The organism is Pseudomonas fluorescens, assembly GCF_000802965.1.
Lineage (GTDB): Bacteria > Pseudomonadota > Gammaproteobacteria > Pseudomonadales > Pseudomonadaceae > Aquipseudomonas > Aquipseudomonas fluorescens_A.
Genome location: NZ_JSAK01000032.1, coordinates 1 through 45,460, shown reverse-complemented (window position 1 = coordinate 45,460; position 45,460 = coordinate 1). Strand labels below are relative to the sequence as shown.

Here is a 45,460-nt window from a genome sequence, read left to right as displayed (position 1 = left end):
GGGTCGCGAAGCGGCCCCAAACCCTGAAACCTCGGCGAATCAGGCACACCGCATACATAGAGTTTGCGACTGCTGCGCAGCCGAGCGGGAGCAAGCTCCCTCGCCACAGGGTTTGGTGCTTTACTTGAAACACCCCGAACCCAGCGAGTACGCCGTCATGAACCGCAATGACCTGCGCCGCGTGGACATCAATCTGTTAGTGACTTTCGACACCTGATTGTCGAAAAGAAACTAACTACAACGTCATGGCCACGAATCTGACGGATCGTAAAGACAGGCAAGTCGCAACACCCTGCCAGGCATCGCCCAAGTCATCATGCTCGGCGAACTGGCGGTGAACCGGGCGCTGGATCGAATCGACCCACCTGCATAAACACAACCCCCTGTGGCGAGGGAGCTTGCTCCCGCTGGGTCGCGAAGCGGCCCTAAACCCTGCCACCGCAGTCATTCAGGCACACCGCATACATAGAGTTTGCGACTGCTGCGCAGCCGAGCGGGAGCAAGCTCCCTCGCCACGGGGTTTGGTGCTTTACTTGAAACACCCCGAACCCCAGCGAGCACCCCACCATGAACCGCAACGACCTGCGCCGCGTGGACATGAATCTGTTGGTGATTTTCGAAACCCTGATGTTCGAAAAAAACCTGACCCGCGCCGGAGAGAAACTGTTCCTCGGCCAGCCCGCCGTCAGTGCGGCACTCGCCCGGTTACGCGATTTGTTCGATGACCCGCTGCTGGTGCGCAATGGCCGTGTGCTGGAGCCGACCCCGCGGGCGCTGGTGATTCTCAAGGAGTTGCAGCCGGCGATGGACACGATTTCCGGGGCGGTGAGCCGGGCCAAGGATTTCGACCCTTCCACCAGCCGCGATGTGTTTCGCATCGGCCTGTCCGATGACGCCGAGTTCGGTCTGTTTCCGCCCTTGCTCAAGCAGATCCGCGAAGAGGCGCAGAACGTTGTGGTGGTGGTGCGGCGGGTCAATTACTTGTTGATGTCGTCGATGCTGGCCAGCGGGGAGATTTCCGTCGGGATCAGTTACACCACGGATCTGCCGGCCAACGCCAAGCGCAAGAAGCTGCGTGATCTGAGCGTCAAGGTTCTGCGCGGCGATGATCGCCCCGGACCGCTGACCCTGGATGAATTTTGTGACCGACCTCATGCGCTGGTGTCATTTTCCGGGGATTTGAGCGGCGCCATCGACAACGACCTGGCGCGCATCGGCCGTTCACGTCGGGTGGTGCTGGCAGTGCCGCAGTTTGCGGGATTGCGCGCCTTGCTCGCGGGCACTGACATGCTGGCTTCAGTACCGGATTACGCGGCGTGCGCGTTGATCGAAGGCAGCAGCCAGTTGCGCGCTGATGACCCGCCGTTCGACATCGTGCTGTCAGAACTGTCGATGGTCTGGAACGGCGTCAACGATAACGATCCGGCAGAACGTTGGTTGCGCTCGAAAATTGCGGAGCACATGTCGGCTCCACTGCCGGGGCATTCAACGAGTTGAAACCCGGATCGGTTTCTCGCAGGTAAATCGGCAAGTCCGTCATCGGTGGCATGGCCGGGATTTCGAAGTACATCTGGATCACCCAGCCACGGTGATAGCTGGCGTGGTTGACCACGTGCATCAGCATCGCGCCGGCACTCATGGTGCCGCTTTCACCGGAGATAAACGTGAACCGCACGGGCTTGTCCAGCGAGGCATCGGTCTGCCGTGCGCTCCAGTCGCAGTACCAGTGATCAACGTTCTGTTGCGCCTGGCGCAGTGCCGGCAGTTCCGGATGGACCAAGTCATGGGAGGTTTTGAAGCTGTGCCCTCGGCCTTCGAGGTGAGCCTGCCAGAGGCAGTCCACCACATACATGTGGTTAAGCGTGCCGATCATGTTCTTGAAAATCCCGGCGCGTTCCTTGTAGACCTCGGCCGTTGGCAGTTGCGCCAGATTGTCGAAGAGGCGCTGGTTGGCCCATTGTTTGTAGTCGGCAAGCATTCGGGCAGTGCGTACGTTGATCATCAGACTTCTCCGATGGCGATGAGCGCATCTTCCAAGGATAGCGCTATCCGCGCAAAGCCGCGCGGACGCTGATTATCGGTATCAAACCAACCTGTAGAACGTTATTCCAGCTGCCACGTGACGTGCCCGGCCAGCACCAGGCAACTGATCAGGCCCGGCGATTCAATGCGCCGGACGTTAGTGGCACGCATCGTCTCGGACGCGGCTGTCAGCGGAATACTTTCGGCACTCGGATTGTTCATGTAGGGGCGCTCTTATTGTTGTGGATACAAGCGCCCCGATGCCTGTCAGTCATGGCATTAACACCGCCTCCCTGCAGGAGCTGCCGAAGGGGTTGGCTGGGTTGAAATTTTCCCGGCCAAGTGACATAAAACCCTGAAATCCGGGCAACTGACCGGCAGCGATAACGTTTATACCGTTTGCGAATTAACATTATTCCAACTCGCCAATGCAGATGCCCATGAACGATATCGCCTTCGTCCCCTACGAGTCTCCGTCCGAACAGCCGCGTTTAATCGTATTCCTGGCGTATCCCGAGATGGGACTGCTGGATTTGACCGGTGCACAAACCGTGTTCTGGGCTGCCTCGCGCTACTTGGACAGCAGCAACCTGCCAGGTTACAAGCTGCAAACAGCCAGCCTGGACGGCGGCCTGATTCAAACCGCCGAAGGCCTGGCAGTCGATACCGTGTCGCTACGCGACTTCGCCGCACAAACGATCGACACGCTCATCGTTCCCGGTGCCCCGGTCATCATCATGGCAATGAACAACTCTTTGGACCTGGTCGATTGGCTCAAGGAGGCATCGACCAAAGTCCGGCGCACCGCCTCGGTGTGCAGCGGCACCTTCCTGCTGGCCCAGGCCGGTTTGCTCGATGGCCGGCGCGCCGCTACCCATTGGGCAATGTGCGGCATGCTCAAGGATCGCTACCCGGCGATTGAAGTGGACAACGACGCCATCTTCGTCAAACAGGATTCGGTCTGGACCTCAGCGGGGGTCAGCGCCGGCATCGACCTGGCGCTGGCGTTGGTCGAAGAAGATGGTGGGCGGGAGTTGGCGTTGCTGGTGGCGCGGGAAATGGTGGTGTTCCTCAAGCGCCCCGGAGGCCAGGCCCAGTACAGCCAATTGCTGCAATCGCAGACTGACGAGGGTGCCGCCTTCGACGACTTGCACCTGTGGATCACGCAGAACCTGGACGGCGCCAACCTCACGGTGGAGACGCTTGCCCAACAGGTGCAAATGAGCCCGCGCAACTTTGCCCGGGTCTACAAGCTCAAGACCGGCCGCACCCCGGCCAAGGCCGTGGAAGTGCTGCGCGTGGAGGCTGCCCGGCGCTTGCTGGAAGACTCAGAGCGCAATATCGATCAAATTTCCCGATTGTGTGGCTTTGGTGACGAAGAGCGCATGCGCCTGACGTTTCAACGCAACCTGGGGGTTTCGCCAAGGGATTATCGCAACCGGTTTTCGCGCTGAATAACCGGCCAAAGCATCGACACGGGAACTCCTGACGACCGTCGTGCATCCTAAAGGTGAGGTACTTCCTTTTTGCTTCACGTCTTCAGAGGACACCGTCATGCGCCGTCTGATTATCATTTCTTCCCTTTTGCTGTGCTTACCCGTGGGCTCCGCGATGGCCGATGTGGACGCGAAAGATGTCGCCACCTCGGCAGGGGTTTCCGCCTCGCTGTACTCGACGTTCAAGGATGACAAATTGATGATTCCCGCCCGGGATGACGCCTCCAGCTTCGTAGCCAGTGATGGCGCAATTCGCGGGGTTTATCTGGAACAGGTTCTGCAACGGATCCGTCAGGAACATCCAGACCTCAACAGCGCCAGCGACGAAGAACTGGCTCGCGCGATCCTTGTTCAGTAAGGCGCTTCGGCAGGTGAATAACAGCAACCAATAGGTGCCTTGAGCGAATTGGCTGGGAGATCAAAAGATCGCAGCCTCGCTTCGCTCGACAGCGCCTACAGGGTTAATGCCTTTGTAGGAGCTGTCGAGTGAAACGAGGCTGCGATCTTTTATTTAACGGTAGCGCGCCGCTGCCGTGGAGCTGCCAAACAACCCGGACAGCACCTGTCGCTGCGCTTCATAGCGATCCCATTGCTCACCCTCGTGCAATCCAGGAATGGTCACCACTTCCCCTATCTCAAGCCCCACCAGGGCTGCATCGACCATGTCTTCTGCCGACATCACGATCTCCTGCGGCAGGTTCTCCACCGGATTGCCGGCTTCGCTCCAGAAATCAGTGGCAGTCGCGCCCGGCAAAACGGCCTGGATGCGAACGCCTTTGTCCGCCAGTTCGCGATGCATTGATTGGCTCAGGCCAAGGACAAACGCCTTGGTCCCGCCGTATACGCCGTTGAGGATTTCCGGGGCGATGGCGACGATTGAGGAAATGTTGATCACGGTCCCGGCTCCCCGCGCGACGAAGCCCGGCGCTACTGCGTAAGCCAGGCGTGTCAGTGCGGTGATGTTGAGGGTGATCATGTCTTCCATGTCATCCACGGGGCTGCCGAGTAACGGCATGACCGCGCCGACCCCGGCGTTGTTGACCAACAGGGTGATGCTCGCGTCGGTACGCAAAATCTGTTCGACCCGCAGCAAGTCGGCCTTGTCTTGCAAATCCGCAGCGACCACTTCCACAGCACGGCCAATCTGGTCGCTCAGGCGATTGGCCAACGTGTTGAGTTTTGCCTGACTGCGAGCAACCAGGATCAGGTCGTAGCCCTGCCGGGCGAGACGGTCGGCATACACCGCGCCGATGCCCGACGAAGCACCGGTGATCAACGCTGTACCTTTGGAGGAGAGAGCCATGTTCAATTTCCTTCACGATGAGGCGAATCAGTCGCCGGGTGTGACTATTTATAAATTGACTCTCCTGCGTCTCAAATGACGTTTAATGTACGTTTTTAGGACATTACCGTTCTGAGGGCCTGGCAATGATTTCTGTGGCGTTTGTGGTGTTCGAGGGTTTCCAGTCCATGGCGCTGGCGGCCATGCCGGTGTTCGAGTACGCCAACTTCAGCGCTGGCGAAGCGCTGTATGACGTGCGCGTCATTTCCGAAGACGGCCGCACCTTGCGCGCTTCGGGTGGCCTGAGTGTCGGCACTGAAGCGTTCGATGAGCGAGTGTTCGACACGGTGATCGTGGTTGGCGGCGACGCCATCCTCGAACAGGCGCCGGAGGGCGTACTAGACTATTTGCGCGCCAGCGCCCAAACCGCGCGGCGCACGGCGTCGATTTGCTCCGGAGCCTTTGTCATGGCACAGGCCGGATTACTCGAGGGTCGGCGGGCGACCACCCACTGGGCTTATGCGCGGCAACTGCAAGAGCGCTTTCCGTCGATCAAGGTGGAAGCCGACCGCATCTATGTGATCGACGGTTCGATCTGGACCTCCGCCGGCATGACCGCCGGTATTGACCTGGCGCTGGCCATGGTCGAAAAGGATCACGGCGCCGAACTCGCACGTTCGGTGGCGCAGAAACTGGTGATGTACCACCGCCGTGCGGGCGGTCAGTCACAACACTCGGCGCTGCTGGAGCTGGAGCCGAAATCCGACCGTATTCAAACCGTGCTTGGCTATGCCCGGGAACACCTCGCCGAGACGTTATCGGTGGAACAACTGGCAGACGTGGCGCGCCTCAGCCCGCGCCAGTTCAGTCGGGCATTTCGTGCCGAAACCGGTCAATCACCCGCCAAAGCCATCGAAAACCTGCGTCTGGAGGCGGCACGGCAGATGCTCGAACGCGGGCGCCTGACGCTCGACCAGATCGCCCAGGAAACCGGGTTCAGCGACCCGCGCCGCATGCGCGAAGCTTTTCTTCGAGCGTTCGGGCAACCGCCTCAAGTGATTCGGCGGAATGCAAGATCCGAGGTCACGCAGCCAATGTAGGAGCCAGCTTGCTGGCGATCCCAGTCGCCGCGGTGAATCAGTTACACCGTGGCGCCTGGATCGCCAGCAAGCCGGCTCCTACAATGAAAGGGGGTATCAATAGCATTAGGATTGCCTCATGAAAATCTCCGGAAAACTGACGTTTTTCGCCATTGTTTCCACCCTCGCCTACCTGTGGCTGGCGATATGGGGACTGGGCGGTTTTGCGGCGTTTTTCTCCCATGCAGCCTTGGTCGTCGTGGCGCTGGCAACGCTGGTCATGGCCGTCGCTTCGCTGTTCACCGAGGTCAACCTGAGTTCTGGCGAACGTGAAGACCGGGCCAATCGCTGGGTGCTGCCAGCGTTCGGGGTGATAGGACTGTTGAGTGGTTTTTTGCCGGCCTACACCGACCGGATCGACTTCTGGACCTTTGGTGGCGAGGGCATACGCTGGCTCGGCGCTGTGCTGTTCATCATCGGCGGCGCGTTGCGACTGTGGCCGGTGTTCGTGCTTGGCAAACGCTTCAGCGGGCTAGTGGCGATTCAGCCGGACCATAGTCTGGTAACCGACGGGATTTATCGCAGCCTGCGTAACCCCAGTTATCTGGGGATGTTGGTTATTGCCGTGGGTTGGGCGCTGGCTTTTCGTTCGGGGGTTGGGTTGTTGCTGGCGGGGCTGACGGTGATTCCGTTGATTGCACGGATACACTCGGAAGAGGCGCTGTTACGGGCGCAGTTTGGTGGGGAGTACGAGGCCTATTGCGCTCGGAGTTGGCGGCTGATTCCCGGAGTGTATTGATGCACACCCTGTAGGAGCTGCCGCAGGCTGCGATCTTTTGATTTGGCTTTTTAAAATCAAGATCAAAAGATCGCAGCCTGCGGCAACTCCTACAGGCTCGGGCTTATCACGAGTTCTTGAGGCGAATCAGTCCTTCAGGGTCGAGCACGACCATGACCTCGCCATAATTGGTCAACGTCGCATGCACCGTCTGAATCGGCTGCTCATGGGTCGCGGTGACGATCATCAAATCCGCCCCCGATGCCTCGGCCGCGAGTATGCCGACCGATGCGTCCTCGAAAACCAGGCATTCCGATGTCTGAACACCCAGCCGTTGAGCCGCCAATCGATACCCGGCCGGGTCGGGTTTGCCGGCGGTGACATCTTCGGCAGTGACCATCACATCCGGCTCGGGAATCCCCGCTGCAGCCATTCGCCGCAACGCCAACGCCCTCGGTGCAGAGGTGACGATGGCCCATTGATGAGCGGGTAACGACTGGAGAAAACCCGCTGCGCCAGCCACTTCTGCAACCCCTTCGACATCTTCGATTTCAGCTTCGGTGATCCACGCGGCTTCAACCTCCGCATCCACACCGGGCAAGGCCAGGCGATTGATGGTGTCGATGGCGCGGGCGCCGTGGATGGTGGGCAGGAAGGACTCGACATCGACGCCATGGCGCGTTGCCCAGGAGGCCCAGACGCGCTCGGCGGCAGCAATGGAGGTGAGAATGGTGCCGTCCATGTCGAACAGAAACGCACGGTACGGGACATCGAAAACGGATGCGGGAACAGGCAAAGGGTCCTTCCTATCTCAAGAACGGTGTTCCGGCAATGTACACCAACCCTGTAGGAGCTGCCGCAGGCTGCGATCTGTTGATCTTGATCTTTAAAAAGCAACATCAAAAGATCGCAGCCTGCGGCAGCTCCTACAGGGTGCGGCGTGACTTCAAGGCACCATCCACGCAATCGAGTAGTTGCCCCAGCGCCCAGGGTTTCTTGATGAACGAGACTTCGTGCCGGACTCCGGAGCTTTCCGGGGTTTCGAAGCCGGACATGATCATGATCGGCTTCTCCGGCCAGCGATCTCCGAACAGGTTGGCCAGATCCGCACCATTGAGTTTGCCCGCCATGGTGATGTCGGTCAGCAGCAACCGGACATTCTGGGCATGCGCCTCCAAATAAACCGATGCAGCATCCGCGCTGGACTGCGGCTCCACCACATACCCTTCTTCCTGAAGAATTTCACAAAGAAATTCCAGGATCAGCGGGTCGTCTTCAACGACCAGAATCAACCCGTCAGGAAGTTGTTCGCCCGCCGTCGATACTTGACTCATGACCATACCGCTCCCTGATCGCAACAATGACTTTCGCGGGCTCTAAATCCGCTACCTACAGGGTATGAGCAACGCTATCTGCGGAAATTCATTTTTGATACAGGCGGTCGACGAAATCGATAGTCCAGCAAGCTCCGCAATACAAAGCAAACGATCAAATGTCATGGGGGCCTGAATCAGGTCATGCCCCGAATGACTGGGTTGGCGTTACTGGGACATGGGGTCTTTTTTCATGGTGTCCTTGGACATGGCGTCTTTCTTCATGCCGTCCTTGCTCATCGCATCCTGGGACATGCTGTCTTTTTTCATCGTGTCCTTGGTCATGGCATCCTTTTTCATGCTGTCTTTGTGCATGGCGTCCTTGGACATCGCGTCCTTGCTCATGCTGTCGTTACTCATGGTATCGGCGGCAAAAACACTGGCAGCGCCGACGGCCAGGCACATGGACAGAACGACGGTGGTCAACTTTTTCATGATGGAACTCCTTGATGCATGGGGTGTGAACGGGGATTTACCGAGGTTTCGTCAGCTGCCACCAAACCAGTTGTAGCCCTGGTCTTCCCAGTAGCCGCCGCTGAAGGTGTTGCTGACGAAAATCGCCTGGATGTGTTTGGGGTTCTTGTAGCCGAGCTTGGTGGGCATGCGCAGCTTCATCGGGAAGCCATACTCGCGCGGCAGCACGTCGCCGTCCCAGGTCAGCGCCAACAGGGTTTGCGCATGCAGTGCGGTGGCCATGTCGATGCTGGTGTAGTAGTCATCAGCGCATTTGAAGCCGACGTATTTGGCATCGGTATCGGCGCCAACGCGCTTGAGGAAATCACTGAAACGCACGCCGCCCCAGCGGCCGATGGCGCTCCAGCCTTCGACGCAAATGTGCCGGGTGATCTGCTCGGTTTGCGCCATGGCGCGAAGCTCTTCGAGTCGCCAACTGCGCTTGTCCGCCACCAGACCGGTGACTTCCAACCGATAGCTCTCCTCCTCCACCGTCGGCGCTTCGTCGATACCGTAGAAGGCATTGAACGGGAACGGCCGGGTGATCATCGAGGCAGGATAGGTCGGTGCCATGGCGTTGGGATTGAACAGCCAGCCCTGCACCCGATCGTTGAAGCGCGACATCGACGACAACGCGGTCTCGACGCTGTCGTTGTCGGTGAGGTTGCAGCCGGACAACATGGCCACGCCGCCGAGGGTCAGGCCACGCAACAGGAACGAACGACGCGAGCGGTCCTCGATCTGCGGGGCGAGGATTTTCCGCGCGTCGGTCAGGATGGACGACTCGTCCAGCCCGGAGCCTTGAATGCGCTTTTTCATACAGACTCCTTGCGACCGACAATCATGGCCAACAGTGTTTTAGGAACCAGTGCAACCATCACCAGATGCACCGCGACGAATGCCACCAACAGCGACATGGCGATGAAGTGCACATGGCGCGCACCTTCGTAGCCCCCCAACAATTCACGCAGCAGCGCAAACTGCACCGACTTCCACAGCACCAGCCCGGAGATCACCAGCAGCGTGATATCGACCATCACGAACAGGTACGCCACACGCTGCACCTGGTTGTAATGACTCAGGTCGGCATGCCTCAACCGGCCTCGCAACGCGGCCCACAGGTCGTGCATTACGCCTTTGGGTGATACCGGAAAGAAGCGTCGTTTCAGGCGACCACTGAGCAGATTGATGACCAGATAGACGAGGCCGTTGAGCGCGAGAAACCACATCGCCGCGAAGTGCCATTGCAAGGCGCCGCCAAGCCAGCCGCCGAGGGTGATCGACTTGGGGAAGCTGAATTCGTAGAGCGGTGAAGCGTTGTAGATGCGCCAACCGCTGGTGACCATCACCAGCACCGCCAGGGCGTTCAGCCAATGGGTGAGCCTCAGCCAGCGAGGATGGCTGGCCTTGGGTGAAGCAGTTGACTGCGACATGTCCGGCTCCCGTTTGTTGTTCGTTGGGGCCGAGTATGGAAGCCGGAAGATCGCCAAATCCTCACGTAAAGTTAAATTAATCGTGATAACTGCCCGCCCCACCCTGTAGGAGCGAGCCTGCTCGCGATGAACCTGAGAGCGCCGCGGGGTGTCAGGTCCCCAGCATCATCGTTTACGACCATCGCGAGCAGGCTCGCTCCTACAGGTTTTGTGTCGTCCACCCAACGCGCAACTATGGTTAAATGCCGCCCCTTTCAAATTGCCGACCCAACCTGATGAACCCTGAAGCCCTCGCCACCCTCCGCGAACATTTGCTGACCGCCCTGGCGGCCGCTCCCGCCGAAACCCGTCGCCTGTTCCACGGCCGTGGCCGCTGCTGGCCGGGGCTGGAGCAACTGACCGTCGACTGGTTGCAGGGCGTGGTGCTGGTGGCGCTGTTCAAGGAACCGGAAGCGGCGCAGCTGGAAGCTTTGAAGCAGCTGTTGCTGGACATCACCCAGTCACCGCAATGGGCGCAATCCGGCGCGCACACCCTGCTGCTGCAACATCGTTACCTGCTGCAAAGCACCACCGAATGGTTGCTCGGGGCAGAAATCGATGAGCTGACGATTGTCGAAGGTGGCCTGAAGTATCGGGTGGATTTGGGCCGCAAACAGAACACCGGCCTGTTCCTCGACATGCGCTATGGCCGCGATTGGGTGCGGGCCAATGCCGAAGGCAAACGCGTGCTGAACCTGTTCGCCTACACCTGCGGCTTCTCGGTAGCGGCGATCGAAGGCGGCGCGACCCATGTGGTCAACCTCGACATGTCGAGCCCGGCCTTGAGCCGTGGTCGCGACAATCACCGGCTCAACGGCCATGACCTGGGCAAGGTCACTTTTCTCGGCCACGACCTTTTCAAGTCCTGGGGCAAGGTGATCGGCAAGGGGCCTTACGACCTGGTCATCATCGACCCGCCGTCGTTTCAGAAAGGCAGTTTTTTGCTGACCAAGGATTACCAGCGTGTGCTGCGCCGCTTACCGGAGTTGCTGGCTGAAAACGGGACCGTACTTGCCTGCATGAACGACCCGGCGTTCGGTGCAGATTTCCTCATCGATGGCGTGACGCGCGAGGCGCCGAGCCTGCGGTTCGAACAGCGGCTGGACAATCCGCCGGAGTTTCCGGATGCCGATGTCGAGTGCGGCTTGAAGGCGTTGGTTTTTAATCTCGAAAACGCTCCCCTGTAGGAGCTGGCTTGCTGGCGATGGCGTCGGAACATTCACCGCCGCTATCGCCAGCAAGCCGGCGCCTGCATGGGCTGTGCGTACACCCTCTTTTGATCCTGATTCAACGCGGATTAAGCACCAACGCAAACAACTCACCATGCCCGTTCACATTGAGCTTGTGATAGAGATTGCGCCGATGCACCTTCACCGTCTCCGGTGAAATGCCCATTTGCTGGGCAATGGCCTTGCTGGAGAAACCCTGCAGAATCAGCCGAGCGGTTTCGATCTCGCGCACTGACAATCGCGCATCGAAGCGGTCCAGCAGCGACGCCAGATCCCCGGCCACGGCCTCGGCGGCCGGCCCTTCCGGTGGCAGCAATCGCATGTGTCGACGCATGGCGGCCAGTACCCAATCGCGCACGCACAGCAGCCGGCCCTGCTCTTCAAGGCTGAAGCGTGTCGCACGTCCCAGGGACAACCCCAGCACGGCGCCGTCGACGTTGACCATGAACTGCAACTCGTCGCCGCCGACCACGGAACGGAAGTAACTGAGGTAGTACTCACTCTGCAGGAATTGGTCCGGGGCTACGGAATCGAGGCTGTGCAAACCGTCACTGATGCCGGCACACACCGCGAGGTAAAACGGATCGAGCAGGTACATGCCGGCGCGGTAGTCCGCCAGTTCTTCGTGCTCGTCCGCGGTGGCTTTGGAGTCGAAATCAATCAGCAGGCGCGGCACCCGCCCCGGCTGCATCACCGCGACCAGGGCGTTGTCCAGCGGCACCAGCAAGCGCAGCGTGTCGACCAGCGCCCGCCAAAACCCCTCTTCGCCCACCGCGCCAAATACCCGCGCCAATCCCTGGTGCAGCGGTAACTCTTTCAACAACGCGTCCACGCACTACCCCTTTCGAGTAACCCATGATGGGAATGGGTGACGGCCACGCCGGTCGATACCCTGCAGACTCTTGATTATCACCGGCCTGCAGCAGGCCAGGAGTGCCGCATCATGAGTGGTCATCGCTCGTATTTCAATCTGGGTTTGGGCGCCTGTCTGGCGACCTGGACCATGGCCGCGGTAGCGAACGAGCCCACCGTTCATGTCTACAACTGGTTCGACTACATCGGCCCGACCACCCTCAAGGACTTCCAGCGCGATACCGGAATCAAACCCGTTTACGACACCTTCGACAGCGGCGAAGTACTGGAGGCCAAGTTGATGACCGGCCATAGCGGTTATGACGTGGTTGTCGCCAGTAACTTCATTCTGCCTGCCCTGATCAAAGCGGGTGCCCTGCAGAAACTCGATCGCAGTCAACTGCCCAATCTGAAGCACATCGACCCGGTGCTCTTGGAAAAACTCCGCGCCAACGATCCGGACAACCAGTACGCCATCCCTTACCTGTGGGGCACCGACGGCATTGGTTACAACGTTGACAAGGTCCGCGAGGTCCTGGGTGATCAAGCTCCCGTAAATTCCTGGGACTTGCTGTTCAACGAAGAGAACCTGGCCAAGCTCAGTCAATGTGGCGTGGGGATTCTGGACGCGCCCGCCGAGATCATGCCGATAGCCCTGCACTACCTTGGCCTGCCGCCCAACAGCAGCAGCCCCGCTGACTACAAAAAAGCTGAAGCGTTGCTGCTCAAGCTGCGCCCGCACATCACTTACTTCAACTCGTCGAAGATTGGCAGCGACTTGGCCAACGGCGATATATGCGTGGCCATCGCATGGTCCGGAACCGTGTTCGGTGCCAAGCAAGCCGCCGACGAAGCCGCCAAGGGCGTGAAAATCGAATACAGCATCCCCGACGAGGGTGCACCGCTGTGGTCCGACAATCTGGTCTTGGTCAAGGACGGCAGCAACCCGCAACAGGCGCTGGCCTTTATCAATTACTTGCTGCGTCCGGAAGTCATTGCACCCGCCACCCAACAGGCGCTCACCGCCAACGCCAACCTCGACGCCACCGCACTGCTCTCGCCCGAAGTACTCGACTACCCGAACATCTACCCCACCGCCGAGGTGATCGCCAAGCTGTTCACCTTGCAACCGCAGCCCCATGCGATCGAACGCCTGCGCACTCGCGCCTGGAGCACCATCAAAAACGGCCAGTAGCCACGCCCCTGTCACATCCACTTTTTCTGCCACGAATTTCAAGATGAGAACACCCATGAATCCACGTGCCCGCGACCTCAACATCCAGTTCGGCCAACTGCAACCCGGCCCCCTCAACGCCATCACCGATGTACCCGGCGTGCGCGTCGGCCACAGCAATGTGCGCGGCCGCAGCGCCAAAGGTCGCGACATTCTCACCGGGGTCACCGTGATCGAACCCCGTGCCGGCTCTACCAGTCAGCAACCGTGCTTTGCCGGTGTCCATGTGCTCAATGGCAACGGCGACGCCACGGGGCTGGAGTGGATTCGCGAGGCCGGTCTGTTGACCAGCCCGATCGCGTTCACCAACACCCACAGCCTGGGTGTGGTGCGCGATGCGTTGATTGTGCTGGACCGTGAGCAGCAACCGGATGACGGGCGGCTCTACTGGAACATGCCGGTGGTGCTGGAAACCTTCGACGGCTTGCTCAACGACATCAACGGTTTTCACGTCAACGTCGAACACGTGGCCGAAGCCCTGCGCGCGGCAGTCGGCGGCCCGGTGAGCGAAGGCAATGTTGGCGGTGGCAGCGGCATGATCTGCCATGAATTCAAGGGCGGCATAGGCACCGCTTCGCGCCGGTTGAACAGTGCCCAAGGCGGCTGGACGGTGGGGGCGATTGTCCAGGCCAACCATGGCATCCGTAACGAATTGCGCGTCGATGGTTACCCCGTCGGGCGCTACATGGAACAGGTCGACTCGCCATTCCTTCAGGCCTCGCTGCCGCATCCGGGCATGGGCTCGATCGTAGTCTGCCTGGCCACTGACGCGCCGTTATTGCCGCATCAATGCACGCGCCTGGCGCAACGGGCCAGCCTCGGCCTGGCCCGTACCGGGGGCGGTAATGAGGACCACAGCGGCGACATTTTCATCGCCTTCGCCACCGGCAATCAACACGTACCGCCGGCCGCTTATGAGAGCAAAAAAGCACCGACCTGCGACCACTTGAGCATGGTTAACAACGATCACATCAGCGAATTGTTCCTGGCCGCCACCGAAGCCGTCGAAGAAGCCATCATCAACGCCTTGCTCGCCGCCGAAACGACCGAAGGTAACGGCCACGCGGTGACGGGGCTGGATGCCGAAACGCTGCTCAGGGCCCTGAATCAGGCCGGTTGGCCGGGTGATCAAAATCGCAGAAGCTGACACTTGTGGGGGGATTCGACTAGCGGTACTTGAGGCCGCCCCCCCATCTTCCTACGATGGAGTTGCGCAGCCGCTTGCTTGTCCAGGCCGTTGCGTAGGTGGTGAGTGCACTGAACCCCTATCAAGCTCACCGCCTGCTTCATTTGCGCATCTTGAGCCTCAATGGCTCCACTTCTCCCCATCAAAGAGCTTTGAGGCTCTTTTTTAACTGCGCGTAAACCAGACAAGAAAAAGCCCGGCATTTGACCGGGCTTTGTGCATTCTGAAACCACCGCATATCCCTTGTAGGAGCGAGCCTGCTCGCGAAAAACCTGAGCACGCCGCGGGGTGTCAGGCTTCCAGCGTTATCGTTAACGACCATCGCGAGCAGGCTCGCTCCTACAGTTGACCACGTTGGCCCAATCGTTCGTGGACGAACTCGCTGGCCTTGCGCGTCAGTTGATCCAAGTGCCGATCCCGCTGCTTCTCCGCATCGAGCATCGCCCGCTTGCCGTGCTTTTGCAGCAGGTAGGTATGAATCTGCCGCACCTCCAGCGAGCTGTAGATCGGTGCCACATCCAACTGCGCCAGCAAGCCGTCGCTGCCGTGGTCGCGGGTGTTCATCAACACTTGGGTGGCGCGCGTACCTACCACCTGAAAGCCCATCGATTCGAAATACGGCACCTTGGCCACTGCGCAAGTCAGCTCGGCATGCGGGTAACGGCCGACCATCTCTCGCAGCATTCTGCGCGCTACACCCTGTCGTCGATGGCCGGCATCCACAGCCATATAAGCCACACCGCACGCGTCGGGATCGTCCTTGACCGGCAGGTACAGCAGGAAACCGACGACTTTATCCGGGTCGTCCAGATCGGTGGCGACGAGCAATTCCACCGCAAGTCCTTTCGCCCCGTTCAGCGCCTCCAGATACAGGTGCACCTCGTAGCCGATCGCATACTGGTAGACGTTGTACAGCAGGTTGCTCGGCGGGATGGCGACCATGCTGATGTCGGTCAGGTTGTCGACCACCAGTTGCAGGATCTGACTGTTGACCGACTCGGGGCACGGGGTTTTGTAGTGGGTGATCTGGGGCATTGCGGGGATTGACTCCGGGAATGGACGCGGCTGCCTATCATAGCGTGCCGGACCGCGTTACTCGCCTGTCATGATCGATTCATGAGCCACACGCATAACTCTATAGCCGAAAACCGCAAAAACGTTTCCCTGACCCTGGCGGTCAGTCAATGGATGAGGGCTGTAATCGCCAATCAACCATAGGAAACGCACCGATGCCCGACTTGATGACGATTTCCCGACGAGACCTGCTGATCGTGGGCGTGGTGACCGCAGCGGCCGTGATCCTGCCTCCATTCATTTCCGCTCAGGCCGCAGCCGCCAACGCCGCGCTCCCGGTCAAAACCAAGGTGTCGATTTGGGTGAACGGCGCGCAACAACAAATGGAACTCGACACCCGCACCACCCTGCTCGACCTGTTGCGCGAACACCTGCAACTCACTGGCACCAAGAAGGGTTGCGACCACGGCCAGTGCGGCGCCTGCACGGTGATTGTCGACGGTCGACGCATCAATTCCTGCCTGACCCTTGCGGTGATGCACGAAGGCGCGAAGGTCACCACCATTGAAGGGCTCGGCACGCCGGACAAACTGCATCCGATGCAAGCGGCGTTCATCAAGCATGACGGCTATCAATGCGGCTATTGCACACCGGGGCAGATCTGCTCGGCGGTCGCGGTGCTGGGAGAAATCCGTGATGGCATTCCCAGCCACGCCAGCCCGAGTCTCACCGAACCACCCAAGCTGATCGCCAGCGAACTCCAGGAACGCATGAGCGGCAACATCTGCCGCTGCGGTGCGTACTCCAACATCATCGAAGCGATCACCGAAGTCGCGGAGGCCAGCGCATGAGGCCCTTTACCTATTCACGCGCCCAGTCCCCGGCCGAAGCCGCCTCGCTCGCCGCACAGGTCAGTGGCTCACGATTCATCGCGGGCGGCACCAACCTGCTGGACCTGATGAAGCTGGACATCGAGACGCCGACGCAACTGATCGACGTCAACGACCTCGCGCTGGACCGCATCGAAGCTACGCCGGAAGGTGGTTTGCGCATCGGCGCGCTGGTGCGCAACACCGACCTCGCGGCCGACGCACGCATCCGCAAGGATTACGCCGTGCTCTCCCGCGCCCTCCTCGCCGGCGCGTCCGGCCAGTTGCGCAACATGGCCACCACCGCCGGCAATCTTCTGCAACGCACGCGCTGCCCGTATTTCTATGACACCCATCAAGCCTGCAACAAGCGCCAACCGGGCAGTGGCTGCGCGGCCATCGGTGGATTCAGTCGGCAACTGGGGATTATCGGCGTCAGCGATGCGTGCATTGCCACCCATCCCAGCGACATGGCTGTGGCGATGCGTTTGCTCGATGCTCAGGTGGAGACGGTTCGACCCGACGGCACTACTCGAGTGATCGCCATCGCCGACCTGCATCGTTTACCCGGCAATACACCAAACATCGAAACCACATTGGCGGCGCACGAGCTGATTACCGCCGTGACCTTGCCCGCGCCGATTGGCGGTACGCACGTTTATCAGAAAGTCCGTGACCGCGCCTCGTACGCATTCGCCCTCGTTTCAGTGGCCGCGGTAATCCAGCAGGACGGCTCGGGCCGCGTTGCCCTCGGCGGCGTCGCGCCCAAACCGTGGCGCGTGGAAACCGCTGAATCGTCGCTGCCCAAAGGCGCGAAAGCGGTTACGGAACAGTTGTTGTCCGGCGCCACCCCCACCCATGAAAACGCCTTCAAACTGACACTGGTCGAGCGCACGCTCGCTTCGGTGATGGCGCAAGCGAGGGCCCAGGCATGAAATTCGACACCCCGGCCACCACCAATCCCATCGACCAAGGCAAGGTCATCGGCCACCCTACCTCGCGCATCGAAGGACCGCTGAAAACCACCGGCCAGGCGCCCTACGCCTACGAACACCATAACGTCGCGCCCAACCAGGCTTACGGCGTGGTGGTCGGTTCGGCGATTGCCAAGGGGCGCATTGCTTCGATGAACCTGGAAGCGGCGCAGTCGGCACCGGGGGTGATTGCCATCGTCACCGCCGCCAATGCCGGCAAGTTGGGTCAAGGTAAATACAACACCGCCAAGTTACTTGGCGGTCCAGAGATTCAGCATTATCACCAGGCCGTCGCCTTGGTGATCGCCGATACCTTTGAACAGGCACGCGCCGCTGCGGAACGGGTAGACGTTACCTACACCAGTACAGACGGCACGTTCGATCTCGCCAATTCCCGCGAGTCGGCGGTGGAAGCCAAGGAGCAAATGGCGGACACCCTGCACGGGGATTTTGAAACAGCGTTCGCGGCGGCACCGGTGCAACTCGACGCAACCTACACCACGCCCGATCAGGCCCACGCGATGATGGAACCCATGGCCTCGATGGCCGCATGGAACGGCGACCGGCTAACCCTGTGGACGTCAAACCAGATGATCGATTGGTCGGTCACCGACCTGGCCACAACCCTCGGTATCCCGAAGAAAAACGTACGTCTGATATCGCCGTACATCGGCGGTGGATTCGGCGGAAAATTGTTCATTCGCGCTGATGCGGTCCTCGCCGCCCTGGGTGCGCGCATGGCCGGCAGACCGGTGAAAGTGGCGCTGGCCCGGCCACTGATCTTCAACAATTGCACCCACCGCCCGGCGACCATTCAACGCATCCGCATCGGCGCCGCTAGCGACGGCAAGATCACCGCGATGGCCCACGAGGGCTGGTCCGGTGACTTGCCCGGCGGCAAAGTGGAACTGGCCGCGCAACCGAGCAAATTGTTGTACGCTGGGGAAAACCGGCGGGTGACTATGCGGCTGTCGACACTCGATCTGCCGGAAGGCAATGCGATGCGCGCACCGGGTGAAACCCCGGGCATGATGGCGCTGGAAATTGCCATGGACGAGATGGCGGAAAAGCTCAAACTCGACCCCATCGAATTTCGAATCATCAATGACACCCAGGTTGATCCCGTGAAGCCGGATCGACCTTTTTCCCAGCGCCATCTGATCGAATGCCTGCGCACCGGTGCCGATCGTTTTGGCTGGAACCAACGCCATGCGCAACCGGCCACACAGCGCGACGGACGCTGGCTGATCGGCATGGGCGTCGCTGTTGCCTTTCGCAATAATCTGCTGGTGAAGTCCGGGGCGCGTGTTCGCCTGAATGATCAGGGAATCGTGACCGTGGAAACCGACATGACGGACATCGGCACCGGCAGCTACACGATCATCGCGCAAACGGCGGCGGAAATGCTCGGTGTCAGCCTCGACAACGTGGTCGTGCGATTGGGCGATTCGAGCTTTCCAGTGTCTGCTGGCTCGGGTGGCCAGTTCGGCGGTAACTGCTCGACCGCCGGGGTGTATGCGGCGTGCGTCAAGCTGCGCGAGGCCGTTGCGCAACGCCTCGGTGTGAACGCTGACGAGGCTGAATTCGTCGGTGGCGAAGTACGCGCTGGCGGCAAAAGCATGCCGTTGCGCAACGCGGCACAGTCCGGCGAAATCGTCGCTGAAGACAGCATCGAATTCGGCGAGCTGAGCAAGAAGTACCAGCAATCAACCTTCGGCGCGCACTTCGTCGAAGTCGCCGTGGACAGCGCCACCGGGGAAACCCGCGTGCGCCGGATGCTCTCGGTGTGCGCGGCCGGGCGTATCCTCAATCCGACTTCGGCCCGCAGTCAGGTGATTGGCGCGATGACCATGGGCGTAGGCGCGGCGTTGATGGAAGACCTGGTGGTGGACAAACGCCTGGGCTTTTTCGTCAATCATGACCTGGCCGGTTACGAGGTGCCGGTGCATGCCGACATCCCCCACCAAGAGGTGATTTTTCTCGATGAAACCGATCCGGTTTCCTCGCCGATGAAGGCGAAGGGCGTTGGCGAGTTGGGTATTTGCGGGGTCAGCGCGGCCATCGCCAACGCGGTGTATAACGCGACGGGGATTCGGGTGCGCGAGTACCCGATCACCCTGGACAAGATGCTGGATCAATTGCCGCCGATGATTTGAGTAGTTGTGCTGGCCTCCCCGGCCTCATCGCGGGCAAGCCCGCTCCCACAGGGGAATGCATCAACTGTGGGAGCGGGCTTGCCCGCGATGACGTCCGTCGCTACACCAACGATTACCAGTCGTAAGTCATCTCAACAGAAGCCACCCGCTCCTGGCCGTAGTAGCAACCGAACGCGTAGTTGCAGTCCGACACGTACTCACGATCGAAGATGTTCTGCACGTTCACGCGGGTCTGCAAACCGCGCAGGCTCGGGTCCAGTTTGCCCATGTCGTAGCTGACAGTGGCGTCGTAGACGACGTACGACGGCACGTCGAACGAGTTGGCCGCATCACCCGGTTTGCGCCCGGTGTACCGCGCGCCCGCGCCGAAGGTCAGCCCATTGAGGTTGGCCTGGGTGAAGTGATAGTCGACCCACATCGATGCGGAAACCGGTGACTGGGCTTCGTTGCGGTTGTCCTCGTTGCCCCAGGTGTCCTTGGTGTAGAACGAATCCATGTAGCTGGCCGCGGCCATGACGTCGATGTTGTCGAGGCTGGATTTGATTTCCAGTTCGACGCCACGCGAACGCATTTCGCCGCTCTGGTCCATGTACTCCGGATACTCCTCGTCGCCGGTCAGCACGTTCTTCTGTTTGATCTGATACACCGACGCGGTGATCAACGTCTTCTCGAATGGCTGGTACTTCACGCCCACTTCGTACTGCTCGCCCTCGGTCGGCTCGAAAGCCTTGCCGCCACGTTGCGGTGCGGCGGTGCCGATGGTCGGCAGGAAGGACTCGGAGTAGCTGACATAGGGTGCCAGGCCGAAGTCGGTGACGTAGGTCAACCCCACTCGACCGGTGAATTTGTTGTCACGCTTGGCTTCGTGGGTCGACGCCAGCAAGTCCTTGTTGTCGATCTCGGCCCAGTCCTGGCGACCGCCGATGGTCAGGATCCACTTGTCCAGTTTGATCTGGTCCTGCACGTACAAACCGGTCTGGCGCAGGGTGTTGTCCCACTTTGTAGTCAGTTGCGTAGTGACGCTGCTGGTGTCGTAGTTGTTCTTGCCGTACAGGTCGACCGGCAACACGTTGTTGGCGTTGTAGCCATCGTACTTGCGGGTGAAATGGCGATAGTCCACGCCCGCCAGGGTGGTGTGCTCCAGGGCGCCGGTGTTGAATTTATATTCCAGATTGTTATCGACGGTGTAGGCGATGTTGTGCTGGTGCCAATCGACCTTGGCGCGGTTGGCGCGGGTGTAATCGGTCACGCCGTCGGCATCGGTGACGAAGCTGCGCAAGTAGAAACCCTTGTAGCGGTCGCGCACGTCGGTGTAGCGCGCAGTCGAGCGGTACTTCAGGTCATCGCTCAAGTTGTGGCTGAAATCGTAGCCGAAGACGTATTGGTCACGTTTGTAGTCGTTGAAGTTGGTGTCGCCGGAGAAAAAGTCGCGGTCGATTTTCTCGCCGTTGGGGCCACGGTTCAGCGAGCCGATTCGCGGCAGCGACTGATAATCCGGCACGCCATCGTCACGCTGGATCTGCGCCAGCAAGGTCAGGAACGTGTCTTCAGTCGGCGCCCAGGTCAGGCTCGGCGCTAGGAGCATGCGCTCACTTTCGTTGTGCTCGACCATTTCGTTGCCTTTGTCGGCCACACCGATCAGGCGATAGCTGAACTGCTTCTGTTCGTCGATCGGACCGCTGGTGTCGAAAGCACCGTTAACCCGGTTATAGCTGCCCGCCCCCAGTTTGACCTGACTGCGCTGCTCGGTGGTTGGACGCTTGGAGACCATGTTGATCAGGCCGCCCGGCTGGTTTTGCCCGTAAAGCACCGACGACGGGCCTTTGAGCACTTCGATGCGCTCCAGGGTGTACGGATCGATTTGCGGCGCGCCGCCGAGGCTGCCGGCGTACGGGATGTAGGCGCCATCCAGGTACAGCGGCGTCGGCGCGAAACCACGGCTGGTGATCTCGTCGGCAATCGAGTTACGGTCAGTAAATCCTCCGGTGTTCACCCCCGGCGTATAGCGCAGCGCCTGGGTCAGATTGCGCGCGCCCTGGACTTCCACCTGCTCGGCGGTGACCACGTTGATGGTCTGCGGAATTTCCAGGATCGGCGTGTCGGTCTTGGTGGCGGTGGCGCTGCGAGTGGCAACCATGCCATCCACCGGACCATAGGCCGATTCCACGGCAACCCCGGAAATGCTGGTCGCGCCCAACTGCATGGCCGCGCCGGAAGCAACGATCGGCAACAGCGAATAGCTGCCATTGTCATGGCGAACGGCTTCGAGTTTGCTCCCGGCGAGCAACTGTCGCAGCCCGGCGTCAACGCTGTAGCGCCCACGCAATCCCGAGGTTTGCTGGCCGTTGGCGGCGCTTGGCGCGAAAGAAACGGTGACCCCGGCCGTGCCGGCGAACTGGGTTAATGCCGAACCCAGAGGGCCTGCCGGAATGTCGAACTCGGTTTCGACGTCGGTCTGCGCCCAGGCCGGTTGCGCCACCATCGTCATGCCCAACGGGACGACCAGCGCCATCCCGAGCAGCGCGGCATGCACGGCACGGCTCAAGGGTCTGACGGATGGCTGGGTAGCAGAAATACGGTGTTGGGGATTGCGAGGGGTCATGCAGTTTCCTTTCGCCCGTTGGCAGTCAATGGCGGCGTCTGTGTGCGCCTCTATTTACCAAGTCGAACGAGAATCTAAATCAATAACCCCTGTGCAGGATTTTTTTCGAGAAACACTCAAACCGGTTCCACGCTCGTCCAGAAACGGCTGAATCGACGAATGCGCACGGGCAAGGTCGAGGTCAGGTTTTCGAGGATTGTGTCGGTGCTGCCGAGGTGGAAAGCCCCGGAAATCCGCAGCGCTGAGACCGCCGGATCACAGCCCAGATGGCCGGGACGGTAACGCTGCAATTCCCGGATGAATTCACCCAGGCGCCAGTCGTTGACCACCAGCATGTCGCGGGTCCAGGCATCCGCCTGAGGGTTGGCCCGTTGCAAGGGTTCGATGGCGTCCCGGCGAAAGTTCACTTGCTGGCCAGCGTCGACACGGACGGCGGTGTCCGGCACGTTGGCGGAACGTACCTCGACCGCATGCTGCTGCACGCTGACCTGGGTCAGGTCCGCTTCGCGACGCACGACAAATCGGGTGCCCAAGGCGCGGATGCTGCCTTCGGCGGTGTGAACCACAAAGGGCCGCGCACGTTCGTCCCGCGCGGTTTCGATAAAAATCTCTCCCTGGAGCAAACGCACTTCACGCAGGTTTTCGCTGTAGTGGATGTCCACCGCGGTCGCCGTGTTCAGTTGCAATTGCGTGCCATCGTCCAGTCGCATGCGACGGCGTTCGCCGGTGCCGGTACGCTGATCGGCCATCAGCGTCGGCAAGGGTGTGGTGTTCCATGCCAGCGTGCCCGCCCCGCCCGCCATTAGCAGAATCGACAGGACTTTGAGCACATCACGTCGTTTGGCGCGGGCGCTGGCCAATGTTGGGCGAGCGATGCCGGGGACGACTTGGTCGAGTTTGTCTTGCAGACGCGCGAGACGTTCCCAAGCCTGCATATGACGGGGATCGCGCTCCAGCCAGCGTCGATGCGCCTCGCGAGTGGCGTCGCTGGGCAACTCGCCACGCAAGTCGACGTACCAGCGCGCGGCGGCTTCGAGGGTGGCGTGATCCAGCGGTTGCGGACGCGCCACGGCTCAGTCCTCGATCAACAACAGGCAGTGCGTCAGAGCGCGCACCGCGTGCTTCTTGACCGTGGTCACCGAGACATTCAGTCGCCGGCCGATCTCGACGTAGCTCAGGCCATCAAGCTGGGCCAGCAGAAAAATCTCCCGTGTGCGCTCGCCCAGACCGTCGAGCATGCGGTCGATTTCCATCAGGGTTTCGATAATCAGCGAACGGGTTTCCGGGGAGAACGCCACCGGCTCCGGAATGTTGGCCAGGGTTTCCAGATAAGCCTGCTCCACTGCCCGGCGGCGGAACATGTCGATCATCAGGCTGCGGGCAATCGTACTCAGGTAAGCGCGAGGCTCGCGCAACTCGACGGTCTTGCGCTGGGTCAGCACGCGAATGAAGGTGTCCTGGGCCAGGTCCGCCGCGTTGTGGTGGCAGCCGAGTCGTTTACGCAACCAGCCACACAACCAACCGTGATGGTCTTCGTAAAGCGAATGCACGGTTTGTTGCAGCGAGAGATCGACTGAGGACATGGAGAAAGCCCGACACAAAATTTATTTGATAATGACTCTCATTTTCTTCCAAGCCGACACATTTTGGCAAGAGCATCAACCTTCCTAAACCGCCAACCCGTGGTTTCGCCGGCCGAAGGTCAGCCATCGAACCGGGCGCTGTCATGTAGGCGCTGTCTTGAACTGGCGATGGCGGCCGCAAGATCGGCGCAAAATCCGATGGTCTCATCGCCAGCAAGCCGGCTCCTACATAGGTCGAGTTCAACCGGTCCAACTGTAGGAGCTGGCTTGCCAGCGATGGCGGCCGCAAGATCACCGCAACGTCAAATGGCCTCATCGCCAGCAACCCGGCGCCTACACAGGTCGGTTTCAACCGGTCCAACTGTAGGAGCTGGCTTGCCAGCGATGGCGGCCGCAAGAGCGGCGCAAGGACCTGGGGTTTACCACGCCAGGTCCGAACGCTATCGCTGCGGGGCCACCATTCGAAACCTGATTTTGATCTCGTTGGACACAAAGCTATCAGCCCATTCGCCCTCGCCCATTTTGAAGTCGTCGCGTTTGAGCGTCAGCTCGCCCTCGAAGATGCCAATCGCGTTTTCCGCCTTAAGCAGCACCGGCACCTCAACTTCCCGAGTAAGCCCTCGAAGGGTGAGGTTGCCGGTGATCAGATAGCGGTTGTTGCCGAGGTCTTTAACCCGCGTCGATTCGAAGGTCCCTTCGGGATAGGTCGCGGTATCGAACCAGGCCGGCTTGCGCAGCTCCTCGTTGGCGTCGTTGCTGCCGGCGTCGATGCTGTCGAGGTCGATGGTCAACCTGGCTGTGGCGGCTTCGGGGCGGTCTGTGTCGAAATCAAGGTTGCCCACGAACCTGCTGAACGTGCCATACCCTTTCGAGCCCATTTGCTTATAGGTAAAACTGAGCGTGCTGGCCGTGGCATTCACATCGGAGTATTCGACGGCGTTTGCGCCGGGCACGACGCCGAACACGAGAACGACCGCCAAAGCAGTGCAACGCGAAAATCCGGGACGCATGAGACTCTCCAGGCCGGACTTCCTCATGGGCTGAGGTGTCGAACGCACGCAAGCCGGCAACAGGTGGAATAAAGCAAAGAACCAGCGTTTATTCCACTGGCCGCCCCGACTTCCGACCACCTGTCGCCGCCCCCCTCCTGCACAGGATGACGGACGCGATCGGGTGTTTAATTAGCGGGTTACTCAACGCACCAGGAGACGAGTCATGAAAGTCGTCGTCATTGGAGGCTCCGGCCTGATTGGCAGCAAAGTTTGCAAGAACTTGCAGGATTTGGGGCATGAAGCGCTTGCTGCTTCACCGAGTTCCGGCGTCAACGTCATCAGCGGCGAAGGGTTGGACAACGCGTTGAAAGGCGCGGATGTGGTGGTCGATGTGGCCAATTCACCGTCATTCGAAGACGCCGCGTCGCTGCACTTTTTCGAAACCGCTGGCCACAACCTGCTCAAAGCGGAAGCGACGGCCGGCGTCAAACACCATATAGCCCTGTCGGTTGTCGGTACCGAACGCATGCTCGACAGCGGTTACTTCCGGGCGAAAATGGCCCAGGAAACTCTCATCAAGGAATCGGGCAGGCCCTATACCATCCTGCGGGCCACGCAATTCTTCGAGTTCATCAGCGCCATCGCCTATTCCGGTCGTGAGGAAGGCAACACCATCCATTTGACCTCCGCCGCGCTGCAACCGATTGCCTCGGTCGACGTCGCCAAAGCCCTGACCGACATCGCCCTCAAAGCCCCGAGCAATCAGACCGTGGAAGTGGCCGGGCCTGATCGCCAGCCACTGGTGGAATTCGTCAGCCAATACCTGCAACACATCAAGGATCCGCGCCAGGCTGTTTCGGACGACAAGGTCCCGTACTTCGGCGCGCCGATCAATGACCAGTCGCTGACGCCGGGCGCCAACCCTATCATCGGCGCCACCCGATTCGCAGACTGGCTAAAGCAAACATAGAACCTTTGTGGCGAGGGAGCTTGCTCCCGCTGGACTGCGCAGCAGGCCCCTGCTGTTTTGGATGGAAAAGGGGGCCGCTTCGCGACCCAGCGGGAGCAAGCTCCCTCGCCGCAAGGTGCAGCGTTACGCCATGGGCGGAGGACTTTCTCTGCGCCATGCCCGCTGCAATAGATCGATGACCTCACCATCCGACGTCTGGGAAAAATCCACGTACCAATAGCCAATCGACATGAACCAATCCGCAATCAGCGGGCAGACCAACTCATCCACTTCACAGCGCAATGCCTCGGCGGTTTCAATCGGTGCCACTGGCACCGCGACCACAATGCGCGCCGGCGCGTGCACCCGCGCCGCGTGAATCGCCGCCATCATCGAGGCGCCGGTCGCCAGGCCATCGTCGATCAGAATCACCACCTGATCCTTGAGCTGCACCGGCGCCCGCGTGCCCCGGTAAACCTGCTCGCGACGCAACAGCTCGCGGGTTTCCCCCGCGACCACCGCCTCGAACGCAGCCTGATCAATCGGATGCGCGCGCAACGCCTGCTCATTGAGAATCTGGATGCCGCCACTGGCAATCGCACCCATGGCGAACTCCTGATGGGACGGCACCCCGAGCTTGCGCACCAGCATCAAGTCGAGGCGAACCTCCAGGGCCGTGGCCACTTCATAAGCCACCGGCACCCCGCCACGGGGCAACGCGAGGACAATCACATCGGGCCTGCGCGCGTAGGACAGCAACGGTTCAATCAGGCGCCGACCGGCAGCGGCGCGGTCCTGGAGGATGGTGGGCGATGAGTGATTCATTTGAAAACCTCCCCAGGCGATCAACGCCTGTCGGTTCGCATCACACTCTGAATTGTCGGTTTGACGGCGACTGTCATCAAGCCCAAACACACGCCAAGTGCCCACCGTAGTTCTCTGCGGGGGCAGCTTGCTCGTGAAAGAGTCAGCCCAGCCGACATCACTCCTCATATGCTTACAAGAAACGCCCCCACTAACCTGGCAATCGCCCCAGGCTGTTCGTCCAGCGAAAAATGCCCCACCTTGAGCACATGGTCTCGGCATTCGGTAAATCCCGGCGATAAGCCTCGGCTTCAGCCACATCAAAAGACGGATCAAACTTGCCCCACACCACCAGCGTCGGCGGTTGATGATCGCGCAACACGCTTGCCACTTCGGATAGATGGCCACGTTGTTGCGATAGTCATAGAACAGATCGCTCTGAATATCCGCCTGCCCCGGCCGGTTCAGGAAATTGAACTAGTCAGTCCACAGGTCCGGGTTGAAAACCTCGACATTCGGGTTGTCGGCGCACGCCTGTAGGAACGGCCGCAGGCTGCGATCTTGGCGCACGCCCAAACACCCCCTAGATCAATCGAAAAGCCACATACACCGATCCTCAAAACGCCTGTTGCTACCACGCTAGCTTGTCGAAGATTGAGCGATAAATAACCCTCAGTGCAGGGCTGTACCTAAACCGCGCATATTGTTAGATTTGACTAATAGCACAACGCCACCCAACCTTATTCTTCAACAAGGATGTTCCATGACCAACATTAACGTTTTTCTGCGCGAGAACCTCGGCACTGTCTCAAACAAGATGTCAATCGCACCGCAGATCGACGAAAAAAAACTGAACAATGCGGTCAAGTCATTCGCATTCAGCGGCAACCCTTCCAACGTAATCGCCTTACTGGACAACACCCTGCTCGGAAGCGGCAAGGATGGCATTCTGTTCACGGGTGAGCAGATCATTTACCGCGCCTCCTTTGCTGATCCAGTCAGTGTTCCCTATGCGTCCATCGCATCGGCTGAATACGTTGAAACAGTGACCGGCAGCAAAAGTGACAAGATCGAAGTATCGCTACTGATTCGCCGCCAGAACGGCACCCACCTTTCCGTTACCGGCCTGGTCAACTGCAACTACCGCAAACTGGCTGAAACGCTGCAAGCCTGTGTCCAGGACTTCAGCGAATACAAGGAAGAACGCCAACTCGTTTCCATTGATGAGCTGAGCGAGCCGCTGAAAGTGGCTTATGTTCAGGCAGTCATCAACATGGCTTACGACAACGACGACGTGATCGACGACAAGGAATTCGCCGAGATCCTGCAATTGATGACCCGCCTCGACCTGAGTGCCGAAACCCGTTTTACCCTGCGGGCGTACATGGCCTCCAGCGCCGTACAAATTCCTCTGGAAACCTTGCTGGCACAAATCGACAGTGAAAGCCCCGCCGGGCAAATCAAGGCGCTGCACATTTCCCTGGCCAAAGATCTGATTAACCTCTTCTTCAGCACCGGTAACCGTGATATCGGCGCATTCGCGTTTCTGCAAAAGAACCGTGGTCTGTTGAAAGTCACCGACGAAGAAATCGAACTCGCCGTGCTGGCGATCAAGAACGACCACGACATGCTCCGCGATGATATGACCGATGACCAGCTCGTCTCGGCCCTCAAAATTCTCTCTGCCAAGGCGGCAGCGGTGGGCACGCCGTTGGCGGCGGTGTATCTGTCGGGTTCGGTCGTGGGTATGTCGGCTGCCGGGCTGACCTCCGGCCTCGCCAGCCTCGGCATGGGTGGCTTGCTCGGGATGTCGGGGATGATGACCGGCATCGGCGTCGCGGTATTGATTGGCGTTGGTACCTATGCCGGCGTGCGCAAGCTGACGGGTGCCAATGAGCTGACCCGCTCCAAGCGTCGCGAACTGATGCTCAACGAAGTGATCAAGCAAACCCAAATGACTATTTCCTTGGTGATGAAGGACATCAACTTCATCACCGGCAAACTCAATGAATACATCCTTGCCCATGGCGCCCAGGACGCAAAAATCAAGCAGCTGCTGGGCCTGATGACACAGATGACCGGCGCTGGCTCGGTACTGACCAACAAATCCAACTCCGCCCAGGCCAGCGCGACCAAATTGCGATGCGCTCAGTATCTGGATGAGACCAAGCTCAAGTCCCTGACCCGCGAACCAACCAAAGCCGAACTTTATGACTTCATCCTCGGTTTCTATGAGGAAAGCTCGGTTGTCATTACCAGCAAGGAAAATGAAGAACAAACGCTGACCAAACTCACGATCAAGCGGGATAAAAACAGCAAGGAACTGGAAAGCCTGGCCCGAGCCTTCGAGGCCATTGGTTACTTCAATGTGAGTGACGTCCTCATGGGGACGGCGGCGGATGTGGCCGGCAAGGCGCGCGAGAAGCTGAGCGGCCTGTTCTCATGACACAGAAGCGCTTTCTCGAAGATCAGGCGCAAGCCATGTTGGTCCAGCAGCACCAACTCGAAAAAACCAATGCTCATATGGATAACATGCTCAGCGCTCTCAACAGCATGAGTCAGGACCAACGCAGCAACGATGCGCTGCTCGACAGCCTGCTGGCCCAGGCGCAGAGCATGGTCGATGAGCAGGACATCGTGTTTGTCGTCGAAGACCAAGACGTGATGATCTTCGAGGACTACGTGCTGGAGCAGCCTTCGGGCTACCAGCCAACGCTGCAACCTCTGGCGCTGCTCGACGCTATCGACATGGAGGCAGACGCTGACTGGCCGGCCTACCTGGCGCAGTTGGAAAACTACGCCGAGCGGCACGACCTCCGCTTCGCCCAGGACCCGTTCCGCGACTTGATGACCGACAGCCAGCGCATTGCACTGGAAAAACGCATCAAGGACGAGTTTTCACTCAAGGCAGCGGCCTGCGACAAATACGACTACATGATTGCCGGCACCTGCGGCCTGATCGGTGGGCTGGTGGATGTGCTGTTCGTCGGCGTACCCGGGAAAGGGGCATTGGGCAAGTGGGCCGACACCCAGACCGATAACGCGGTGCAGGGATTTGCCAAGCTGAACGGCTGGAAAGGTCCGAACAACGCCGGCAAAGAAACCGCCAGCGCTATCGGTTTCCTGGAGCGCAAATTCAAGATCAACTATGACCACAACACCACCCACGCCACGGGCGGTGCAGTGAAGAACATGTCAGCCAGCAACCATCATGTCAAAAGCCTCGGACACTCGCCGGATCTGGTAGGTCTGTTCTTTTCCATCCTCGACCAGTTCAGCAACACCGCGCACTTCGTCGACAAGGGCAAGTTGATCAGCGTCAACACCGAGACCTTCGAACTCAGTGGCAGCAACGTCGTCGCCAAGGTATTCGCCGGTTTCATGAACTGGCTGGGCCACCTGTTTTCCGACATGGCCGGCTCATCAGGCGGTCGCGGCAAAGTCGACGCCGGGCGCGGTTCCGGCATTCCGATGCCCTTTTATTCCCTGCTGCAATTTATCAACGTCGGTTCTTTCGGCCAGCATCGCCAGACGTTCTCGACCATTGCCGTGAAAGTATTCGAATCGGGCTACGACATGCGCCATGGCCTGGCCATGGCGATCCCGGTCCTCATCACCGAACTACTGACCCGCATGATGTGGGTCATCAAGCGGCGCTTCTATCACGAGCAGGACTGGCGCGACTGCATCCCCTCCGCCAGCAATCCGGAATTGCGCCGCATGCTGCTGATCGGCCACGGCACCCTGTGCCTGGTCGATACCACCGATGCCGCGCTGCGCTCGGGCGGCAACATCGTCGCCTTCATGCTGCGCAGCAATTTGGTGGCCTGGGCCCGGTTCGGAACACTGGCGATCAAGGAAGTCAAAGCGTGCTACATGGCGGGATCGCTGGATGTAGAAGCGGTGGATGCCTATCTGGATGCGGAGTATGTGCGGTTGACGGGTACTTGAAGTGATTTGCGCTATGTTGCCCTGGGGCAATGAATTCAGTGGTCACCTCTATTAAAAGGACTTTGGATCGATGCCGTTTTTGAATTGTTTTCTGGATACCCATGAGTACGCTCTTGCTGATGTAACAGCTGCGACACGAACGCCAATTCAGCCAACCGTCAATCAGCCGAGAGGGCTAAGGGTCAGCGCAGTTCGGCTGGCGACTGCTATCACTAAAACACAACATAGCCAGCCACTCAGGCGTGGGCCATTGATATGGGTCACGCTGGAGCATATGTCAGCGTTGCAACGTCATATGACTGCATCGGCACCTTATACCCAGGGCAATTTAAGGCTCAAGGCCGGTTACTTTGATCGAACCGGGCTGCGGGATTTTTCCAAGACGACGAAGGAAGGTGAATACGCTCAGGGCCTGAATTTTCTGTTCGCCCAGGATGTACTAAAAGTACCGGCCCTGGTTGATTATGATCATTTCTGCGACGAGATGAAGGTTCCACGCCTCAAAGCCAATTCATCAAAGCCCGATTTCGTGGGCTGCGAAAACGGTCAGGGCTATTGGCTAATAGAATCCAAAGGCAATCTGGAAAGTTCGTCGGTGAAGACCGAACTAAAGAAGGGTATCTCGCAATGTGAACTCGGAGCGGATCATTTGATCGCTCATAGTTTGCCCGCCCCGCAAAAGTCGTACACCACGCTCGTATCCTTCCGCAACAACTACTCCGCACTACCGACCCGGATTTGTTACGTAGACCCGGAATACCCTGACAACGGACAACCGTTCGAAACGCTGCAGTTTCTACGTAGTTACTATGAGAAGGTCATTGTTGCACTGGGTTTTACTGGCGACGTTGCGAGCATTTGGGCAAATCCTGAAAGAACATTCCCCAGAGATCTGTTCGAAGCGTCAGGTATCGTTTATTACCGCATTGCCAGAAACGAAGACCTGTTTCCGAATAGGTTTGACGAGAAGCCATTAGTTTTTCGGTCCGGTGTTTCCAGAAACGTGATCATGGCGCTTGCCAGAGGAGAACTAGAAACCTTCTACGCCTTGATCCCCCGCTTCAGCGAACAACTGGACCAGTTGAACCGCACGCTCAAAGAAATGGATAAGGATGCGCTCTCAACCTGGCAAGGCGAGGAATTTTTCATCGATGGAACTGTGGTGCGTTGCGAAATGGAGCTAGACAAGTTCAAAGATCTGATGGACTGGTGGCAGCCCCCCAATCGTCTCCGCTAACGGCTACGTTGATGGCTAGGAAGACGATTCAGCCGTTCGCCGTGCTGAATTGTCTCTTCCCTCACAAGGCAAACCGGCCCGGCTCACACCAACCGCTCAATCTTCTGATGCTGCCACACCAGTTTGTAATACAGCGTCTGCAACGCCAGCATCCCCAGATACGCCACCGGAAACGCCATCCACACCCCTTGCAACCCAAACCGCGCATCCAGCAAATACGCCACCGGTAACTGCAGGCCCACCACGCACACAATCGATATCGCCACCGGCACCATCACCGTGCCGCTGGCGCGCATGATGCCGCCGATGATCGCCTGAAAGCCAAACACCAACAGGCTCCAAAGCATGATGTGCAACAAGTGCTCGGCCATGTTCAACGTCGACTCTTCGGTAAGGAACGACGCCAGCAACCAGCTTGACAACAAGTACCCAAGCACGATCAAGCCGCCCGTCAGGCACACATTGATCATCAGCCCGGTCTTCAAAATCGGCCAGATCCGCTCGATGCGCCCTGCCCCAATCGCCTGCGCGCCGAGGATCGACGCCGTGATCGCAATCGACAGCGCCGGGAACTGCACGTAATTCACAATCTGCGTCACCGCGCCATACGCCGCCGTCGCCTGGGACCCATGCTGGTTCACCAGCGCCAGAATCACCAGCTCCGACAGCGACAACACCACCATCTGCAACCCGGTGGGCAAACCGATGCGCAGCACCTTGCCGAGGATCGCCCCGTCGAGCTTCATCGCCGCGAAAAACTCGCGGTCCGGCGCCAACGGATGCCCCTTGCGAATCAACCGCCAAGCCAGCCAACCCATCGCCGCCAGGTTGCCCCCCAACCCGGCAAACGCCGCGCTCTGAATCCCCATCGGCGGCAACCCCAGCCACCCGCGAATCAACGCCGGCGTCAGCGCCAGGCCAATAGCGGTCGACACCACCAGCGCCAACAACGGCGACAACGTATCGCTCACCCCGCGCAACAACTGCGTGAACAACACAAACACCAACAGCGTCGGCATGAACCACAACATCACATGCGCATACGCCACCGCATCGTCCAGCACATCCACCGGCGTCCCCAACCCCACCAGCGACGACCGCGCAAACACACTCCCCACCACCGCCGCCACCAACCCGGTCAACAACCCCAGCAACAACGTCGACCCGGCAATCGCCTTCACCAAATGCGTCTCCCGCGCCCCCCACGCCTGCCCGATCAACACACCCGCCCCTGCGCCGAGGCCAATCACCAGGGCGATGAAAAAGAACACGATGGGGAACATACCGGACACGGCCGCCAACGCTTGGGTGCCGAGCATCTGGCCGATGTAGATGCTGTTGACGGTGCCGGACATGGATTGAAGGAAGTTAGACAGGACCATGGGCGCGAGGAAAAGCAGGTAAATTTTCCAGAGGGGGCGTTGGGTGGCAGTGGGGGTTTGCATGGGGTGGAGGTCCATCTCGACGGCGTTAGGGCTGATATGAGGATAGCTTCGGTGAGTTGAGGACAAGGGGCAATGAACATTTCAGCGCTGTGTTTAATTTCCCGGCGATGCGAAGTGAAAGGTCCGAGATTTCATCGGCACGGGTCCTACAAAAAGCTCGGAAACCCTCACCTACCGATCGGCTGCCATGCAGCTTATAGTCAGTGCCGTCGCCCAAATGGCGATTCGGGTTTGGCGACCTGACCACAGAGAATGCGAGAGCTATCCGCTTCATTGCAGGTATCATCGCACCCGCAAAGCCGCTGTTATGGCGGCTGTGCGCGGGAGACCTTCGGGGTCTGCCGGTTTTCTCTGTTGCCGGTTCGCCAACCTGCGCACAGCTGCCACCCGATCGTTTGGCGACGATTGAGTGACGGCTTTAAGCCAATCAAATAGAGATCTTCACAATGAATAATCGATACATGCCCCTCACCGGAATCGACCTGATTCCACCCTCCCTGCTCATTGATACCGAAGCCCCACTCGAAGTCCTGCAAGCCATGGCCGACCACCGCATCCGCACGCTCACTCAAGTTCTGGAAAACATCGCGTTCCGCGCCGAGCTGGGTTGCGACACGGTGGTGTTGACGGACTTCTCCCAACTGCTCGCCATTCCATTACGCGATGGCTGTGACTTGATGGATGTGATTGGGCGACGATTGCGGGCCAAAGCTGCGCAGTAAATGAAAACGGGCGCTCAAGGCGCCCGTCTGTTTAGCCTAGAGAGCATAAACGCCCCCCTTAATCCCTGAGCATCCGGCCTATCTAGATGCTGTTGACGGTGCCGGACATGGATTGAAGGAAATTGGAGAGGACCATGGGGAGCGAGGGCAATGAACATTTCAGCGCTGTGTTTAATTTCCCGGCGATGCGAAGTGAAAGGTCCGAGATTTCATCGGCACGGGTCCTACAAAAAGCTCGGAAACCCTCACCTACCGAGCGGCTGCCATGCAGCTTATAGTCAGTGCCGTCGCCCAAATGGCGATTCGGGTTTGGCGACCTGATCGATTGGAATGCAATGCGCTGTGCTTTAATGCAGCCGCTTTTGCATGCCCGCAAAGCTGTCTTTATGGCAGCTGTGCGCGGGAGACCTTCGGGTCTGCCGGATTCCGATCCCGGTTCGCCAACCTGCGTACAGCTGTCACCCAATCGTTTGGCGACGACTGGGGGACAGTCATCCTTTGCCTTGATCGGAGTTTCACCTATGGAAAGATACATGCCCCTCACCGGAATCGACCTGATCCCGGCCTCTCTGCTCATCGACACCCAAGCCCCACTCGAAGTCCTGCAAGCCATGGCCGACCACCGCATCCGCACGGTCACTCAAGTTCTGGAAAACATCGCGTTCCGCGCCGAGCTGGGTTGCGACACGGTGGTGTTGACGGACTTCTCCCAACTGCTCGCCATTCCATTACGCGATGGCTGCGACTTGATGGATGTGATTGGGCGGCGATTGCGGGCCAAAGCTACGGAGTAAATGAAAACGGGCGCTCAAAGCGCCCGATTCTTGTGTCCGTCGATCTAATAATCCTGTCCCATTTATCTGTTTCACATATCGTTTTTTAGCCGTGAGCCTACGATGTAGACATACGTTTTCACTGAACTCTTCGTTGAGCGCCCTGATCGATCAATAAATGGAGAACACTCATGAATCGCAAGTACTGCTTCAAGGCTCTGGCCATGCTGGTCCTCGCCGCTGGCGTGCAGTGGGTGACGCCACCCGTCTACGCGACCGAGCAGGGTGAACAACGGCGTGAAGCTCGCGATACCAGGCAGGAAGGCCGCTCCACTGCCCGGCAAACCAAGCAGGACTGCCGACAGGGCAGTGACAAAAGCAATGTCGAGTGTCGTCAGGACAAGCGCAGTACCAAACAAGACACCCGTCGCCAGGCCAGGGACATCAAGTACTGATCGTCAAGCAGCCTGAAGATTAGGCGGTGGGCAGCGCCCTGAACACGCTGCCCCTGTCCTGCCGCCATTCAAACCGTTTTGACAACGGGCACTAAAAGCGCCCGTTCTTGAATCCGGCGCCACATTATTGAGCTATACCCATTAGTCCCCCCACCGCACTTCTTCCATTATTGGAGGTTGGCAATGAAACTCTGTCGCCCCGTATCGGCACTATTGATCACCGCAAGTCTGTTCGGCTGCTCCAGCTCATCGCACCAATCAATGAATCTTCCTTTGGCGGCGACCCATAAAAACCCTGGTCACACCGCCACGACCACATTGACTGGCGAGGGCAATCAAACCAATTTTGACTTCTACGTTACCGGCGTTCCAAACGGGACCATCCTGCCGCCGCGCCTCTACACTTTTATCAACAAGGGCAGTTGCCAGCAGCCCGGGCCCGTCGCGTACGCAATGAACACTAAGGTCAACACGGAACCCAATGCAGGTACCGGTGGCTGGACATTTTACCGAAGCGCGCCGATAGCCCTGTCAGAGCTTCTTTCCGGCAAGTACGCCGTGGTTGTGCGTACTTCACCCGAGGATGGCAGCGCCGATATTTTCTGCGGCGATGTTGCGCACGCCACCCGATGAAACACTCATCGTAAGAGCGTGGTGATATAGGCGGCGATTGTATTTATCCAGTTGTAATCCTGGCGTTACATACACCAGCAAAGTACTGCAATCGCCCCGACTATTTTCCAAAACGGCACTAGACTCCTTCCTGCGCCTTAATCCGTGCACGGTCATGTATCAGGGGGGAAATGATTCTGTACGCAGTACCTAGGCTGATTACTCGGTGGTCAATGCACCAGGGGCAATATTGATGTGCACTCATCACCCGGTTGCCAATACCCTGAAACAGCGAGGAATTCTGGTATGGAACAGCTATCGGATCGTTTCAAACTATCAATAGCGTTTGTTGCGTTTTTGTCTTTCACCGGACTTGCCCAAGCGGCCCAGACAGAAAAGACCAATATTCTGTTTATCGTCTCCGACGATACCGGCTATGGCGACTTGGGCCCTTATGGTGGTGGAGTCGGTCGAGGCATGCCGACGCCCAGCATTGATCAACTGGCGGCAGAAGGGGTCACTTTTTACTCTTTTTATGCCCAACCCAGTTGCACACCGGGTCGGGCGGCCATGCAGACCGGACGTATCCCCAATCGCAGTGGCATGACGACCGTGGCCTTCCAGGGTCAGGGCGGCGGCTTGCCAGCCGCCGAGTGGACACTGGCATCGGTGCTGAAAACCGGCGGCTATGACACCTACTTCACCGGCAAATGGCACTTGGGCGAAGCCGACTATGCGTTGCCCAATGCACAAGGTTATGACGTGATGAAATACGTCGGCCTCTACCACCTCAATGCCTACACCTACGCGGACCCGACCTGGTTCCCGGACATGGATCCGGAGACCCGCGAGATGTTCCAAAGGGTCACCAAGGGCGCATTGTCCGGCAAGGCGGGTGAAAAACCGATCGAAGAATTCAAGGTCAACGGCCAGTACGTGGACACGCCTGTCGTAGACGGAAAACCCGGCGTGGTCGGCATTCCATTCTTTGATAACTACGTCGAAAAAGCCGCGCTGGAGTTTCTCGACACGGCGGCCAAATCGGACAAGCCGTTTTTCATCAACGTCAACTTCATGAAAGTGCACCAACCCAACATGCCGTCACCGGAGTTCATTCACAAATCCATGTCCAAGTCCAAGTACGCCGACTCCATCGTCGAACTCGATACCCACATCGGCCGCATCATGGCCAAGCTCAAAGCGCTCGGCCTGGATAAGAACACCTTGGTGGTTTACACCACTGACAACGGGGCCTGGCAGGATGTTTATCCGGACGCAGGCTACACCCCGTTCCGCGGAACCAAGGGTACGGTGCGTGAAGGCGGCAACCGGGTGCCAGCCATTGCCGTCTGGCCCGACAAAATCAAGCCGGACACAAAAAACCACGAGATGCTCGGTGGCCTGGATTTGATGGCAACCTTCGCCGCCGTTGCTGGCGTGAAGTTGCCGGAAAAAGATCGTGAAGGTCAGCCCATCATCTTCGACAGTTACGACATGACACCTGTGCTCACCGGCAGTGGCCCTTCTCCGCGCAAAGAGTGGTTCTACTTTACCGAGAACGAACTGTCGCCCGGTGCGGCCCGTGTCGGCAACTATAAGGCCGTGTTCAACCTGCGCGGCGATGACGGCGCGCAAACCGGTGGCTTGGCGGTGGACACTAACCTGGGATGGAAAGGCGCAGAAAAATATGTGGCCACCGTGCCGCAGGTCTTTGACTTGTGGCAGGACCCGCAAGAGCGTTATGACCTGTTCATGAACAACTTCACCGAACGCACCTGGACGATGGTGCCGATCACAGGTGCGATCATCACGTTGATGAAAACCTACGTCGATTACCCACCACGCAAACTGCAAAGCATGGGCTATGACGGGCCGATCGAGCTGTCGCAATACCAGAAATTCCAGTACGTGCGTGACACCCTGAAAAAAGAAGGCATCAACCTGCCGATGCCAGCGGGTAACTGACCAGACAGGCGAACATGGCGGCTTCATCAGGGGTCGCCAATTCGCATTTCTACGTTTGCGAGCTGTGACCATCCCGTAAGCACAGCCAAGGGGACCGCTTTTTGCTCAGCTCCCTTTCCGTCGAGGTTGTGTTTAGATGCCCAGCGCGGGGCATGAAAGGTCTGAGATTTCGTCGCTAAAGTTCCTACATGAAGCTCGGAATGGCTCACCTACCGCTCCGACTCAAGGCAGCTTATAGTCGGTTATCACGGGCTGCTATGGGTAAATCCAGCGAAGGCCTTCCCTCGAAGGAGATGATTGGACAGACTCGTTCGCTGGACAGCAAAAACAAGTGTTTTTACCTACCCATTAGATTAATCGTTAGTTGTTTAAATGGAGTATTAGAGTGAATTTCAAGGACGCAAAAAACAAATCGATAAGGAAGCGAGTACTAGGCGCCACAATAATTATCCCGGCAATTATCTCTTGCGGAATATCTTTCCTGAAAATGATTTATTTCCGCCTCGATGACGGAACACAGCTAGGCAGTGCGATTGCGCGCCCCTTCAAGGAACTCATAGGCGCGATATATCAAAATACACCCTACCTCAATTTTTTTTGGAAGAACTCCCCGACCCCGGATCACTTGAATCTTCCAGATTTGCAAAACTTATACTTCCTCGCTACTTACCTCCTGATTTTCATTGGTTTTGCACTTTATGCATCCGGTGCAAAGCTTTCTTCTCGCCTCGCCAAAATAAGTGAAAAAATCGAGAACCAGCTCATAGAAGAGTCCATCAAAGGCGCCGGAGCCCGCAGCCGAGAAGATATTGAGCGCTCAACTGAAATACCATCAAACAGTATTTTTTCACAAATTCACCAATTGTATTTGGCACCTGTAGTCACAGGGCTAATAGGCGCCTTGTTGATAAAAATACTTGGCGTGTGAATTACTCACCACTGGCTTAATTGCTCACCCCTGTCCACAGGGGCGTTCGCAAGCAGGGCTCGCGGGCGCCCTTAGCCACAGGATTACTCTTATCCCGTTATGAAACGGCCAATTCTTGAGAAACAACTCATTCGAACAATGAAACCAATCGCGACTCAATCGACCCCTTCTGCACCTCAAGCAACGCCAACGTCACCGGCAGCTTGAACCGCCGCGGACCTGCACTACCGGGATTGAGAAATAACCGCTCCCCGCGCCACTCGATGAGTGGCTTATGGGAATGCCCGGTAATCACCAGCCTGATACTTTCATCAAGCACCGCCGGAACGTCGGCAATGTCATGCACCAACAACGTCTGCCAACCATCGAGCGCGAAACTCAGATGATTGGCGATGTGCTCCGCCCACGGTGCCTTCAGGTCGTTGTTCCCGCGCACAACATACAGCGGCGCAATCGCCGCCAGTTGTTCAAGAATGTCCGGTTTACCGATATCGCCGGCGTGAACAATCCGTTCACACCCCTGCAACGCCGCAACAGCTTCGGGGCGGAGCAAGCCATGGGTATCGGAAATCACGCCAACTTTCATTTAAGGCTCCAGGCCAGTCTCAACAATGCACACAGGGCGCCCATTCGCGGGAGAAGCCTCGCAGCTCCCCTACCCCGCGTTTGCGCGTTCCGGGATCAACTGCTTGACTGAACCCGGCACATACGCAACGACACGGATGTTCGCCAGCCCTACCTTAGCCCACACCAATGAATGGATTCACATGAAAACAATAGCCAATCCAAGGTTTGCAGCGTGTATTGCCTTGGCCGCGTCCAGCTTCGTCCACGATCCGCACTTTTATTGACCCAAGTCCGAAAGACGTGCGATCTCGTCTGGATAATATTTTTTTCAGGTTTTCAATAGGCTATAGATGACTCCCCAACTCTTTGCTGTTCAAGGCCTGGTGAGTTTCACCCTCGCCATCCTGCTACTGTTTCTGGGCAAGACGCTGGTTCAGCACAGCACCTTGCTCCGTCAATACTGCATTCCCGAATCGGTGGTCGGCGGCTTTGTCTGTGCGGCGGTCACCAGCCTGTTGTACTTCGGCCTGAATATCCAGGTCGAGTTCGACCTGCAAGTTCGCGACACCATGCTGCTGTACTTCTTTGCCGGCATCGGTTTGAAATCGGACATGCGCCAGTTGATCAAGGGTGGGTGGCCGCTGATGATTCTGCTGGTGCTCGCCACTGTGTTTATCTTCCTGCAAAACGCGTTGGGCATGGGCATGGCCGAGGTGTTCGGGCTTGATCCGAAGGCCGGCCTGATGGTGGGTTCCATCTCTCTCACGGGTGGGATAGGCACTAGTCTGGCCTGGGCACCGCTGTTCGTGGAAAAGCTGGGTATCCAGAACGCACATGAACTGGGGATTGCGAGCAACACCGTCGGCCTGATCGCCGCGTGTGTGATCGGCGGCCCAATCGCCAACCGGTTGATTCGTCGCCATCAACTCACAACGTCCCGGGATGGGGCGCTGGAAGTCGGCATTCTGGAGCAACAGCAGAGCAAGCCACTGGACTACTACGACGTGCTCTGGGCGTGGATGTGGCTCAATCTGACCTTGATGCTCGGCTATGGCCTTAACCTGCTGCTGGTCGACGCAGGGATCACCCTGCCCAAGTTCGTCAGTTGTCTGTTCGCCGGTATTGTCATTCACCATGTCGTCCGGGGACTGCTCGGCGAGCAGCGCCTGAAATCCTGGAGCGGCGCCAGCCAGGGCCTGTCGCTGATTTCCGATGTTTGTCTGGGTATGTTCCTGACCATGGCGCTGATGGGGTTGCAGTTGTGGCAACTCAGCGGCGCGTTGCTGTTCATTGCTTGCGCGTTGACCCTGCAGATTTTGTTGACTGTGCTTTATACGTATTTTGTGGTGTTCCGCTTCATGGGCCGTAATTACGAAGCCAGTGTGATCGCTTCAGGCTTCGGCGGGATTGCGCTGGGTTCCACTGCGACAGCGATCGTCAATATGACCACCGTGACACAGAAGTATGGGGCGGCTCACCAGGCGTTTCTTATCGTGCCGCTGGTATGTGGGTTTTTCATTGATCTGGTGAATGCGGTGATTATCGGGATGTTTAGTGGGCTGTAGCGGTTTGAGGCTAAACAAAAACGGGCGCCTTGCGAGGCGCCCGTTTTGTTTGCGATTGTGGTCTGGGTGCGAGCGCTGTGGTCCGGTCGACTGGATATTCAGATAGCCGAAGTCTTACAAAAATATTATGAAATAAAATGTGAAGGTTATTTTGCCGATAGCACCTAACAACTGCCGTTAAACCCAATAAATTAGCGCTTGTTAAGCGATCAGGTATGTGAAATAAAATGTGAAGCCTTTTCACACGGTGCAAACCGCAATGCCCCTGATCACAGCAAAATCCTGGCTCGATCCGATACTCCCCGATGCGTTGCCCCCATCGATCATCGCCCTTGCCGACGCGTTGCCTAGAAAGACGCAATTTCTAGCAGGACGCCTTCCGCCAGAAACCGCCGCACGTCTCGGCCGCCTTCTGCAGATCACCAATACGTACTACTCCAACCTGATCGAAGGGCAATACACCGAGCCTGCCGATATGCAGAAAGCGCAGGCAGCCCCGGTCAAGGATCGCAAGCGGCTTAAAAACCTGGCGGTTGAACAAATGGCGGTGCAAGCGTTGTTCGAACGGGCGTTGAGCCAGCGTGGACCCTTTGCGTGGAGCGCCATGTTTGCGCCCGAGCTCGTGAGCACTGCACATAACCGGCTTTTTCGCGGAGCCAGTGACGCGGAACGTACGTTGTCCGATGGCTCAATAATGCAGCCCGGCGTACTCCGCTCGATCACAGGACAGAACGTTGTCGTCGGCAATCATGACGCACCAGACGCTTCAGCGGTTGACGTTATGCTGCGACACCTCCAGGCAGGCTTCGGCCGGCAGACAGACCCTCGCCGCCAGCTTATTTCTTCGCTCGCGTACCATCATCGTCTCGCATGGATTCACCCCTTTGTTGACGGAAATGGCCGCGTTGCTCGGCTGATCACTCATTTGCAGCTGGTGCAGCTGGGGCTGGAGCCAACACTTTGGTCGCTGTCCCGCGGACTTGCACGGCGGCACCAGAGTTATTACAGCGCCCTAACCATGGCCGACCGACCACGAGAAGGTGATTTGGACGGACGAGGCCAGTTATCTCAGCGACGCTACTTCGAATTCATCGAGTTCATGCTGCAGGTTTGTCACGATCAGGTGGATTACATGACCGCCGCGCTAGCCCCCTCACAACTGCGAGAGCGCGTGATCCGTGCGTTTCGCTTCAACGAGAAACTTCTACAGCAAGGCATTCGCCCAGAAAGTGCACCAGCGATCATCGCACTGATCACCCAAGGTAGCCTTCCGCGCAACGAGATAAAGATTTTCACCGGACTGACACCACGCCCGGCAATCGATGAGCTGTCGCGGCTGATCAAAGTCGGCCTGGTGGAAAGCCGAACGCCGAAGTCCCGCATCGTTACACCCGGCCTGCCCGCCTGGTTTGCCCAGGATATTTTTCCGGATTTGCATAGGCGGTTTCAGTAGAACTCATAGAACACTTACGTTTCACGACGACAATCCAATACTAACGCGCAGCACTCCGAGTACCGGCAAACGCACTCGTGCCAAGCCAGCGCCACAAGTTCTCCGCATCCTTCATCGCACCATCCACACGCAGCTCTCGCGACTCAAGCACCTCCTTCGGTGTGCGGTCGCCCGCCCACACCTCAGTCAACGCCCGCACGCTGGAATCGACCACCAGTGTCAGTTCACGCCCGGGGTCGTCGCGGCACAGGTCTGCCACGCCCGCTTCAACGACTAGCCACCACTCTTTCTCGCCCGGTCGCGCGTCGCGGAATTTGAACTGGATGACCACCGGCCGGGACGGGAACGTTTCGATGTGTACGAACCGGCGCACGTCCCACATGAGCAGGCCCGCGTCGAGTTGGTCGTCGCGCAGGCGACTGCCGATCCAGCGCGCGCCCCAATGCCCCAGCGCCATGATGATGGGGCGCAATTCCTCGCCCGCCTCGGTCAGGCTGTATTCCCAGACTTTGCCTGTGGCCGTGCGATGCACCACACCGATTTCTTCCAGATGGCGCAGCCGCTGTGCCAGCAGGTTGGTGGACATTCGAGGCACGCCACGGTGCAGTTCATTGAAGCGTTTGCTGCCGCACAGCAGTTCGCGCACAACCAAGGGCGTCCAGCGCTCGCACAGCGCTTCAGCGCCGCGCGCGACGGTGCAGAACTGGCCGTAGCTTTCGTCCATCCCCTGCCCTCCCGGCGCTACAACGCTTCAGATTCTGAACTAGCCCCGCGACTTCGCCACGCGCACGCTCAAGTCTCCAACAGCCAACCGCCCCAGGAGAACGCCATGAGCAAGATTGCCATTATTCAGCGCCCGCCCGTGCTGCTCGATCGCAGCGCGACAATCGCCCGGGCCGTGCAATCGGTCGCTGAGGCTGCGGCGGCGGGAGCCTCGCTGATTGTTTTACCCGAAACGTACATTCCAGGTTACCCGTCATGGATCTGGCGACTGGCGGCGGGAAAGGACGGCGCTGTAATAGGCCAATTGCACACGCGGCTGCTGGCCAACGCCGTTGATATCGCCAACGGCGACCTGAGCGAATTGTGCGAGGCCGCCAGCGCTCATGGGGTAACGATCGTCTGCGGCATCAATGAATGCGACCGGCGCAATGGCGGCGGCACGCTCTACAACAGCGTAGTCGTTATCGGCGCCAACGGCGAAGTGCTCAACCGCCACCGCAAGCTGATGCCCACCAATCCCGAGCGCATGGTGCATGGCTTCGGTGATGCGTCCGGGTTGCGTGCGGTCGATACACCGGTGGGTCGCGTGGGTGCGCTCATTTGCTGGGAAAACTACATGCCGCTGGCGCGCTATGCGTTGTATGCCCAAGGGGTGGAAATCTACGTCGCCCCCACGTACGACACTGGCGAGGGCTGGATCAGCACGATGCGTCACATTGCTCTCGAAGGGCGCTGCTGGGTGCTTGGCAGTGGCAGCGTGCTGCTCGGTAGCGACATCCCCGATGACTTCCCGTCTCGTGCGCAACTGTTTGCCGATCCGGATGAGTGGATCAATGACGGCGACTCGGTGGTGGTCAATCCGCAAGGCCGGATCGTGGCCGGCCCATTGCATCGCGAGGCGGGCATTCTGTATGCGGACATCGACGTCTCACTCGTGGCGCCAGCGCGACGGGCGCTCGACGTCACCGGGCATTACGCGCGGCCGGACATTTTCGAACTGCAAGTGCGGCGCACGCCGGCGACTTCGGTGCACTACCTGGACGAGTGAAGGCTGCCGCCTGATTACTGATTAAGGAGTCATGCCATGAACACTGAACGGTCTTACAAAGGCAGTTGTTTTTGCGGTGCAGTCGAGTTCACCGTCAGCGGTGAGCCGGCCGCGATGGGCTATTGCCATTGCGAGTCATGTCGGCATTGGTCGGCAGGGCCGGTCAATGCCTTCACGCTGTGGAAACCCGAGGCGGTGCAAGTGACACGGGGTGCCGACAACATCGGCACCTACAACAAGACACCGCGCAGTGACCGCAAGTGGTGCAAGACGTGCGGCGGGCACCTCTTCACCGTGCATCCGGGGATGGGGCTTATTGATGTGTATGCGGCAGTCATCCCGGATCTTGAGTATTTGCCAGGGGTTCATGTCCACTATCAGGAGTCGGTGCTGCGCGTCAAAGATGGGTTGCCCAAGCTCAAGGATGTCCCGAAAGAATTGGGGGGATCGGGCATTAGCGTGGAGGAATGATGCTGGTCGCGAATCTTCGGAGGAAGTAGGGGCCGGCTTGCTGGCGATCGCGGTTCATCAGCGACATCTTGTCGACTGTACGTGCGCGATCGCCAGCAAGCCGGCTCCTACAGGATTAGCGGAACAAGACCGACAGATCTGTCTCACTTCGACGCGTTACGCGGATCATCATGGCGATCAACATATTCAAGTCCGAGCGGCCCTGTCCCGTAAACTTGTGAGATGTACTCTCCTGACTTGGCCCAGTGAAAGTGCGGCGTATTAGCCGGCAGTATCACGATGCTACCCGGACCATAAGCCACCAGTTTGTCGGGGTCGAAAACCGTACCGAAGCCAATGTAGAAAACACCGGACATGACGGTATAGATGCGATCTTCGGGATGGGTATGGGGCATTAATTTGATGCCATTGGGCACTTTGACTCGGACCACGTAGGGTGCTGGCTTGCTCGGGTCGCCGGCGATGACGGCCAGTTTTACTTCTTTGGGGAAGGCGGGAAAGCTGCGCCATTCCACGTCTTCATTATGCAAGGCACCGGTCTTATCCAGTGGCAATGGCTCAGCGTGAACGGCCTGCATAGCTGCGCTTGTGACCAGAAGTGCTGCGAGACCAGCGGATTTCAAAATGCTTTGAATCATAAGAGGCACCCTAACTACGCCGCGAACAAAATCGTCAGGCGAACTCTATGGCTGATTGGCATTCCTGATAACGGCATGGTCGCGCATTACAGTTGATACGCAATGTAATCAATGCCAGTCCCCCACCATCAGGCTCAGCAGAGGCCGTACGCTGGCCCAATCAATGCCGTCGATGTTCAACATCAACTCAATGAAGTTCTCTTAAAAATCCGGCGGCGTAACATCAGCTCCATACCCACCAACAACACCCCGGAGCACACGATCATGAAACGCCAAACTATCCTCAGCATCGCTTTCTCGGTTTTTGCAGTTAACGCTTTTGCCGCTACCGCTACTCAGCCAGTTGTCGCTGAAGGTGGCTCGGATCGTCTGATTGAAAGCCGTGTGGCTGAAGGTGGTTCGGATCGTTTGATCCAGAATCGTGTGGCCGAAGGTGGTTCTGACCGCCTGATCGAAAATCGTGTTGCTGCCGATGGTTCTGATCGTTTGCAAGGCAACACCGTTGCTG

46 protein-coding genes and 2 pseudogenes are annotated in these 45,460 nt (G+C 58.6%); 28 read left to right on the top strand and 20 right to left on the bottom strand.

All coding sequences use genetic code 11. The features are described 5' to 3' along the window. The 3 genes and pseudogenes from NL64_RS30510 to NL64_RS24575 all read left to right on the top strand — a co-directional run. A partial coding sequence (locus NL64_RS30510; RefSeq protein ID WP_216594582.1) for a hypothetical protein occupies window positions 1–217 on the top strand: 217 nt, incomplete at its 5' end. Window positions 218–236: 19 nt separating this feature from the next. After that, window positions 237–373: pseudogene (locus tag NL64_RS31230) on the top strand (DUF6124 family protein); the annotation flags it as partial. 194 nt (window positions 374–567) lie between these two features. Continuing rightward, window positions 568–1,497 (top strand): LysR substrate-binding domain-containing protein, encoded by a 930-nt coding sequence (locus NL64_RS24575; RefSeq protein WP_034150669.1) that lies wholly within the window; start codon window positions 568–570, stop codon window positions 1,495–1,497. Here NL64_RS24575 and NL64_RS24570 read toward each other — a convergent pair. Together NL64_RS24570 and NL64_RS30215 are read right to left on the bottom strand one after the other, a co-directional pair. Then, window positions 1,409–2,002, bottom strand: coding sequence for a DinB family protein (locus NL64_RS24570; protein ID WP_034150668.1), 594 nt, complete (start codon window positions 2,000–2,002; stop codon window positions 1,409–1,411). The genes NL64_RS24575 and NL64_RS24570 overlap by 89 nt on opposite strands. Before the next feature lie 101 nt (window positions 2,003–2,103). Continuing rightward, window positions 2,104–2,244 (bottom strand): hypothetical protein, encoded by a 141-nt coding sequence (locus tag NL64_RS30215; protein WP_155292785.1) that lies wholly within the window; start codon window positions 2,242–2,244, stop codon window positions 2,104–2,106. 218 nt (window positions 2,245–2,462) lie between these two features. Between NL64_RS30215 and NL64_RS24565 the strand changes: the two genes are divergently transcribed. Next, a complete protein-coding gene (locus NL64_RS24565) occupies window positions 2,463–3,476 on the top strand; it encodes a GlxA family transcriptional regulator (RefSeq protein WP_052321299.1) in 1,014 nt (337 codons plus the stop codon). Window positions 3,477–3,576: 100 nt separating this feature from the next. Beyond that, complete coding sequence (locus NL64_RS24560) at window positions 3,577–3,876, top strand: DUF2388 domain-containing protein (protein ID WP_034150667.1); 300 nt, start codon at window positions 3,577–3,579, stop codon at window positions 3,874–3,876. Window positions 3,877–4,029: 153 nt separating this feature from the next. On the opposite strand, the gene NL64_RS24555 is transcribed toward NL64_RS24560, so the two are convergent. Then, entirely contained in the window at window positions 4,030–4,821 is a 792-nt protein-coding gene (locus tag NL64_RS24555) for an SDR family NAD(P)-dependent oxidoreductase (RefSeq protein WP_034150666.1), read from the bottom strand. A gap of 125 nt (window positions 4,822–4,946) precedes the next feature. Here NL64_RS24555 and NL64_RS24550 point away from each other — a divergent pair, with 125 nt between their 5' ends. Then, a complete protein-coding gene (locus NL64_RS24550; RefSeq protein ID WP_034150665.1) occupies window positions 4,947–5,900 on the top strand; it encodes a GlxA family transcriptional regulator in 954 nt (317 codons plus the stop codon). 118 nt (window positions 5,901–6,018) lie between these two features. Beyond that, window positions 6,019–6,678, top strand: coding sequence for a methyltransferase family protein (locus NL64_RS24545; RefSeq protein WP_034150664.1), 660 nt, complete (start codon window positions 6,019–6,021; stop codon window positions 6,676–6,678). 106 nt (window positions 6,679–6,784) lie between these two features. Here NL64_RS24545 and NL64_RS24540 read toward each other — a convergent pair whose 3' ends face one another. From NL64_RS24540 to NL64_RS24520, 5 genes are all read right to left on the bottom strand, one after another. Continuing rightward, on the bottom strand, window positions 6,785–7,399 hold the full coding sequence (locus NL64_RS24540; protein WP_052321302.1) for an HAD-IA family hydrolase: 615 nt from the start codon (window positions 7,397–7,399) through the stop codon (window positions 6,785–6,787). Window positions 7,400–7,583: 184 nt separating this feature from the next. Continuing rightward, window positions 7,584–7,991 (bottom strand): response regulator, encoded by a 408-nt coding sequence (locus NL64_RS24535; protein WP_034150709.1) that lies wholly within the window; start codon window positions 7,989–7,991, stop codon window positions 7,584–7,586. A gap of 207 nt (window positions 7,992–8,198) precedes the next feature. Next, window positions 8,199–8,465 (bottom strand): pentapeptide MXKDX repeat protein, encoded by a 267-nt coding sequence (locus tag NL64_RS24530; protein WP_034150662.1) that lies wholly within the window; start codon window positions 8,463–8,465, stop codon window positions 8,199–8,201. A gap of 51 nt (window positions 8,466–8,516) precedes the next feature. Next, on the bottom strand, window positions 8,517–9,302 hold the full coding sequence (locus tag NL64_RS24525) for a molybdopterin-dependent oxidoreductase (protein ID WP_034150661.1): 786 nt from the start codon (window positions 9,300–9,302) through the stop codon (window positions 8,517–8,519). Next, on the bottom strand, window positions 9,299–9,916 hold the full coding sequence (locus NL64_RS24520) for a cytochrome b/b6 domain-containing protein (protein ID WP_034150660.1): 618 nt from the start codon (window positions 9,914–9,916) through the stop codon (window positions 9,299–9,301). The genes NL64_RS24525 and NL64_RS24520 overlap by 4 nt, the downstream gene beginning before the upstream one ends. A 275-nt stretch (window positions 9,917–10,191) precedes the next feature. Between NL64_RS24520 and NL64_RS24515 the strand changes: the two genes are divergently transcribed. Next, entirely contained in the window at window positions 10,192–11,142 is a 951-nt protein-coding gene (locus NL64_RS24515) for a class I SAM-dependent methyltransferase (protein ID WP_034150659.1), read from the top strand. A gap of 100 nt (window positions 11,143–11,242) precedes the next feature. On the opposite strand, the gene NL64_RS24510 is transcribed toward NL64_RS24515, so the two are convergent. Next, window positions 11,243–12,016 carry a helix-turn-helix transcriptional regulator gene (locus NL64_RS24510; protein WP_034150658.1) on the bottom strand — a complete coding sequence of 258 codons (774 nt, stop codon included), beginning with the start codon at window positions 12,014–12,016 and terminating at the stop codon, window positions 11,243–11,245. A gap of 111 nt (window positions 12,017–12,127) precedes the next feature. On the opposite strand from NL64_RS24510, the gene NL64_RS24505 reads away from it, so the two are divergent. Then, window positions 12,128–13,231, top strand: a complete 1,104-nt coding sequence (locus NL64_RS24505) for a polyamine ABC transporter substrate-binding protein (RefSeq protein WP_034150657.1) — start codon at window positions 12,128–12,130, stop codon at window positions 13,229–13,231. Window positions 13,232–13,286: 55 nt separating this feature from the next. After that, window positions 13,287–14,417, top strand: coding sequence for a DmpA family aminopeptidase (locus NL64_RS24500; protein WP_034150656.1), 1,131 nt, complete (start codon window positions 13,287–13,289; stop codon window positions 14,415–14,417). A gap of 283 nt (window positions 14,418–14,700) precedes the next feature. On the opposite strand, the pseudogene NL64_RS30710 reads toward NL64_RS24500, so the two are convergent. After that, window positions 14,701–14,778 (bottom strand): annotated as a pseudogene (locus NL64_RS30710) (outer membrane lipoprotein carrier protein LolA); the annotation flags it as partial. 17 nt (window positions 14,779–14,795) lie between these two features. Then, entirely contained in the window at window positions 14,796–15,491 is a 696-nt protein-coding gene (locus NL64_RS24495; RefSeq protein ID WP_034150655.1) for a GNAT family N-acetyltransferase, read from the bottom strand. A 206-nt stretch (window positions 15,492–15,697) separates the two neighbouring features. Between NL64_RS24495 and paoA the strand changes: the two genes are divergently transcribed. The 3 genes from paoA to paoC are packed head-to-tail and all read left to right on the top strand — an operon-like array spanning window position 15,698 to window position 19,469. Next, a complete protein-coding gene (gene paoA / locus NL64_RS24490; RefSeq protein ID WP_034150708.1) occupies window positions 15,698–16,321 on the top strand; it encodes an aldehyde dehydrogenase iron-sulfur subunit PaoA in 624 nt (207 codons plus the stop codon). Then, a complete protein-coding gene (locus NL64_RS24485; protein WP_034150654.1) occupies window positions 16,318–17,274 on the top strand; it encodes an FAD binding domain-containing protein in 957 nt (318 codons plus the stop codon). The genes paoA and NL64_RS24485 overlap by 4 nt, the downstream gene beginning before the upstream one ends. Then, window positions 17,271–19,469 (top strand): aldehyde oxidoreductase molybdenum-binding subunit PaoC, encoded by a 2,199-nt coding sequence (paoC, locus tag NL64_RS24480; RefSeq protein ID WP_034150653.1) that lies wholly within the window; start codon window positions 17,271–17,273, stop codon window positions 19,467–19,469. The genes NL64_RS24485 and paoC overlap by 4 nt, the downstream gene beginning before the upstream one ends. Window positions 19,470–19,581: 112 nt before the next feature. Here the strand turns inward: paoC and NL64_RS24475 are convergent, their stop codons facing one another. The 4 genes from NL64_RS24475 to NL64_RS24460 all read right to left on the bottom strand — a co-directional run bounded on the left by NL64_RS24475 (window position 19,582) and on the right by NL64_RS24460 (window position 24,664). Continuing rightward, a complete protein-coding gene (locus NL64_RS24475) occupies window positions 19,582–22,071 on the bottom strand; it encodes a TonB-dependent siderophore receptor (protein ID WP_034150652.1) in 2,490 nt (829 codons plus the stop codon). A gap of 116 nt (window positions 22,072–22,187) precedes the next feature. Then, complete coding sequence (locus NL64_RS24470; RefSeq protein ID WP_034150651.1) at window positions 22,188–23,141, bottom strand: FecR domain-containing protein; 954 nt, start codon at window positions 23,139–23,141, stop codon at window positions 22,188–22,190. A 3-nt stretch (window positions 23,142–23,144) separates the two neighbouring features. Continuing rightward, a complete protein-coding gene (locus tag NL64_RS24465) occupies window positions 23,145–23,654 on the bottom strand; it encodes a sigma-70 family RNA polymerase sigma factor (protein ID WP_034150650.1) in 510 nt (169 codons plus the stop codon). A gap of 440 nt (window positions 23,655–24,094) precedes the next feature. Continuing rightward, window positions 24,095–24,664 (bottom strand): YceI family protein, encoded by a 570-nt coding sequence (locus tag NL64_RS24460; RefSeq protein WP_034150649.1) that lies wholly within the window; start codon window positions 24,662–24,664, stop codon window positions 24,095–24,097. Between the two features lie 205 nt (window positions 24,665–24,869). Between NL64_RS24460 and NL64_RS24455 the strand changes: the two genes are divergently transcribed. Beyond that, window positions 24,870–25,616 carry an SDR family oxidoreductase gene (locus NL64_RS24455; RefSeq protein ID WP_034150648.1) on the top strand — a complete coding sequence of 249 codons (747 nt, stop codon included), beginning with the start codon at window positions 24,870–24,872 and terminating at the stop codon, window positions 25,614–25,616. A 123-nt stretch (window positions 25,617–25,739) separates the two neighbouring features. Here the strand turns inward: NL64_RS24455 and NL64_RS24450 are convergent, their stop codons facing one another. Then, entirely contained in the window at window positions 25,740–26,420 is a 681-nt protein-coding gene (locus tag NL64_RS24450; RefSeq protein ID WP_034150647.1) for a phosphoribosyltransferase, read from the bottom strand. A 742-nt stretch (window positions 26,421–27,162) separates the two neighbouring features. Here NL64_RS24450 and NL64_RS24445 point away from each other — a divergent pair. The 3 genes from NL64_RS24445 (at window position 27,163) to NL64_RS24435 (ending at window position 31,587) form a co-directional block, all read left to right on the top strand. Beyond that, window positions 27,163–28,845, top strand: a complete 1,683-nt coding sequence (locus tag NL64_RS24445; protein WP_034150646.1) for a hypothetical protein — start codon at window positions 27,163–27,165, stop codon at window positions 28,843–28,845. Next, window positions 28,842–30,350 (top strand): hypothetical protein, encoded by a 1,509-nt coding sequence (locus NL64_RS24440; protein WP_034150645.1) that lies wholly within the window; start codon window positions 28,842–28,844, stop codon window positions 30,348–30,350. Before NL64_RS24445 ends, NL64_RS24440 begins: the two co-directional genes overlap by 4 nt. A gap of 70 nt (window positions 30,351–30,420) precedes the next feature. Then, a complete protein-coding gene (locus NL64_RS24435) occupies window positions 30,421–31,587 on the top strand; it encodes a hypothetical protein (RefSeq protein WP_155292784.1) in 1,167 nt (388 codons plus the stop codon). Between the two features lie 83 nt (window positions 31,588–31,670). Here the strand turns inward: NL64_RS24435 and NL64_RS24430 are convergent, their stop codons facing one another. Next, complete coding sequence (locus NL64_RS24430) at window positions 31,671–33,032, bottom strand: MATE family efflux transporter (protein WP_034150643.1); 1,362 nt, start codon at window positions 33,030–33,032, stop codon at window positions 31,671–31,673. A 461-nt stretch (window positions 33,033–33,493) separates the two neighbouring features. Between NL64_RS24430 and NL64_RS24425 the strand changes: the two genes are divergently transcribed. From NL64_RS24425 to NL64_RS24400, 6 genes are all read left to right on the top strand, one after another. Next, window positions 33,494–33,754: a hypothetical protein gene (locus NL64_RS24425; RefSeq protein ID WP_034150642.1), complete on the top strand. Its 261-nt coding sequence runs from the start codon at window positions 33,494–33,496 to the stop codon at window positions 33,752–33,754. A 521-nt stretch (window positions 33,755–34,275) separates the two neighbouring features. Continuing rightward, the gene (locus tag NL64_RS24420; protein WP_034150641.1) at window positions 34,276–34,548 is read left to right on the top strand and encodes a hypothetical protein; all 273 of its coding nucleotides are present in this window, start codon (window positions 34,276–34,278) and stop codon (window positions 34,546–34,548) included. A gap of 170 nt (window positions 34,549–34,718) precedes the next feature. Further along, window positions 34,719–34,982 carry a hypothetical protein gene (locus tag NL64_RS24415; protein WP_034150640.1) on the top strand — a complete coding sequence of 88 codons (264 nt, stop codon included), beginning with the start codon at window positions 34,719–34,721 and terminating at the stop codon, window positions 34,980–34,982. A gap of 183 nt (window positions 34,983–35,165) precedes the next feature. Continuing rightward, the gene (locus NL64_RS24410; RefSeq protein WP_034150639.1) at window positions 35,166–35,615 is read left to right on the top strand and encodes a hypothetical protein; all 450 of its coding nucleotides are present in this window, start codon (window positions 35,166–35,168) and stop codon (window positions 35,613–35,615) included. Window positions 35,616–35,900: 285 nt separating this feature from the next. After that, complete coding sequence (locus NL64_RS24405) at window positions 35,901–37,559, top strand: arylsulfatase (RefSeq protein ID WP_034150638.1); 1,659 nt, start codon at window positions 35,901–35,903, stop codon at window positions 37,557–37,559. 385 nt (window positions 37,560–37,944) lie between these two features. After that, entirely contained in the window at window positions 37,945–38,487 is a 543-nt protein-coding gene (locus NL64_RS24400; protein WP_034150637.1) for a YniB family protein, read from the top strand. 127 nt (window positions 38,488–38,614) lie between these two features. Here NL64_RS24400 and NL64_RS24395 read toward each other — a convergent pair whose 3' ends face one another. Next, on the bottom strand, window positions 38,615–39,073 hold the full coding sequence (locus NL64_RS24395) for a metallophosphoesterase family protein (RefSeq protein WP_034150636.1): 459 nt from the start codon (window positions 39,071–39,073) through the stop codon (window positions 38,615–38,617). A gap of 331 nt (window positions 39,074–39,404) precedes the next feature. Between NL64_RS24395 and gltS the strand changes: the two genes are divergently transcribed. Further along, window positions 39,405–40,619, top strand: coding sequence for a sodium/glutamate symporter (gene gltS, locus NL64_RS24390; RefSeq protein ID WP_034150635.1), 1,215 nt, complete (start codon window positions 39,405–39,407; stop codon window positions 40,617–40,619). A gap of 259 nt (window positions 40,620–40,878) precedes the next feature. Next, window positions 40,879–42,072, top strand: a complete 1,194-nt coding sequence (locus NL64_RS24385) for a Fic family protein (protein ID WP_080758116.1) — start codon at window positions 40,879–40,881, stop codon at window positions 42,070–42,072. Window positions 42,073–42,112: 40 nt separating this feature from the next. Here NL64_RS24385 and NL64_RS24380 read toward each other — a convergent pair whose 3' ends face one another. Continuing rightward, the gene (locus NL64_RS24380; RefSeq protein WP_034150634.1) at window positions 42,113–42,796 is read right to left on the bottom strand and encodes a winged helix-turn-helix transcriptional regulator; all 684 of its coding nucleotides are present in this window, start codon (window positions 42,794–42,796) and stop codon (window positions 42,113–42,115) included. Between the two features lie 105 nt (window positions 42,797–42,901). Here NL64_RS24380 and NL64_RS24375 point away from each other — a divergent pair, with 105 nt between their 5' ends. Both NL64_RS24375 and NL64_RS24370 read left to right on the top strand, forming a co-directional pair. Next, window positions 42,902–43,843 (top strand): carbon-nitrogen hydrolase family protein, encoded by a 942-nt coding sequence (locus tag NL64_RS24375; RefSeq protein ID WP_034150633.1) that lies wholly within the window; start codon window positions 42,902–42,904, stop codon window positions 43,841–43,843. A gap of 36 nt (window positions 43,844–43,879) precedes the next feature. Further along, entirely contained in the window at window positions 43,880–44,314 is a 435-nt protein-coding gene (locus NL64_RS24370; protein WP_034150632.1) for a GFA family protein, read from the top strand. A 143-nt stretch (window positions 44,315–44,457) separates the two neighbouring features. Here NL64_RS24370 and NL64_RS24365 read toward each other — a convergent pair whose 3' ends face one another. Then, window positions 44,458–44,952, bottom strand: coding sequence for a cupin domain-containing protein (locus NL64_RS24365; RefSeq protein ID WP_034150631.1), 495 nt, complete (start codon window positions 44,950–44,952; stop codon window positions 44,458–44,460). Between the two features lie 264 nt (window positions 44,953–45,216). Between NL64_RS24365 and NL64_RS24360 the strand changes: the two genes are divergently transcribed. Then, on the top strand, window positions 45,217–45,460 hold a 244-nt coding region (locus NL64_RS24360; RefSeq protein ID WP_034150630.1), incomplete at its 3' end, for a hypothetical protein.

Excerpts from the sequence above, each read along its gene's own strand:
- NL64_RS24575 (WP_034150669.1), top strand. The coding sequence starts at position 568 with ATGAACCGCAACGACCTGCGCCGCGTGGACATGAATCTGTTGGTGATT.
- NL64_RS24570 (WP_034150668.1), bottom strand. The coding sequence starts at position 2,002 with ATGATCAACGTACGCACTGCCCGAATGCTTGCCGACTACAAACAATGG.
- NL64_RS30215 (WP_155292785.1), bottom strand. The coding sequence starts at position 2,244 with ATGAACAATCCGAGTGCCGAAAGTATTCCGCTGACAGCCGCGTCCGAG.
- NL64_RS24565 (WP_052321299.1), top strand. The coding sequence starts at position 2,463 with ATGAACGATATCGCCTTCGTCCCCTACGAGTCTCCGTCCGAACAGCCG.
- NL64_RS24560 (WP_034150667.1), top strand. The coding sequence starts at position 3,577 with ATGCGCCGTCTGATTATCATTTCTTCCCTTTTGCTGTGCTTACCCGTG.
- NL64_RS24555 (WP_034150666.1), bottom strand. The coding sequence starts at position 4,821 with ATGGCTCTCTCCTCCAAAGGTACAGCGTTGATCACCGGTGCTTCGTCG.
- NL64_RS24550 (WP_034150665.1), top strand. The coding sequence starts at position 4,947 with ATGATTTCTGTGGCGTTTGTGGTGTTCGAGGGTTTCCAGTCCATGGCG.
- NL64_RS24545 (WP_034150664.1), top strand. The coding sequence starts at position 6,019 with ATGAAAATCTCCGGAAAACTGACGTTTTTCGCCATTGTTTCCACCCTC.
- NL64_RS24540 (WP_052321302.1), bottom strand. The coding sequence starts at position 7,399 with ATGGACGGCACCATTCTCACCTCCATTGCTGCCGCCGAGCGCGTCTGG.
- NL64_RS24535 (WP_034150709.1), bottom strand. The coding sequence starts at position 7,991 with ATGAGTCAAGTATCGACGGCGGGCGAACAACTTCCTGACGGGTTGATT.
- NL64_RS24530 (WP_034150662.1), bottom strand. The coding sequence starts at position 8,465 with ATGAAAAAGTTGACCACCGTCGTTCTGTCCATGTGCCTGGCCGTCGGC.
- NL64_RS24525 (WP_034150661.1), bottom strand. The coding sequence starts at position 9,302 with ATGAAAAAGCGCATTCAAGGCTCCGGGCTGGACGAGTCGTCCATCCTG.
- NL64_RS24520 (WP_034150660.1), bottom strand. The coding sequence starts at position 9,916 with ATGTCGCAGTCAACTGCTTCACCCAAGGCCAGCCATCCTCGCTGGCTG.
- NL64_RS24515 (WP_034150659.1), top strand. The coding sequence starts at position 10,192 with ATGAACCCTGAAGCCCTCGCCACCCTCCGCGAACATTTGCTGACCGCC.
- NL64_RS24505 (WP_034150657.1), top strand. The coding sequence starts at position 12,128 with ATGAGTGGTCATCGCTCGTATTTCAATCTGGGTTTGGGCGCCTGTCTG.
- NL64_RS24500 (WP_034150656.1), top strand. The coding sequence starts at position 13,287 with ATGAATCCACGTGCCCGCGACCTCAACATCCAGTTCGGCCAACTGCAA.
- NL64_RS24495 (WP_034150655.1), bottom strand. The coding sequence starts at position 15,491 with ATGCCCCAGATCACCCACTACAAAACCCCGTGCCCCGAGTCGGTCAAC.
- paoA (WP_034150708.1), top strand. The coding sequence starts at position 15,698 with ATGACGATTTCCCGACGAGACCTGCTGATCGTGGGCGTGGTGACCGCA.
- NL64_RS24485 (WP_034150654.1), top strand. The coding sequence starts at position 16,318 with ATGAGGCCCTTTACCTATTCACGCGCCCAGTCCCCGGCCGAAGCCGCC.
- paoC (WP_034150653.1), top strand. The coding sequence starts at position 17,271 with ATGAAATTCGACACCCCGGCCACCACCAATCCCATCGACCAAGGCAAG.
- NL64_RS24475 (WP_034150652.1), bottom strand. The coding sequence starts at position 22,071 with ATGACCCCTCGCAATCCCCAACACCGTATTTCTGCTACCCAGCCATCC.
- NL64_RS24465 (WP_034150650.1), bottom strand. The coding sequence starts at position 23,654 with ATGTCCTCAGTCGATCTCTCGCTGCAACAAACCGTGCATTCGCTTTAC.
- NL64_RS24460 (WP_034150649.1), bottom strand. The coding sequence starts at position 24,664 with ATGCGTCCCGGATTTTCGCGTTGCACTGCTTTGGCGGTCGTTCTCGTG.
- NL64_RS24455 (WP_034150648.1), top strand. The coding sequence starts at position 24,870 with ATGAAAGTCGTCGTCATTGGAGGCTCCGGCCTGATTGGCAGCAAAGTT.
- NL64_RS24450 (WP_034150647.1), bottom strand. The coding sequence starts at position 26,420 with ATGAATCACTCATCGCCCACCATCCTCCAGGACCGCGCCGCTGCCGGT.
- NL64_RS24445 (WP_034150646.1), top strand. The coding sequence starts at position 27,163 with ATGACCAACATTAACGTTTTTCTGCGCGAGAACCTCGGCACTGTCTCA.
- NL64_RS24440 (WP_034150645.1), top strand. The coding sequence starts at position 28,842 with ATGACACAGAAGCGCTTTCTCGAAGATCAGGCGCAAGCCATGTTGGTC.
- NL64_RS24435 (WP_155292784.1), top strand. The coding sequence starts at position 30,421 with ATGCCGTTTTTGAATTGTTTTCTGGATACCCATGAGTACGCTCTTGCT.
- NL64_RS24430 (WP_034150643.1), bottom strand. The coding sequence starts at position 33,032 with ATGCAAACCCCCACTGCCACCCAACGCCCCCTCTGGAAAATTTACCTG.
- NL64_RS24425 (WP_034150642.1), top strand. The coding sequence starts at position 33,494 with ATGCCCCTCACCGGAATCGACCTGATTCCACCCTCCCTGCTCATTGAT.
- NL64_RS24420 (WP_034150641.1), top strand. The coding sequence starts at position 34,276 with ATGGAAAGATACATGCCCCTCACCGGAATCGACCTGATCCCGGCCTCT.
- NL64_RS24415 (WP_034150640.1), top strand. The coding sequence starts at position 34,719 with ATGAATCGCAAGTACTGCTTCAAGGCTCTGGCCATGCTGGTCCTCGCC.
- NL64_RS24410 (WP_034150639.1), top strand. The coding sequence starts at position 35,166 with ATGAAACTCTGTCGCCCCGTATCGGCACTATTGATCACCGCAAGTCTG.
- NL64_RS24405 (WP_034150638.1), top strand. The coding sequence starts at position 35,901 with ATGGAACAGCTATCGGATCGTTTCAAACTATCAATAGCGTTTGTTGCG.
- NL64_RS24395 (WP_034150636.1), bottom strand. The coding sequence starts at position 39,073 with ATGAAAGTTGGCGTGATTTCCGATACCCATGGCTTGCTCCGCCCCGAA.
- gltS (WP_034150635.1), top strand. The coding sequence starts at position 39,405 with ATGACTCCCCAACTCTTTGCTGTTCAAGGCCTGGTGAGTTTCACCCTC.
- NL64_RS24385 (WP_080758116.1), top strand. The coding sequence starts at position 40,879 with ATGCCCCTGATCACAGCAAAATCCTGGCTCGATCCGATACTCCCCGAT.
- NL64_RS24380 (WP_034150634.1), bottom strand. The coding sequence starts at position 42,796 with ATGGACGAAAGCTACGGCCAGTTCTGCACCGTCGCGCGCGGCGCTGAA.
- NL64_RS24375 (WP_034150633.1), top strand. The coding sequence starts at position 42,902 with ATGAGCAAGATTGCCATTATTCAGCGCCCGCCCGTGCTGCTCGATCGC.
- NL64_RS24370 (WP_034150632.1), top strand. The coding sequence starts at position 43,880 with ATGAACACTGAACGGTCTTACAAAGGCAGTTGTTTTTGCGGTGCAGTC.
- NL64_RS24365 (WP_034150631.1), bottom strand. The coding sequence starts at position 44,952 with ATGATTCAAAGCATTTTGAAATCCGCTGGTCTCGCAGCACTTCTGGTC.